58 protein-coding genes (1 of these 58 only partly in view) are annotated in these 55,806 nt (G+C 70.8%); 23 read left to right on the forward strand and 35 right to left on the reverse strand.

Annotated elements, in window-relative coordinates; translation table 11 throughout:
* From ABZX10_RS11135 to ABZX10_RS11155, 5 genes are all read right to left on the reverse strand, one after another.
* Positions 1–267, reverse strand: a 267-nt coding sequence (locus tag ABZX10_RS11135; RefSeq protein WP_355538807.1) for a hypothetical protein, incomplete at its 3' end; no start/stop codon positions are given.
* Positions 268–360: 93 nt separating this feature from the next.
* Positions 361–2,031 carry a protein kinase gene (locus tag ABZX10_RS11140; RefSeq protein ID WP_355538810.1) on the reverse strand — a complete coding sequence of 557 codons (1,671 nt, stop codon included), beginning with the start codon at positions 2,029–2,031 and terminating at the stop codon, positions 361–363.
* Positions 2,032–2,198: 167 nt separating this feature from the next.
* Positions 2,199–3,485, reverse strand: coding sequence for a hypothetical protein (locus ABZX10_RS11145; protein ID WP_355538813.1), 1,287 nt, complete (start codon positions 3,483–3,485; stop codon positions 2,199–2,201).
* Entirely contained in the window at positions 3,392–5,719 is a 2,328-nt protein-coding gene (locus ABZX10_RS11150) for a PQQ-binding-like beta-propeller repeat protein (protein ID WP_355538816.1), read from the reverse strand. The genes ABZX10_RS11145 and ABZX10_RS11150 overlap by 94 nt, the downstream gene beginning before the upstream one ends.
* 87 nt (positions 5,720–5,806) lie before the next feature.
* Positions 5,807–6,955: an acyl-CoA dehydrogenase family protein gene (locus ABZX10_RS11155; RefSeq protein ID WP_355538819.1), complete on the reverse strand. Its 1,149-nt coding sequence runs from the start codon at positions 6,953–6,955 to the stop codon at positions 5,807–5,809.
* Positions 6,956–7,116: 161 nt separating this feature from the next.
* Between ABZX10_RS11155 and ABZX10_RS11160 the strand changes: the two genes are divergently transcribed.
* From ABZX10_RS11160 to ABZX10_RS11180, 5 genes are all read left to right on the forward strand, one after another.
* Positions 7,117–7,875, forward strand: a complete 759-nt coding sequence (locus ABZX10_RS11160) for a hypothetical protein (protein WP_355538822.1) — start codon at positions 7,117–7,119, stop codon at positions 7,873–7,875.
* A gap of 95 nt (positions 7,876–7,970) precedes the next feature.
* Positions 7,971–8,315: a YbaB/EbfC family nucleoid-associated protein gene (locus ABZX10_RS11165; protein WP_355538825.1), complete on the forward strand. Its 345-nt coding sequence runs from the start codon at positions 7,971–7,973 to the stop codon at positions 8,313–8,315.
* The gene (locus ABZX10_RS11170; protein ID WP_355538828.1) at positions 8,297–8,590 is read left to right on the forward strand and encodes a hypothetical protein; all 294 of its coding nucleotides are present in this window, start codon (positions 8,297–8,299) and stop codon (positions 8,588–8,590) included. Before ABZX10_RS11165 ends, ABZX10_RS11170 begins: the two co-directional genes overlap by 19 nt.
* Positions 8,587–9,522, forward strand: coding sequence for a hypothetical protein (locus tag ABZX10_RS11175; RefSeq protein WP_355538831.1), 936 nt, complete (start codon positions 8,587–8,589; stop codon positions 9,520–9,522). The genes ABZX10_RS11170 and ABZX10_RS11175 overlap by 4 nt, the downstream gene beginning before the upstream one ends.
* A gap of 22 nt (positions 9,523–9,544) precedes the next feature.
* Positions 9,545–10,237, forward strand: coding sequence for a VOC family protein (locus ABZX10_RS11180; protein WP_355538834.1), 693 nt, complete (start codon positions 9,545–9,547; stop codon positions 10,235–10,237).
* Positions 10,238–10,249: 12 nt separating this feature from the next.
* On the opposite strand, the gene pgl is transcribed toward ABZX10_RS11180, so the two are convergent.
* From pgl to tkt, 5 genes are read right to left on the reverse strand one after another with little or no spacing between them, the layout of a single operon-like run.
* Positions 10,250–11,035, reverse strand: coding sequence for a 6-phosphogluconolactonase (gene pgl, locus ABZX10_RS11185; RefSeq protein WP_355538837.1), 786 nt, complete (start codon positions 11,033–11,035; stop codon positions 10,250–10,252).
* A complete protein-coding gene (locus tag ABZX10_RS11190; protein ID WP_355538840.1) occupies positions 11,032–11,949 on the reverse strand; it encodes a glucose-6-phosphate dehydrogenase assembly protein OpcA in 918 nt (305 codons plus the stop codon). Before ABZX10_RS11190 ends, pgl begins: the two co-directional genes overlap by 4 nt.
* Positions 11,946–13,466: a glucose-6-phosphate dehydrogenase gene (zwf, locus tag ABZX10_RS11195; protein ID WP_355538843.1), complete on the reverse strand. Its 1,521-nt coding sequence runs from the start codon at positions 13,464–13,466 to the stop codon at positions 11,946–11,948. The genes ABZX10_RS11190 and zwf overlap by 4 nt, the downstream gene beginning before the upstream one ends.
* 9 nt (positions 13,467–13,475) lie before the next feature.
* The gene (tal, locus tag ABZX10_RS11200) at positions 13,476–14,585 is read right to left on the reverse strand and encodes a transaldolase (protein WP_355538846.1); all 1,110 of its coding nucleotides are present in this window, start codon (positions 14,583–14,585) and stop codon (positions 13,476–13,478) included.
* Positions 14,586–14,592: 7 nt separating this feature from the next.
* Entirely contained in the window at positions 14,593–16,692 is a 2,100-nt protein-coding gene (tkt, locus tag ABZX10_RS11205; RefSeq protein WP_355538849.1) for a transketolase, read from the reverse strand.
* 294 nt (positions 16,693–16,986) lie between these two features.
* Between tkt and ABZX10_RS11210 the strand changes: the two genes are divergently transcribed.
* Positions 16,987–17,967 (forward strand): heme o synthase, encoded by a 981-nt coding sequence (locus ABZX10_RS11210; RefSeq protein WP_355538852.1) that lies wholly within the window; start codon positions 16,987–16,989, stop codon positions 17,965–17,967.
* A gap of 3 nt (positions 17,968–17,970) precedes the next feature.
* The gene (locus tag ABZX10_RS11215) at positions 17,971–18,603 is read left to right on the forward strand and encodes a maleylpyruvate isomerase family mycothiol-dependent enzyme (RefSeq protein WP_355538855.1); all 633 of its coding nucleotides are present in this window, start codon (positions 17,971–17,973) and stop codon (positions 18,601–18,603) included.
* Between the two features lie 6 nt (positions 18,604–18,609).
* On the opposite strand, the gene ABZX10_RS11220 is transcribed toward ABZX10_RS11215, so the two are convergent.
* Positions 18,610–19,176 carry a TetR/AcrR family transcriptional regulator gene (locus ABZX10_RS11220; protein ID WP_355538858.1) on the reverse strand — a complete coding sequence of 189 codons (567 nt, stop codon included), beginning with the start codon at positions 19,174–19,176 and terminating at the stop codon, positions 18,610–18,612.
* 106 nt (positions 19,177–19,282) lie between these two features.
* Here ABZX10_RS11220 and ABZX10_RS11225 point away from each other — a divergent pair, with 106 nt between their 5' ends.
* Positions 19,283–20,602, forward strand: coding sequence for an NADH:flavin oxidoreductase/NADH oxidase family protein (locus ABZX10_RS11225; RefSeq protein WP_355538861.1), 1,320 nt, complete (start codon positions 19,283–19,285; stop codon positions 20,600–20,602).
* Here the strand turns inward: ABZX10_RS11225 and ABZX10_RS11230 are convergent.
* The 8 genes from ABZX10_RS11230 to ABZX10_RS11265 form a co-directional block, all read right to left on the reverse strand.
* Positions 20,591–21,556 carry a quinone oxidoreductase gene (locus ABZX10_RS11230; RefSeq protein WP_355539307.1) on the reverse strand — a complete coding sequence of 322 codons (966 nt, stop codon included), beginning with the start codon at positions 21,554–21,556 and terminating at the stop codon, positions 20,591–20,593. The genes ABZX10_RS11225 and ABZX10_RS11230 overlap by 12 nt on opposite strands.
* 50 nt (positions 21,557–21,606) lie before the next feature.
* Positions 21,607–21,900, reverse strand: a complete 294-nt coding sequence (locus ABZX10_RS11235) for a hypothetical protein (protein ID WP_355538864.1) — start codon at positions 21,898–21,900, stop codon at positions 21,607–21,609.
* Positions 21,897–22,877 (reverse strand): COX15/CtaA family protein, encoded by a 981-nt coding sequence (locus ABZX10_RS11240; protein ID WP_355538867.1) that lies wholly within the window; start codon positions 22,875–22,877, stop codon positions 21,897–21,899. The genes ABZX10_RS11235 and ABZX10_RS11240 overlap by 4 nt, the downstream gene beginning before the upstream one ends.
* A 40-nt stretch (positions 22,878–22,917) precedes the next feature.
* A complete protein-coding gene (locus tag ABZX10_RS11245; protein WP_355538870.1) occupies positions 22,918–23,703 on the reverse strand; it encodes an ABC transporter permease in 786 nt (261 codons plus the stop codon).
* Position 23,704: 1 nt separating this feature from the next.
* A complete protein-coding gene (locus ABZX10_RS11250; protein ID WP_355538873.1) occupies positions 23,705–24,637 on the reverse strand; it encodes an ABC transporter ATP-binding protein in 933 nt (310 codons plus the stop codon).
* Between the two features lie 6 nt (positions 24,638–24,643).
* Positions 24,644–26,326: a polyprenol phosphomannose-dependent alpha 1,6 mannosyltransferase MptB gene (gene mptB, locus ABZX10_RS11255; RefSeq protein WP_355539310.1), complete on the reverse strand. Its 1,683-nt coding sequence runs from the start codon at positions 26,324–26,326 to the stop codon at positions 24,644–24,646.
* Positions 26,327–26,489: 163 nt separating this feature from the next.
* Positions 26,490–27,716, reverse strand: coding sequence for an amidohydrolase (locus tag ABZX10_RS11260; protein WP_355538876.1), 1,227 nt, complete (start codon positions 27,714–27,716; stop codon positions 26,490–26,492).
* A gap of 42 nt (positions 27,717–27,758) precedes the next feature.
* Positions 27,759–29,099, reverse strand: a complete 1,341-nt coding sequence (locus ABZX10_RS11265) for a DUF3100 domain-containing protein (RefSeq protein WP_355538879.1) — start codon at positions 29,097–29,099, stop codon at positions 27,759–27,761.
* Positions 29,100–29,197: 98 nt separating this feature from the next.
* On the opposite strand from ABZX10_RS11265, the gene ABZX10_RS11270 reads away from it, so the two are divergent.
* Genes ABZX10_RS11270 through ABZX10_RS11305 form a run of 8 tightly spaced genes read left to right on the forward strand, consistent with a single transcriptional unit; the run spans position 29,198 to position 36,513 of the window.
* Positions 29,198–30,250: an Lrp/AsnC family transcriptional regulator gene (locus ABZX10_RS11270; RefSeq protein WP_355538882.1), complete on the forward strand. Its 1,053-nt coding sequence runs from the start codon at positions 29,198–29,200 to the stop codon at positions 30,248–30,250.
* Between the two features lie 46 nt (positions 30,251–30,296).
* Complete coding sequence (locus ABZX10_RS11275) at positions 30,297–31,001, forward strand: metalloregulator ArsR/SmtB family transcription factor (protein WP_355538885.1); 705 nt, start codon at positions 30,297–30,299, stop codon at positions 30,999–31,001.
* Positions 30,998–32,428 carry a Fe-S cluster assembly protein SufB gene (gene sufB / locus ABZX10_RS11280; protein WP_355538888.1) on the forward strand — a complete coding sequence of 477 codons (1,431 nt, stop codon included), beginning with the start codon at positions 30,998–31,000 and terminating at the stop codon, positions 32,426–32,428. The genes ABZX10_RS11275 and sufB overlap by 4 nt, the downstream gene beginning before the upstream one ends.
* Positions 32,429–33,604, forward strand: coding sequence for a Fe-S cluster assembly protein SufD (sufD, locus tag ABZX10_RS11285; RefSeq protein WP_355538891.1), 1,176 nt, complete (start codon positions 32,429–32,431; stop codon positions 33,602–33,604).
* A 20-nt stretch (positions 33,605–33,624) separates the two neighbouring features.
* Positions 33,625–34,395: a Fe-S cluster assembly ATPase SufC gene (gene sufC / locus ABZX10_RS11290; protein ID WP_355538894.1), complete on the forward strand. Its 771-nt coding sequence runs from the start codon at positions 33,625–33,627 to the stop codon at positions 34,393–34,395.
* Positions 34,392–35,663: a cysteine desulfurase gene (locus tag ABZX10_RS11295; protein ID WP_355538897.1), complete on the forward strand. Its 1,272-nt coding sequence runs from the start codon at positions 34,392–34,394 to the stop codon at positions 35,661–35,663. The genes sufC and ABZX10_RS11295 overlap by 4 nt, the downstream gene beginning before the upstream one ends.
* Positions 35,663–36,121, forward strand: coding sequence for a Fe-S cluster assembly sulfur transfer protein SufU (sufU, locus tag ABZX10_RS11300; RefSeq protein ID WP_355538900.1), 459 nt, complete (start codon positions 35,663–35,665; stop codon positions 36,119–36,121). The genes ABZX10_RS11295 and sufU overlap by 1 nt, the downstream gene beginning before the upstream one ends.
* On the forward strand, positions 36,118–36,513 hold the full coding sequence (locus ABZX10_RS11305) for a metal-sulfur cluster assembly factor (RefSeq protein WP_355538903.1): 396 nt from the start codon (positions 36,118–36,120) through the stop codon (positions 36,511–36,513). Before sufU ends, ABZX10_RS11305 begins: the two co-directional genes overlap by 4 nt.
* Here the strand turns inward: ABZX10_RS11305 and ABZX10_RS11310 are convergent.
* Positions 36,503–37,531 carry an RNA ligase family protein gene (locus tag ABZX10_RS11310; protein WP_355538906.1) on the reverse strand — a complete coding sequence of 343 codons (1,029 nt, stop codon included), beginning with the start codon at positions 37,529–37,531 and terminating at the stop codon, positions 36,503–36,505. The two genes, ABZX10_RS11305 and ABZX10_RS11310, sit on opposite strands and share 11 nt — an antisense overlap.
* Positions 37,532–37,658: 127 nt before the next feature.
* Here ABZX10_RS11310 and ABZX10_RS11315 point away from each other — a divergent pair, with 127 nt between their 5' ends.
* Positions 37,659–38,156 (forward strand): DUF4262 domain-containing protein, encoded by a 498-nt coding sequence (locus ABZX10_RS11315; RefSeq protein ID WP_355538909.1) that lies wholly within the window; start codon positions 37,659–37,661, stop codon positions 38,154–38,156.
* 15 nt (positions 38,157–38,171) lie between these two features.
* On the opposite strand, the gene ABZX10_RS11320 is transcribed toward ABZX10_RS11315, so the two are convergent.
* From ABZX10_RS11320 to ABZX10_RS11350, 7 genes are all read right to left on the reverse strand, one after another.
* Positions 38,172–40,856 (reverse strand): fumarate reductase/succinate dehydrogenase flavoprotein subunit, encoded by a 2,685-nt coding sequence (locus ABZX10_RS11320; RefSeq protein ID WP_355538912.1) that lies wholly within the window; start codon positions 40,854–40,856, stop codon positions 38,172–38,174.
* Positions 40,857–40,874: 18 nt separating this feature from the next.
* Positions 40,875–41,621, reverse strand: coding sequence for an ABC transporter ATP-binding protein (locus tag ABZX10_RS11325; RefSeq protein ID WP_355538915.1), 747 nt, complete (start codon positions 41,619–41,621; stop codon positions 40,875–40,877).
* Positions 41,618–42,418, reverse strand: a complete 801-nt coding sequence (locus tag ABZX10_RS11330; RefSeq protein ID WP_355539313.1) for an ABC transporter permease — start codon at positions 42,416–42,418, stop codon at positions 41,618–41,620. The genes ABZX10_RS11325 and ABZX10_RS11330 overlap by 4 nt, the downstream gene beginning before the upstream one ends.
* A 50-nt stretch (positions 42,419–42,468) precedes the next feature.
* Positions 42,469–43,812: an ABC transporter substrate-binding protein gene (locus ABZX10_RS11335; protein ID WP_355538918.1), complete on the reverse strand. Its 1,344-nt coding sequence runs from the start codon at positions 43,810–43,812 to the stop codon at positions 42,469–42,471.
* Positions 43,813–43,831: 19 nt separating this feature from the next.
* Positions 43,832–44,059, reverse strand: a complete 228-nt coding sequence (locus tag ABZX10_RS11340; protein ID WP_068520690.1) for a ferredoxin family protein — start codon at positions 44,057–44,059, stop codon at positions 43,832–43,834.
* Between the two features lie 27 nt (positions 44,060–44,086).
* On the reverse strand, positions 44,087–44,812 hold the full coding sequence (locus ABZX10_RS11345; RefSeq protein ID WP_355538922.1) for a GntR family transcriptional regulator: 726 nt from the start codon (positions 44,810–44,812) through the stop codon (positions 44,087–44,089).
* Positions 44,813–44,902: 90 nt separating this feature from the next.
* The gene (locus ABZX10_RS11350) at positions 44,903–45,025 is read right to left on the reverse strand and encodes a hypothetical protein (protein WP_355538925.1); all 123 of its coding nucleotides are present in this window, start codon (positions 45,023–45,025) and stop codon (positions 44,903–44,905) included.
* 77 nt (positions 45,026–45,102) lie between these two features.
* Here ABZX10_RS11350 and ABZX10_RS11355 point away from each other — a divergent pair, with 77 nt between their 5' ends.
* Positions 45,103–45,390 (forward strand): type II toxin-antitoxin system Phd/YefM family antitoxin, encoded by a 288-nt coding sequence (locus ABZX10_RS11355; RefSeq protein ID WP_355538928.1) that lies wholly within the window; start codon positions 45,103–45,105, stop codon positions 45,388–45,390.
* A gap of 19 nt (positions 45,391–45,409) precedes the next feature.
* On the opposite strand, the gene ABZX10_RS11360 is transcribed toward ABZX10_RS11355, so the two are convergent.
* The 4 genes from ABZX10_RS11360 to ABZX10_RS11375 are packed head-to-tail and all read right to left on the reverse strand — an operon-like array spanning position 45,410 to position 47,668.
* Complete coding sequence (locus ABZX10_RS11360) at positions 45,410–46,294, reverse strand: bifunctional helix-turn-helix transcriptional regulator/GNAT family N-acetyltransferase (RefSeq protein WP_355538931.1); 885 nt, start codon at positions 46,292–46,294, stop codon at positions 45,410–45,412.
* Between the two features lie 41 nt (positions 46,295–46,335).
* Positions 46,336–47,169 (reverse strand): class I SAM-dependent methyltransferase, encoded by an 834-nt coding sequence (locus ABZX10_RS11365; protein WP_355538934.1) that lies wholly within the window; start codon positions 47,167–47,169, stop codon positions 46,336–46,338.
* Positions 47,166–47,489, reverse strand: coding sequence for a VOC family protein (locus ABZX10_RS11370; protein WP_355538937.1), 324 nt, complete (start codon positions 47,487–47,489; stop codon positions 47,166–47,168). Before ABZX10_RS11370 ends, ABZX10_RS11365 begins: the two co-directional genes overlap by 4 nt.
* A 2-nt stretch (positions 47,490–47,491) precedes the next feature.
* Positions 47,492–47,668: a CopG family transcriptional regulator gene (locus tag ABZX10_RS11375; RefSeq protein WP_355538940.1), complete on the reverse strand. Its 177-nt coding sequence runs from the start codon at positions 47,666–47,668 to the stop codon at positions 47,492–47,494.
* 93 nt (positions 47,669–47,761) lie between these two features.
* Here ABZX10_RS11375 and ABZX10_RS11380 point away from each other — a divergent pair, with 93 nt between their 5' ends.
* From ABZX10_RS11380 to ABZX10_RS11390, 3 genes are all read left to right on the forward strand, one after another.
* The gene (locus tag ABZX10_RS11380; RefSeq protein ID WP_355538943.1) at positions 47,762–49,291 is read left to right on the forward strand and encodes an AMP-binding protein; all 1,530 of its coding nucleotides are present in this window, start codon (positions 47,762–47,764) and stop codon (positions 49,289–49,291) included.
* A 58-nt stretch (positions 49,292–49,349) separates the two neighbouring features.
* A complete protein-coding gene (locus tag ABZX10_RS11385) occupies positions 49,350–49,793 on the forward strand; it encodes a cupin domain-containing protein (RefSeq protein ID WP_355538946.1) in 444 nt (147 codons plus the stop codon).
* Positions 49,794–49,891: 98 nt separating this feature from the next.
* The gene (locus ABZX10_RS11390) at positions 49,892–51,124 is read left to right on the forward strand and encodes an acyl-CoA dehydrogenase family protein (protein WP_355538949.1); all 1,233 of its coding nucleotides are present in this window, start codon (positions 49,892–49,894) and stop codon (positions 51,122–51,124) included.
* Positions 51,125–51,197: 73 nt separating this feature from the next.
* Here the strand turns inward: ABZX10_RS11390 and ABZX10_RS11395 are convergent, their stop codons facing one another.
* Positions 51,198–51,761 carry a LysM peptidoglycan-binding domain-containing protein gene (locus ABZX10_RS11395; RefSeq protein WP_355538952.1) on the reverse strand — a complete coding sequence of 188 codons (564 nt, stop codon included), beginning with the start codon at positions 51,759–51,761 and terminating at the stop codon, positions 51,198–51,200.
* A gap of 130 nt (positions 51,762–51,891) precedes the next feature.
* Here ABZX10_RS11395 and trxA point away from each other — a divergent pair, with 130 nt between their 5' ends.
* On the forward strand, positions 51,892–52,269 hold the full coding sequence (gene trxA / locus ABZX10_RS11400; protein ID WP_355539316.1) for a thioredoxin: 378 nt from the start codon (positions 51,892–51,894) through the stop codon (positions 52,267–52,269).
* Here the strand turns inward: trxA and ABZX10_RS11405 are convergent.
* Genes ABZX10_RS11405 through ABZX10_RS11415 form a run of 3 tightly spaced genes read right to left on the reverse strand, consistent with a single transcriptional unit; the run spans position 52,229 to position 55,043 of the window.
* Positions 52,229–53,308, reverse strand: coding sequence for a lycopene cyclase family protein (locus ABZX10_RS11405; RefSeq protein ID WP_355538955.1), 1,080 nt, complete (start codon positions 53,306–53,308; stop codon positions 52,229–52,231). The genes trxA and ABZX10_RS11405 overlap by 41 nt on opposite strands.
* On the reverse strand, positions 53,305–53,931 hold the full coding sequence (locus ABZX10_RS11410; protein ID WP_355538958.1) for a response regulator transcription factor: 627 nt from the start codon (positions 53,929–53,931) through the stop codon (positions 53,305–53,307). The genes ABZX10_RS11405 and ABZX10_RS11410 overlap by 4 nt, the downstream gene beginning before the upstream one ends.
* Positions 53,928–55,043: a hypothetical protein gene (locus ABZX10_RS11415; protein WP_355538961.1), complete on the reverse strand. Its 1,116-nt coding sequence runs from the start codon at positions 55,041–55,043 to the stop codon at positions 53,928–53,930. The genes ABZX10_RS11410 and ABZX10_RS11415 overlap by 4 nt, the downstream gene beginning before the upstream one ends.
* Before the next feature lie 108 nt (positions 55,044–55,151).
* Here ABZX10_RS11415 and ABZX10_RS11420 point away from each other — a divergent pair, with 108 nt between their 5' ends.
* A protein-coding gene (locus tag ABZX10_RS11420) for a glycosyltransferase family 39 protein (protein WP_355538964.1) crosses the window boundary here: on the forward strand, positions 55,152–55,806 show its beginning. It continues 866 nt past the right edge of the window; 655 of the gene's 1,521 nt are visible here — the first part of the coding sequence; the start codon lies at positions 55,152–55,154; the stop codon falls past the right edge of the window.

A 55,806-nucleotide genomic window follows, 5' to 3' on the forward strand; every position in this document is an offset into this window, starting at 1 on the left:
GGCGACCTCCGCCGCAGCCAACCGCTGCCGCGCCTGCACCGCCTCCCGGTAATTCGCCGGCTGCGCGAGGTACTGCGCCTCATCATCGGCGTACAGCGCGCGATGCAGCGCGTAGACGACGGTCATCGTGCGGCAGTACGCCACACACTCGACCCGCCGCTGTTCGAACAAGATCTCCGCGACGGCACGCTCCTCACCCCGCGCATCAGCGAGCCCCCGAGGAATCAAATCCTCAGGTAGATCACGTAATGCTTCCGGTAGTGCCATGCCTTCATCGTACGCCTATGTGTTCGAGAAAGCTACGATACTGAGCATGATTTTCGGGAGTTGAGTCGGCTCACCGCCGACGGGTTCGTGCAATCAGGGGTAGGCGGTCGTTCCGGCGGGACCCAGGGTGTCCGAAATCAACTTGGCTGCGCATCGGTTCCGGTCGAGGCCGTTCTGGCGGCACCAGGCCACTGCCGGGGCGGAGTCGGTGAAGGCGTACGCGGCGAGGATCGGTACCCACGAGGTCTTGCCGTCGAACACGGGCCACTCACCGCTGTAGAGCACCTTGACCGCGCCGTACTTGCTCTCGAAATAGCCGATCTCACCGAGGATGTCGGCTTCGAACCACTGCTTACCGTCGTCGGTGACGCCGGCGTACTTCGAGGCCAGCTGGATGACCCAGCGGTTGTTCATCGTCGCCATCACCGTGGGCTTGTCGGCTGCGGCCCGAGTCTGCAGCGCGACGAGCGGATTCGCGGGCGTGGTGGTCGTGGGTACCGTCGTGGTCGCCTGCGCGCCGGTCGGAACGTCCGACGGGGCGGTGGCTGTGGCGGTGACCCGCACGGTCGACGCGGCGGGTGCGGTCTTGCGGTCCGTCAGGGCGACGTAGCCCAGCACCGCGGTGGCGCCCACGAGGATCGCCGCGACCACGGCGAGGATCGGCACCATGCGGTTCCGCGCGGGCGGCTGCTGCTGATACGCGGGGGCGACCGGGTACGACGGTGCCTGTGGGTACGAGGCCTGCGGGTACGACGCCTGTGGATAGGACTCTGCCTGCGGGTACGAGAGCTGCGGCTGAGCCGGGGGATACGACGGCGCGATGGGATACGAGGGCGGCGGCACCGGCTGCGAGATCACCGTGGGATCCGACGCCGCCGGGACGGGGCGGATCAGCGTCCGGTCGTCATCCTGGCCGGGCACCGGTACATCGACGCTGCGGCCGGCGAGCGCCTGCCGCGCGGCTGCCGCGAGCTCGCCGCAGGTTGCGAAGCGCTCGGCCGGCTCCTTCGCCATGCCGAGCGCGACGACGGTGTCCATCGCGGCGGGTACCGGCACCTCGGTGCTGGGCCGGGGGATCGGCGAGGTGAGGTGCTGCTTGAGCATCGCGCCCAGCGATTCGCCACGGTACGGCGCGTGGCCGGTGAGGGCTTCGAACAGCACGCACGCGAGTGAGTACACGTCGCTCGCGACGGTGGCCGAGTCACCGTCGAACCGCTCCGGCGCCGCGTAGGCCTGCGATCCGACGAACAGCCCCGCCGACGTCATCCGGGACTGCGTATCCGCTACCGCGAGGCCGAAGTCAAGGAGGTACGGGAACCCGGAATCGGTGAGCTCGATGTTGGCGGGCTTCACATCCCGGTGCACGAGCCCCTTGGCGTGCGCGGCGTCCAGCGCGCCCGCCACCTGCTCGACGACGGTGACCGCGCGCTCGGGAGGCAGCGGACCGTCGCGCAGGACCTCCGCGAGATTGCGGCCCTCGACGAGCCGCATGTCGATGAACAGGACCCCGTCGATCTCGCCGAAGTCATGGATCGGGATGACGTGCGGGTCGGCGAGGCGAGCCACCGTCTGCGATTCGCGGGTGAACCGCTCCCGGAACTGCGGATCCTCCGCCGCGGAGGCGTGCAGGAGCTTGAGCGCCACCTCGCGATCGCGCCGCTCGTCGTGCGCGAGGTACACCTCACCCATGCCTCCGCGGCCCAGCAGCCTGCCGATCGCGTACGGGCCCAGCGTGGTGCCGGTCCGTGTTCCCTCGCCGCTCATGGTCCCCTCCGGTCGGTCGATCCGCTGATCGTAGCGGCAGGCACTGACAGGCAAACGGGCATGGACAGCAATCGTGCGACCGGCTCCGGCGCGATCGTCTGATCGGATGACACCGCGACGTCAGCGTAGGCACCTGGACGGCTGTTCGGTCGCGGGCGCGTACAGGCTCAGGTCGCCCAATCACTGTCGCCGGTCATGGTGAACTCGCCGAGAACTCTCGTCATCTCGGCGACATCGACAGCGAGGACCTGGGCCGTCGCGGCGTCACGCTCGAATTGGTCGGCGACCGTGCGATCGCCGATTCTCGAAGCGAGTGCGTTCATCTGCGGAAGATTCTGCAGCTGTTCGTTCGCCGCGTCGAGCGCTCTGAGCTTGTCGCTGAGAGCATGTATCTGCTCCGAGTAGGCCCACAGGTTCGCTACTCGGTGCCGGAGGGCATCGACCATGCGATCGAGCGCGATCTGTTCGGGCGTGCGATCGATCGGTGCCGAATCCTCGGTGACGCTCTCGATGGCCGCGTCAGCGTCCGGGTCCGGGTCGGCGCCGCCGGAGATGCGATCCCGGGCCCAGGACTTCGCACGACCGCGCCATGCGCGGCTCAGGTTTCGCGAGGAGTCCGCGTCCGACTCGGTCTCGGGTCCGTCAGGGAGTTCGTCAGCCAGCGCCTCGTCGATGGTGTCGCGGAACCAGCGCCGGGCACGCGCCGAGGCATCGCTGATTGCTTCTTGCCCACGCGCGACGACCGTCTGGCGCGGTGATGTGGGCAGCGGCGGTAGCTCGATCCCCACCCGACGGCGCCACACCGCGATTGCTGCGGCATGGCGTCCGATCCGAGAGGCCTCGGCCTCAGGCGCGACGGGTACCCGACTCCCGTGCGAGATCTCGTCGCGCCATGCGCGGGAGTCGATGATCCGCCCTGCGAGTGTGTGTGCGACCTCAGCCAGGTTCAGTTCGGGCGAGAGATCCGGCACCAACGTCGTTGCGGCGACGATCTCTTCGTCGTCGCGCCAATGCAGGCGCTCGTGCTCGGGGATCGATCGCCGTTGTAGCCACCCCGGACGCTCGGGCTCACGTCCACTCGGGAGGTCCCAGGTGATCGTCACAGTGCCGTACTGGTCGCGGATCGCGCCACGGGGAACTCGGCAGCCGGCGGCCGTGCGCCTGTCGAGCACGGCTACTGTCTCAGCACTGAGAGAGTCCTCGTCGAGGACCGGTACCAATTCTCGACGACCGGAGTTCCGATCCGCCGACATGTCGTTCAGGATGTCGTCCGCCATTGCCTGAACAGCTGCGAGCGCCGCACCTCGACGATCGTCGGCTGATGCCGGCGTCCCCTCTGTCATGCGATCAGGATACGGCCTCACCAGTACCGGGTTGATCCGTCCGGGCTCGCGGTGCTCGAGACCAGTTTCGCGAAGCAATGATCGCGGTCGAATCCGTTGCTGCGGCACCACTGGTTCGCCTCGTCTGGCCCGGGGAAGGTCGCGGCCGCGACGCTCACCCACCAGCCCTTGTAGCTGAAGACCGGCCACTCGTCGGAGTACAGCAGGCGTACGTCGGCGAAGCGCAGGCGCAGCGCCAGGAACTCGTCGAGGATGGCCTTCTCGTCCCAGGTACGCCCGTCGGCCACCAGCCCGACCCGCTTGCTCGAGAGCTGCGCGACCCAGCGGTTGTTGAGGCTCCCCAGGATGAAGGCCTTGTCGCTGTCGGCCTGGATGCGCAGTGCGCTCAGCCCCGACATCGGGTTCAGGCCCGTCTGCGGTCCGGGACCGGACGCCGCGATCGGGCCGTTCGACGGTGCCGGGACCTTCGCCTTGCCCGACCCCTCCGGCTGCACGCAGTCGACGAGGTAGCTGTGCCCGCCACCGCCGCTGGCCCCCGATCCGCCGCTCGACGGTGCGGGAAGCGTGTCCGGGGTGCGGAAGAACTGGCCCTGTTTGAACAGCAGGTCGACGGTGGTGCCGGACTTCTTCTCCTCGGAACCGCTGCCCGGTTTGGGGACCCCGACGGGACTGGTGGCGAAATCGAAGGTTCCGCTCGCGATGATGCCGGTGGAATCCGAGATCGTCACGGACGTGCCTGCGGAGGTCAGCGCGTCGCCGGCCGGGCACGTGGCGGTGATCTTCATGGTGACCACCAGGCCGCCCGATTCCGTGCGGAACTTCTGCGGCGTGAACACCGGCTTGCTGCCGCAGCGGGTGTAGTAGCTGTCGTCGCCGGAGGTCTTGCCGACGGTGCCGGTGTTGTGGCTGCCCGGTGCGCTCGCCGCGCCGCCGGTGGCGCCGAAGCCAACGATCCCGTCGTTCGACTCGAACACGAGTGTGCCACCCGCAGCTGCGAGCGTCCCGCTCTTCGTGTCCATCGGGACCTGCGCCCGCCATTGCTCACGGCCGGTGTGCAGGTCGACGGCGACGATCGAACCGTTGGCGACGTACATGACGTGCCGTCCGTCGGTCACGGGGCTGCGGAAGCCCCCCGAATCGGCGGACCACAGTTCCCGCCCCGATTCGGTGTCCATCCCGCGCAGTCGGCCGTCGTGGCTCACGACGGTGACGTCGTCGGCGACGATATGGACCTGGGGATAGTTGTCGAGTGCAGAGCTCCAGCGCGCCTGATCGCCGACGTACAGTTTGCCGTCGACAAGGAATGGCGCGGCGATGTCACGACCTACGACGTCAGGGACTGCGACGGTGTTCGCGGTGAACGTGCGCTGCGCGCCGGATGGCGCCGTGTGGACGACGTCACGCGACGTGATCGACGTCAGGTCCTTACCCGTCGATGTCGAGGTGACGAGCCCCCCGTCGGGGAGCGGTTCGCGCCCGTAGCCGGCTTTGGTGAGGAGCATCTCACCGGTGTCACCGCGAAAGTGGGTGATCGCGCCGCCGCTCTGCAGCGCGACGAGCGAATCGGTCGCCGTGAGTCCCCACGCATCGCCGCTGCCGAATCCCTCCGCGGGCTCGAACGCCTTCCGGAAAAGGACCTTTCCGGACGGGTCGTAGCGGATGAGAGCCCGATCATTTCCCGATCCGTCGCGCGACCCGACGAAGACGCCGAGTCGGCTAATGCCGATCATTTCGCTGGTGGAATCCAACGACGCGATCGTGCGGCGCTCGCCGGTGCGCGCGTCGACGATGACCAGTTCCGGACTCGTCTGCGACGCCGAGGTGCAGGCGATCATGTCTCCGACGATGCGCTCCGAACATGTTCCGAAGGTCCCCGGCGCGGTGCGCTTGTGCCCGGTCGCCGTATCGATCAGGACCAGCCGCGGCGCGTCTGAGTAGCTGCCGCTGCCGGCGAACACCGCCATGATCGAACCGTCCTCGTTCAGCGCACGATTCGCGACCGAATAGGTCTTGTCCTGCCCCGCGACACCGAAGATCCGCTGCGCGTCGAGCCCGGTCGCGCCGGTCGCTTGCGCGGTCAGCTTCCACGACACCGACGGGGCCGTCGGGAACTCCTTCGTGAGCTGTCCCGGGACCGGGCCGGAGTCACCGTCGGCCTTGTGGGAGGTGAACCACCAGATCCCGCCGGCCACGAGGACCAGCACGCACACGACCGACACCCCGGCCAGGACCCAGGCGAGGGCGGACCGTCGAGCGGGGGTGGGCGGGGGAGGCACCTGGCCGTACCCGTACTGCGGAGTCTGCTGCGGGCCGTACGGGAACTGTTGGCCTCCGGGCGAAGTCATATGTCCACCCGATCAAGAAAACGGCGCCCGGGCAATCATCCGATCGGATGACAGCCCGGGCGCCGCCCGGAGAGTTCGCGCCGCGGGTCAGAGGGTGCGGGCAATGATCTCCTTCATGATCTCGTTGGTACCGGCGTAGATCATTTGGACGCGGTTGTCGGCCCAGAATCGCGCGACCGGGTACTCGGCCATGTAGCCGTAGCCGCCGAACAGCTGCAGGCACTCCGAGGCGACGGTCTGCGCCCGGTCCGAGGTCCACCACTTCGCCATGGCGACGGTGGGGATGTCCAGCTCGCCCTTGACGTGCTTCTCGATGCAGTCGTCCACGAAGACGCGCGCGATGGTGGTCTCGGTGATCGCCTCGGCGAGCTTGAACTTGGTGTTCTGGAAGCCGAAGATGGGGCGGCCGAAGGCCTCGCGCTCCTTGGTGTAGCGCAGGGTCTCCTCGAAGATGACCTCCATGCCGGCGACACACGCCTGGCCGATGATGAGGCGCTCCTGCGGCAGCTGCTGCATGAGCTGGTAGAAGCCCTGGCCCTCCTGGGTGCCGAGGAGGTTCTCGACGGGCACGTGCACATCGTCGAAGAACAGCTCGGACGTGTCCTGGCCCTTCTGGCCGATCTTGTTGAGGATCTTGCCGCGGCGGAAGCCCTCGCGGTCCGCCTCGACGAGCACCAGCGAGATGCCGGACGCGCCCTGGTCGGGATCGGTCTTGCAGACGAGGACGATGACATCCGCCTGCTGGCCGTTGGTGATGAAGGTCTTGGAGCCGTTGATCACGTACTCGTCGCCGGTCTTGATGGCGCGGGTCTTGACGTTCTGCAGGTCCGAGCCGGTGCCGGGCTCGGTCATCGCGATGGCGCCGACGGCCTCACCGGAGGCCATCTTCGGCAGCCAGTGCTGCTTCTGCTCCTCGGTGCCGTACGCGAGGATGTAGTGCGCGACGATGCCGTTGTGCAGCGAGACGCCCCAGCTGGTGTCGAAGGCCTGCGCCTGCGCGGCGATCAGTACCGACTCGTGGCGGAAGTCGCCGCCACCGCCGCCGTACTCCTCGGGGATCGAGAGGCAGAGCAGACCGAGCTCGCCGGCCTTGTTCCACAGGTCGCGGTCGACGTGGTGCTGCTCGGCGAAGCGCTCGATGTTCGGCGTGAGTTCCTTGGCGAGGAACTTGTCCGCGAGGTCACGGAGGGCGTCGAGCTCGTCGTTCATCCAGCTCGGGCGACGGCGTGCGGCCATGTCGATGACCACCTTTCTGCAGGGGGTGAAGCGGGCTTGTTGAGCACCACTTAATCAGAATCGCATCGACGAAAACAAGCACGACTGAATGATTAGCGGTTAACGTGCTGGTCAGCGCGGGATACCGGCGTGGTGCCGTGCTGCGCTCCTAAGATCGACACGTGCAGACCGTCGCGCGTGCCGGTGGCACCCTGCGCCGGGTGTCGCGATGGGAGCTGCGGGCGCTGAGGCGCATCGCCGTGGGCCTGCTGGTCAATCTGGTGCTCGCCTTCGGGTGGCTGCTCGTCGACCCCCTCGACTACACCGCGCGGACGAAGGTCCCGGTCATCGTCGTGTACTTCGTCACTTTCGTGTTGGCGGACTCGGTGACCACCAACATGCTCGCCGACCAGGCCGCCGCGCGGTCGGGGAGGTCGACGGGGTTCGGCGCGAGCCTCGGGATCCTCGTGGCGCGGAACGTGACCCTTTTCCTGGCGCTCGGCGTGCCGCTCGTCGCGGCGACGGTGACCCTGGTCGCGCTGACGGGGCACGCCGGCGCCACGCCCGTCGCGGTCTCGTCCGTGCTCATGCAGGTGTTCGTGTGGCTGGGTATCTGCTCGATCGTGGCGGCGTTGTTCCCCGTGACCGCGGCGAGCCCGCTCGTCTGGTGGCGCGATCGCCGGAACCTGCCGGTGACGGCCTGGCGCGTCGTCGCCGCGCTCGTGCCCTATGCGCTGCTCTGGGTTCTCGTTCCGGCCGACGGGCGCCGGCGGCGGCTCCCCGGCATGGGCGCCGTGCACCGCAGGACGACCGGCGCGCAACCTCTGGATCACGTGCATCAGGCCATGACCGCGGTACTCGTGGGGCTGCTGATGTGGGGTGTGGGCATCGGGATCGGCGCCGTCATCGTGCGGATCCGGAACTGGCGGCCGCGGGCCTGAGTCGTCTACCTGCGGCGATACGAAATCGGAACCGATCGTCGAGTTGGTGCGTCTAATTGATGCGGAGGAAAAACCAACGAGATCGGGGGAACGAGTTGGACACGACACCGCAGGTCTGGTCGGACGCCGCACGGGCGGATGAGGCGTACGAGCAGGCACACGAGGTCCGTGAGCGATTGGCCCGAGTATCGGGCACCGGGACGGCCGCACGGGGGGATGTGCGGATCACCGTCGGAATGGGGGGACGGCTCACGGGGGTGGTGATCGCAGGACGCGCGATGGAGCTCTCGGGGGAGGCTCTGAGCGCGGAGATCATGACGGCGGCCTCCCTGGCCGAGCAGGCCGCGGCCAGGGAGGTCCACTCGATCACGACGCACTACTACCCGGATCACGAGCTCTGGAACCAGTACACGGGGGAATCATGGCCGACTTCGAGCTGACGGCGGAGACCGTCGACGCCCATGGTCGGGCGCTCGGCGAGATCCGTGCCACGGTCGACAAGGCCGGCGCCGCAGGCGCGCGGCGGGTGGGCACGATGGACTACGGCGCGATGTTCTTCCCGCTCGTCGGGCTGATGAACGTCGCGCTCGAGAAGGTCGGGCAGGCGGTCACGCGGCACAGCGGTGAGCTGAGCACGCATCGCGCCGACTTCCAGCGCACGGCCGCGGCGCTGGTCGACGCCGACGACTCCGGCGCAGAGGGGATTCCGCGATGAGGGACCTGGTGGCCGGCGTGCCGCTCGCCGAGGCGGTGCGGGACGCGGCGGAAGCGGTCGGCGATGACGGGTTCGCCAGTATTGGTAGCGGATTCGCCGCCTACGGCGTGGTGTCCGCGGTGAAGGATGTCGCGTCCGATCCACTCGGGTCGATCTTCGCCGCGGGCTTCGGCTGGGCGATCGAGCACAATCCGATCCTCCGGACGGCCTTGGACGCGGTCTCCGGCGATCCGGACGCGATCGGCTCCGTCACCGACGCGTGGAGGGACGAGGTCGCGACACCGCTCGCGTCGGTCGCGCAGTCCGTCGCGAACGCGGGGGAATCGACGTCGGCAGGCTGGTCGGGCGACGCCGGCGACGCCTACCGTGCCGCCACCACCGAGCTCGCCGGGCACACTGAGGCGCTGGGCACTGCGGCCCGCGCCGCGGCCACAGGGTTGTCGGCCGCTGGCACGCTCGTGGTCGAGGTGCGCAACTACATCCGCGACGAGCTCTCGACCTTCCTCGGCTGGCTGGCCGCGGGTGACGCGATCGCCGTAGCATCAGCCGCGCCGACCGGGGGCGGTTCGGTGGCGACGTTCATCAACACCGCGATCCTCCGCGGTGCCGCACTCGGCCAGAAGTTCGCGGCCGTGTTGCGCAGGCTCGCCGACAAGCTGGAGCGCTTCACCGACCGGCTCGGTGCCCTCGGCAAGGCAGCGGACGCACTGCGCAGGGCGGCGGTGAAGGTCGATGATTCGGCGGCGCGTGTCATCGGCCGGACCAGCCCCGAGGTCATCAGCGGGCGGATCTCCGGCGAACTCGTCTCGCGCTGGTCGAACGCGGCGCCGTCGCTCCCGACCGCCCGCGAGGTGGCGAAGGACGGCGGCACCATCGTCGCGAAGGCCATGGGCGACGCCTGGAAGACGTGGTCCGGCACCGCGCCCGCGTGAACCGATAGGGCAGGATGGCGGCGTGAGCACAGCACAATCGCGGGACCTGCTGATCCTCGACGTGCCGGAGGAGTCACGGGCCGCGCACGCCCGCCTCCTCGCCGCGGACGCGGCGGAGCGGTACACCGCGGGTGGTATCGACATCGCCGTCGGAACCCCCGCCTGGGCGGGCGGCGCCGGCCTTCTGGTCGCCACCGACGATCCGGCCGATCTGGCCCGGCTCGTCGATCGGCGCGGCCTCGCCGTCTCCGAGGTCGCCGGCGGATTCGCCGGTGCGGCCCACGGACTCGTCCTCGGCATCGCGGGCCCGACGGTGCCGTCCCCACTGCCCGGCGCGGACATCACGGGGGTCGATCACGTCGTGGTGACCTCGCCGAACCGCGACCGGATCATCGCGACGCTGTGCGGGCGGTTCGACTTCGACCTGCGCCTGGACCGGGTGCAGTCCTGGGGCGTGCACCAGTTGTTCCTGCGTCGCGGTGACCTTCTCGTCGAGGTGGTCCTGCACGAGGGTGACGACGTGGATCCCGCAGCGCCGGACGGACTCTGGGGCGTCGCGTGGCGCACCGTCGACGCCGACGCGACGCGCGCCCGCCTCACGGACCTGGGCATCGCCATGAGCGAGGTGCGGCGGGGCGCCAAGCCCGGCACCCGGGTGGCGACCGTGAAGGATCCCGCGCTGGGGATCCCGACGATCGTCCTCGAGCAGTCCTAGCCCTCGGGCCGATCAGCCGAGCCGGGAGGCGGCGGCACCGTCGACGTACCAGACCGTGTGCTCCGAGCCGTGCGCGCCCGCGCACGGCCAGTCCTCGGGCGAGGCGCCGCCGACACCCTCGGCGACGGCCTCCGCCTTGTCCGCGCCGGACACGAGGAACCACACGCGCCGGGCGGCGCCCACCGCGGGCAGCGTCAGGGTCAGGCGCCGCGGCGGTGGTTTGGGGGAGTCGCGCACGGACACCACGGTCGCGTCCTGCTCGCGAGCGGCGTCCGTGTGCGGGAACAGCGAGTTGATGTGCCCCTCGCCGCCCATGCCCAGCAGGTGCACGTCGAACCGGGGAACGAGCGCGCCGCCGGCCGAACCCACTGCGACGCCGTTGCCGCGCTCGGTGGCGTTGTCCGCCAATCGCTTCGCGTACACGCGCGCCGCCAGGTCGCCGTCGCCGCTGAACTCGTCGGCCGCGGGGAAGGTGTAGACGCGCTCGCTCGGCACGGGGACGTGGTCGAGCAGCGCGTTCTGGGCCTGCAGGGCGTTGCGGTCGGCGTCGTCGCCGGCGACGAACCGCTCGTCGCCGAAGAAGACGTCCACCCGGGACCAGTCGATGACCTTCTCGCGCAGCGCCGCCGACAGGGCATTGCCGTTCGTGCCGCCGGTCAGCACGATCGACGCGAAACCGCGCTCGGCCTGAGCCTGCTCGATCACCGCGACGAGGTCGTCCGCGGCCGCCGCGACGAGGGCGGCGGCGTCATCGAACTCCCGGACCTCGGGTCCGGGGCGGGCGGGCGAATCGTTCATGCGGGCATCTCCGATCGATCCACGTCGGACACGCCGCCCAACGCTGAGAAGTAGACCTCGTCGTCGTCGAGGCGACGCAGTTCCTCCGCCAGGCAGTCCGCGACGCCCCGTCGACGGATCGCGACGCGGCCGTCGGGCTGCCCCGGGCGCACCAGCACCGCGGTCGAGTTCTGGTCGAACTCCAGCGTCAACGCGCCGCTCGCGCGGTCGAGCTGGACCTCGAAGCTCCCGGCCCGGCGCACGACCGGGACGTCGAGCTCGGCGCGCAGCCACCCGGCGAGGAGGTCGACGCCCGCGCTGTCCTCGGGGCCGGTGACCACCGCGGAGGTGATCGCCTCGAACGGTGGCTGGTCCAGCGCGGACGCGAGCAGCGCCCGCCACGGGGTGATACGCGACCACGCCAGATCCGAGTCGCCGGGGGTGAACCCCGCGCGCCGTAGCGCGAGCGCCGCGACCGGATCGTGCGAGGCGATGGAGTCGGTGATCCGCCGCGTGGCGAGGCTCCCCACCTTGTCGGCCGACGGCACCGGGGGTGCGATACCGGGCCACCAGGCGACCACGGGCGTGTCCGGGAGTAGGAACGGAACCACCACGGACGCACCGTGATCGGCCAGTTCGCCGTAGAGCCGCAGCACCACGACCTCCGAGGCGCCGGCGTCGCCGCCCACGCGGATCTGGGCGTCGAGCCGCGTCGGCTCCGAGCGCGCGCCGCGGGCCAGCACGATGACGCGACACGGGTGCTCGCGCGAGGCGGCGTTCGTGGCCTCGATCGAGCTCTCGGTGGGCTCGCCCTCGTCCGCGGAGATGATGAGCGTCAGGACGCGACCCAGGGTGACCGCGCCGCCGGTCTCGCGAAGGCGGACCAGCTGCTTCGAGACCTCCTGCGTGGAGGTGTCCGGGAGATCGAGAATCATGGGCGGCGCCACGTCCTTCCGGTGCGAGCGAGCACGGCGTCGGCCGAGTCCGGGCCCCAGGTGCCGGACTCGTACTCCTCGGGCTTCCCGCCGGCCGCCCACATCCGCAGCACGGGGTCGAGGATCTTCCAGGACAACTCGACCTCGGCGTTCACGGGGAACAGCGAGGGCTCGCCGAGCAGGACGTCGAGGATCAGGCGCTCGTACGCCTCGGGCGAGCTGACCGTGAAGGCCTCGCCGTAGCTGAAGTCCATGTTGACGTCGCGGACCTCCATCGAGCTGCCCGGGACCTTCGACCCGAACCGGAGCGTGACACCCTCGTCGGGCTGCACGCGGATGACGAGTGCGTTCTGGCCCAGCTCCTCGGTCATCGTGTCGTCGAAGGGCAGGTGCGGCGCGCGCTTGAACATCAGCGCGATCTCCGTGACGCGGCGCCCCAGTCGCTTGCCGGTGCGCAGGTAGAAGGGGACCCCGGCCCACCGTCGGGACGCGATCTCGACGGTGATCGCGGCGTAGGTCTCCGTCGTGGAGGTGTGGCTGAAGCCCTCCTCCTGGAGCAGACCGACGACCTTCTCGCTGCCCTGCCACCCGGGCCCGTACTGGCCGCGCGCGGAGGTCTCGTCGAGCGGCTCGACGGGCGAGGCCGCGGAGAGCACCTTGATCTTCTCCGCCTGCAGCTCCGCCGGGTGGAAGCTGGTGGGCTCCTCCATGGCGATGAGGGCCATGAGCTGCAGCAGGTGATTCTGGATCACGTCGCGGGCGGCGCCGATGCCGTCGTAGTAGCCGGCGCGCCCGCCCAGCCCGATGTCCTCGGCCATCGTGATCTGGACGCTGTCCACGTAGTGGCTGTTCCACGTCGGCTCGAACAGCTGGTTGGCGAAGCGCAGCGCCAGGATGTTCTGGACCGTCTCCTTGCCCAGGTAGTGGTCGATGCGGAACACCGACTGCTCCGGGAACACGTCGTTGACCACGCCGTTGAGCTTCTTCGCCGACTCGAGGTCGTGCCCGAAGGGCTTCTCGATCACCACGCGCCGCCAGCCGTCCTGCTGATCCGCGAGGCCCGACCGCTTGAGCTGCTCGCACACCGTGGGGAAGGCGTCGGGCGGCACCGACAGGTAGAACGCCGTGTTGCCGCCCGTACCGCGGGTCTCGTCGAGCGAGACCAGCGCCTGCGACAGTCGGTCGAAGGCGTCGTGGTCGTGGAACTCGCCCTGGACGAACCGGATGCCCTCGGCCAGCCGGTCCCACACGTCGTCGCGGAACTCCGTGCGCGAGTGCTTCTTCGCGGCCTCCCGGAAGGTGGCCGCGAAGTCCTCGTCGGACCATGGGCGCCGCCCGAACCCCACGAGCGAGAAGCCCGGAGGCAGCAGGCCGCGGTTGGCCAGGTCGTACACCGCGGGCATGAGCTTGCGCCGCGATAGGTCGCCGGTGACGCCGAAGATCACCAGCGCGGAGGGCCCCGCGATCCTCGGCAACCGGAGGTCGCGCGGATCGCGAAGGGGATTCGTCCAGGTCACCGGCGCCTCCTAGGCGTTCGCCTTGAGGGACTCCGCGGTCGCGTCCAGCAGCTGCTGCCAGGCCTGCTCGAACTTCTCGACGCCCTCACGCTCGAGGAGGTCGAAGACGTCGGTGAGGTCCAGGCCCGCACCCTGCAGGTCGGCGAACACCTGCGCCGAGTCCTCAGCGCGGCCCAGGATGGTGCCGTCGACGACCTCGCCGTGATCGGCGAAGGCCCTCATCGTGGCACCGGGCATCGTGTTGACGGTGTTCGGGGCGATCAGCCCGGCCACGTACAGCGTGTCCGGGTAGGACGGGTTCTTGACGCCGGTGGACGCCCACAGCGGTCGCTGTACGTTCGCGCCCTCGATCGCGGCGAAGCGAGCGCCGCCGAAGACCTCCTCGTACGCGGCGTACGCGAGGCGCGCGTTCGCGAGGCCGGCCTTGCCGCGCAGCGCGAGCGCCGCGTCGGTGCCGATGGCCTCGAGCCGCTTGTCGATCTCGGTGTCGACGCGGGAGACGAAGAAGGACGCCACGGAGTAGATCGAGCCCACGTCCTTGCCGGCCTTCGCGGCGGCCTCAAGTCCGTCGAGGTACGCGTCCATGACCTGACGGTGCCGCTCCACCGAGAAGATCAGCGTCACGTTCACCGAGATCCCCTCGGCGATCACCCGGGCGATCGCGGGCAGGCCGGCGAGCGTCGCGGGGATCTTGATCAGCACGTTCGGCCGGTCGACGATGCGATGCAGCTCGATCGCCTGCGCGACGGTGCCGTCGGTGTCGTGCGCCAGGCGCGGGTCGACCTCGATCGACACGCGGCCGTCGACCCCGCCCGTCGTCTCGAAGACGGGGGCGAGCACATCGCACGCCGCGCGCACGTCGTCGGTGGTGACGGTGCGGATGGTCTCGTCGACATCGGCGTTGCGGGCCGCGAGCTCGGCGACCTGGGCCGCGTACTCGGCGCTGCCCTTCGACAGCGCGGCCTGGAAGATCGCCGGGTTCGTGGTGACACCGGTGACCGAGTCGGTCTCGGTGAGCGCCTTGAGGTCGCCGGACTGGATGAGGCTGCGCGAGAGGTCGTCGAGCCAGACGGAGACGCCCGCCTCGTACAGCGCGGCCAGGTTGGGGTTCTGAGCCATGGTGTGGTTATCCCTTCGTGTTGGCGATGGACTGCTCGGCCTTCTGGGCCACGGTCTCGCCGGTGAATCCGTACTTCGCGAACAGGACCTTGTCGGAGGCGGACTCGCCGAAGTGCTCGAGCGAGACGATCTCGCCGAAGCCGCCGACGATGGGCCACCACGGCATCGCGATGCCGGCCTCCACCGAGACGCGCGCCTTGACCGCGGGCGGCAGGACGCTGTCCTGGTACTCGCGGTCCTGGGCGTGGAACCACTCGATCGACGGCATCGACACCACGCGGGCGTTGATCCCCTTGGCCGCCAGCAGCGCGGCCGCCTCGACCGCCAGCTGCACCTCGGAGCCCGTGCCGATCAGGATGACGTCGGGGGAGGCACCGTCGGCCTCCTGCAGGACGTACCCGCCGCGCGCGACGCCCTCCGCGGAGGTGCCCGCCAGGATCGGCACGCCCTGCCGGGTGAGGATCAGGCCGGTGGGTCCGTCGCCGTTGCGCCGCTCCAGCGTGGCCTTCCACGCCGCGACGGTCTCGTTGGCGTCGGCCGGGCGGACCACGTTGACGCCCGGGATCGCGCGCAGCGCGGCCAGGTGCTCGACGGGCTGGTGCGTGGGGCCGTCCTCGCCGAGGCCGATCGAGTCGTGCGTCCACACGTAGATCGGATCGATGTCCATAAGCGCCGCGAGCCGGACCGCCGGGCGCATGTAGTCCGCGAACTGCAGGAAGGTGCCGCCGTAGGGGCGGGTCTTCCCGTGCAGCACGATGCCGTTGAGGATCGAGCCCATCGCGTGCTCGCGGATGCCGAAGTGCAGGGTGCGGCCGTAGGGCTGCGCGTTCCAGTCCTCGGTGGAGATCGAGCGGGGACCGAAGGAGTCGGCGCCCTTGATCGTGGTGTTGTTCGAGCCGGCCAGGTCGGCGGAGCCGCCCCACAGCTCCGGCAGGGTCTGCCCGGCTGCGGCGAGGAAAGCGCCGGACGCGGCGCGCGTCGCGATGCCCTTGTCCTCGACCGACCAGGTCGGCAGCTCGGCGTCCCAGCCCTCGGGCAGCGTGCCGGCCTCGAGCCGGTCGAGCAGTGCCTTGCGCTCGGGGTTGGCGGCGGCCCAGGCGTCGAAGCGCACGTTCCACGCCTCGTGCTCGGCCTGGCCCCGCTTGACGAGCTCGCGGGAGTGGGCGATGACCTCGGGGGCCACGTCGAAGCTCTTCGCCGGGTCGAAGCCGAGGATCTCCTTGACCGCGGCGACCTCGTCGGCGCCGAGCGCCGATCCGTGCACGCCGCCCGTGTTCATCTTGTTCGGGGCGGGGAAGCCGATGATCGTGCGCAGGATGATGATCGACGGCTTGTCGGTGACCGCCTTGGCGGCAGCGACGGCCTCCTCGATCGCGGTGACGTTCTCGCCGCCCTCGACGTACTGCACGTGCCAGCCGTAGGCCTCGTAGCGCTTGGCGACATCCTCGGACAGCGCGATGTCGGTGTTGTGCTCGATCGAGATCTTGTTGTCGTCGTAGAACAGGATCAGGTTGCCGAGCTGCTGCGTCCCGGCCAGCGACGAGGCCTCGGAGGTGACGCCCTCCTCGATGTCGCCGTCGGAGGCGATGACGTAGATGAAGTGGTCGAAGGGGCTCTCGCCCTGCGCGGCCTCGGGGTCGAACAGTCCGCGCTCGTAGCGCGAGGCCATCGCCATGCCCACGGCGGAGGCCAGGCCCTGGCCCAGGGGACCGGTGGTGATCTCGACGCCCTTGGTGTGTCGGTACTCGGGGTGGCCCGGGGTCAGCGAGCCCTCGGTGCGGAGCGCCTCGAGGTCGCCGAGCTCGAGCCCGAAACCGCCCAGGTACAGCTGCAGGTAGAGGGTCAGGCTGGAGTGGCCGCAGGACAGCACGAACCGGTCCCGGCCGATCCAGTGGGTGTCCGACGGGTCGTGGACCATGACCTTCTGGAACAGCGTGTAGGCGAGGGGAGCGAGGCTCATCGCGGTGCCGGGGTGGCCGTTGCCGACCTTCTGCACCGCGTCGGCCGCGAGCACCCGGGCGGTGTCCACCGCGCGCGTGTCCAGTTCGGTCCAGTCGGCGGGGTGATGCGGCGTGGTCAGTGCTTGGATCTCGGCGGTGCTGGTCACGGCGGAAGGACTCTCCTGGTCGTACGGGGATGCGGGCTCAAGTGTGAACCCTACTCGGCGCCGGTGCACGGTCTGCGGAAACTGCCGGGTAGTGGGCCGCGGAATCGGGGGCGGCGAACCCGATTCGGACCTGCGGGGGCGGAGGACTACCATGGCTCGTAGTAGATGGGGTCTGCGCCGGTCGCAGGCCCGCGGGGAGACGCATGTCTCCCGGCGCGCAGTCGGTCAGCCCCGAGTGCGGAATCGTCAGAGTCCGGCTCGGCCCGGACCCGTCGGAAGAGAGTGCGGCAGAAGATGGTTTTCAAGGGCGGGCACGGGACCAACACCCCCAGCGCTCGCTCGGCGGCCGCGCCGGCACCGTCGTCCTTCGCGGGCCGTGCGGGACAGACCGTGCTGGCCTACATCGCGCTGACGAAGCCCAAGGTCATCGAGCTGCTGCTGGTCGCGACCATCCCCGTCATGCTGTTGGCCGACCGCGGGCACGTGAACCTGCCGCTCATCCTGTCGACCCTGTTCGGCGGATGGCTGGGTGCGGCCTCGGCGAACACGCTGAACATGGTCGCGGACGCGGACATCGACCAGAAGATGAAGCGCACCGAGCGCCGTCCGCTCGCGCGGCACGCTGTGCCGGTCCGGCACGCGCTGATCTTCGGCCTGGTGCTGGCCGCGGCGTCGTTCGCCTGGCTGTCCCTGATGGCCAACGTGCTCTCGGCCGTGCTGGTGCTGGTCACGATCGCGTTCTACCTGTTCGTCTACACGATGCTGCTCAAGCGCCGGACCTCGCAGAACGTGGTGTGGGGCGGCGCCGCGGGCTGCATGCCGACGCTCGTGGGCTGGTCCGCGGCCACCGGCACCATCGCGTGGCCCGCGGTCGTGCTGTTCCTCGTGATCTTCTTCTGGACGCCGCCGCACACCTGGGCGCTGGCCATGCGCTACCGCGAGGACTACAAGGCCGCGGGCGTGCCCATGCTCCCCGTCGTGGCGCCGGAGACCGTCGTCGCGCGCCAGATGGTCTGGTACACGTGGGCCACCGTGATCACCACGCTCGTGCTGATCCCCGCGGCGGGCCTGGTGTACGCGATCGCGGCCGTCCTCTGCGGCGGCTGGTTCCTCTACGCGGTGCACAAGCTGTACGCGCAGACGAAGGCCGGCCAGGAGATCAAGCCGCTCAAGGTGTTCCTGCAGTCGAACAACTACCTGGCCGTGCTGTTCTGCGCGCTCTCGGTCGACTCGATCCTCAACTACAGCACTGTCTGGCACCTGCTCGGACTCTGACCCGTGGCCGCCGATCGCGATCTCTGGCAGCTGATCTTCGCCGAGCGCGCCGCGCTGGCAGAGGATCTGGGCGCGCTCACCGACGAACAGTGGGCGACGCCCTCGCTGTGCGCGGGGCTGTCCGTCCGGGAGGTCCTGGCCCACATGACTGCCGGCGCGTCCGACAACCCGGTCGTCTGGTTCGCGGGGGTGCTGCGGAACCGCTTCGACTTCGACGTCAACGTCGCGCAGCGGCTCGCCCAGCGACTGGGTACGGATCCGGCGGACACGCTGCGGCGGTTCCACGGCGTATGCACCAGCCGCACCAAGGCCCCGATCCCCGTGGTCGCGATGCTGGGGGAGGCCGTGGTCCACGGCGAGGACATCCGCCGGCCGCTGGGGTTGCGCCGGGAGTACCCGATGGAGGCGCTGGACCGGCTCGCGCACTTCTACGCCGGGTCGGACTTGATGGTGCCCTCGGCGGCCCGGGCGCGCGGCCTGCGGTTGCGGGCCGTCGACGGTGACGTCACGGTCGGTTCCGGGCCCGAGGTCGCGGGAACGACGCTCGCGCTGGTCATGGCCTTGACCGGGCGGGACGACTACCTCTCCGAGCTCGACGGTCCGGGGCTGGCGGAGTTCGCCGCTCGCCGGGGTTGAGCCTCGTCAGTTGATGTGCAGCGCGGCGTCGACCGTCGCGCGGACGCGCCGGTGCACCTCGTCCGGCGACGTCGCGTCGAATTTGCCGTCCAGGTGCAGGAACGCCAGGCCGTGGACGAGGGCCCAGACGGCGGTCGCGGTGTCCTCGCCGTCGGCGTCCGGCAGGGTCTTCCGGATCAGGCCGGTGAGGTAGGCCTTGATCATCTCGACGGCCTCGACCCGATCGGGGTCGGTGCCGCAGGGCTCGGCGAACATCGCGCGGAAGAGGCCGGTCCGGCCCAGCGCGAAGTCGACGTAGGCGATGGCGATGGCGGCCAAGTCCTCGGGGCCGGACGGTTCCGGGCACGCGGCGTGCAGCGCGGCCGCGAGCTCCCGGTAGCCGACCGCGGCGACGGCCGAGATCAGCGCGCCCCGGTCGGGGAAGTGGCGGTAGGGCGCGGCGGTCGACACGCCCGCGCGGCGGGCGACGGCGCGCAGCGACAGGTCATTGGCGCCGCCCTCCTCGTCGAGGATCTCGACGGCGGCGTTGACCAGGGTGCCGGGCAGGTCGCCGTGGTGATAGGTCGTGCTCATGAGTTCCACTCTACAACATCGTGTTGACACCGCTTACATATCCGTCTAACGTCGGCGTCGCCCGTTTCATGTGAGCACCGTTCACATACACCTCGGAAGGCCCGTCATGACCGACCTGTTCGCCCCACTCACCCTCCGCTCCGGCGCCGTCCTGCCCAATCGCATCGCCAAGGCCGCGATGGAGGAGGGCATCGCGGGGGCCGAACAGGCGCCCGACGGGCGCACCGTCGAGCTGTACCGGCGATGGGGCGCGGGCGGCGCCGGCCTGCTGCTCACCGGCAATGTCATGGTCCACGCCGAGGCGCTCACCGGACCCGGCGCGATCGTCCTCGACGCCGGCTCGCCGCTGCGCCCGTTCCGCGAGTGGGCGTCCGCGGCCAAGGAGAACGGCGCGAGCATCTGGATGCAGATCAGCCACCCCGGCCGTCAGATCCAGGTCGACATGCCCGGCGTCACCTGGGGCCCGTCGGAGAAGGCCGTCGACCTCGGCAGCGCGCTGTCCAAGCGGTTCGGCACGCCGACCGCCATGACCGACGGCCAGATCCTCGCGACGATCACGCGCTTCGCCACCACGGCGCGCCGAGCGGAGGAAGCAGGGTTCGACGGTGTCGAGGTGCACGCCGCGCACGGCTACCTGCTCTCGCAGTTCCTGTCGCCACTGGTCAACACCCGCACCGACGAGTGGGGCGGATCGCTCGAGAACCGCGCCCGGATGCTCGTCGAGACGGTCCGCGCGATCCGCGCCCAGGTGTCCTCGGTCTTCGCCGTCGCGGTGAAGCTCAACTCCGCGGACTTCCAGCGCGGCGGCTTCGAGGCCGACGACGCGCGGGCCGTGATCGCGATGCTCGCACCGCTCGGCGTCGACCTCGTGGAGGTCTCCGGCGGCAGCTACGAAAGCCCCGCGATGACGGGCCGGGCGGCCGGCGCACCGTCGGGCCTCCCCGCCGCGGACGGTCGACCCCGCGACGCCCGCACCGCCGCGCGCGAGGCCTACTTCCTGGAGCTCGCCGCGGACCTGGCCGCGACCAGCGCGATCCCGCTCATGGTGACCGGCGGGATCGCCCGCCGAGAGACCGCCGAGGCCGCGCTGGCCGAGCACGTTGCCGTCGTCGGGATCGGCACCGCGCTGTCCGTCACGCCGGACCTGCCCGCCCGCTGGCGGGTCGACCAGGGCGCCGTCGCGGCCCTGCGGCCCGTGACCTGGAAGAACAAGCCCCTCGCGTCCATGGCGTCGATGGCGCAGGTCCGCTACCAGTTGCGCCGGATGGCCGCCGGGAAGGACACGCGGCCCGACATCCGGCCCGCCGCGGCGCTCGTGCGCGACCTGCTCGTCGTGCGCGGGGCCCTGCGCCGCTACCGCCGGTGGCTCGCGGACCGTCCGTCCGACGGTGCCGCGCTCGCGCCCGCCGAGGCGTCAGGGAAGTAGCGCCACCGAGCCCGTGGTGCGGCGCTGCTGCAGGTCGATGTGGGCCCGCGCGGCGTCGGCCAGCGGGTAGGTCGCGCCGACGGTGAATCGCAGTGACCCGTAGCGCAGGCCATCCAGCGCCGCGCTGCTGCGCCGCGCGAAGTCCGCGGACGTTGCCACGTGGTGGGCCAGCGTGGGCCGCTGCACGAACAGCGAGCCGAGCGGGTTGAGCCGCTGCAGGTCGAACGGGGGGACCGGGCCGGACGCCGCGCCGAACAGCACGACGATGCCCTTGTGTCGCGTCGCCAGCAGGGAGGCCTCGAAGGTGTCCTTGCCGACCCCGTCGTAGACCGCGGCCACGCCCTCGCCGCCGGTGAGCTCGCGGACGCGGGCCGCGATGTCCTCGTCGTAGCGCAGCACCTGCCACGCGCCGGCCTGGCGCGACAGTTCTTCCTTCGCGTCGGTGGAGACGGTCGAGATCACCCGTGCGCCGAGCGCCGTCGCCATCTGGGTGACGAGCAGTCCCGTGCCGCCCGCGCCCGCGTGCACGAGCACGGTGTCGCCCGGCCGGACCGGGTGCGAGTCGTGCGTGAGGTAGTGCGCGGTCATGCCCTGCAGCAGGACGGACGCCGCGACTGCGGGCGGCACCCCGTCGGGCACTGCGACGGTGCGGTCGGCCGGGACGTTCACCAGCTCCGCGTACGAGCCCGGGCCGTCGCACCAGGCGACCACGTCGCCCACCGCTCGGTTCGTGACGCCCTCGCCCAGCGCGACGACGGTGCCGGAGCCCTCACTGCCCGGGATGTACGGCAGCGCGGTGGGATACATGCCCTCGCGGAAGTAGGTGTCGATGAAGTTCACGCCGATCGCGGAGGTCCGCACCAGGACCTGGCCGGGGCCGGGCACCGGATCGGGGGATTCGCCGTAGGTCAGGACATCCGGGCCGCCGTGTTCGGTCACAGTGATCGCGCGCATGACAGGTGCAACCGGCACGACAGCGGGCTATTCCCGCGCGGGCGCCGGGCCTAGCGGCTGTGCGCCCGGTATCCGGCCATCCGCTCGTGGTGGCCGGGTTCGGTGGTGGCCTTGCTCACCAGCGCGCGGTCCCACTCGGAGGTGTCGAGGCCGGCCTTCTCCGCCGCGTCCTTCGCCTGCGCCGGGTTCGCGACGATCTGGTCGCCCATGATCCCGTCTCCACCGACGAGGGTGATGCGCACGCCCTCCTCGCCCATGTTCTGCAGCACGGCGGTGGCACCGTCGTGCTGGGCGGCGAAGCCCTTCAGCCGGGAGACGACGTTGCCGGGTGCCTGGTCACTCATGCCGCCAGCTTATCCGGCGCGACGTCGGAGCCGCGCAGCACCCGCGCTGACATCAGCCGATAGAGGATCGCGGTCTCGGCGATCACCGACATCGCGCCGGCGACGTGCAGCACGACCAGCAGCGCGGGGACGCCCGTGAAGTACTGGACCACGCCGATCAGCGACTGCGCGGCGACCACGACGAACACGATCTTCACCCGGCGTCGCACGGCCTCGCTCGACGGTCCCCGGGCGATGAGCACCGCCGCCCCGATCAGAACGCCGACGTACAGCGCCACCAGCAGGCCGTGCGTGAGGGAGAGCAGCGGGATCGAGACGTCGAGGCGGTCGATGGCCTTCGGGTTGGTGCGGTCGCCGGCGTGCGGGCCCGCGGCGGTCACGATCATGCCGGCCGTGAGCACGAGCGCCATCACGACGGCGGAACCGGCGACGAGACGCCGGGCGCCGGCGGGCGCGGTCTCGATCTCGGCACCGTCGTCGGGTTCGGCGACCTTGGCGTACAGCGTGGCGGCGAGCCAGACCATCGCACAGGAGACGAGCATGTGGGCGCCGACCACCCACCAGCGCAGGCCGGTGAGCACGGTGATGCCGCCGAGGATGCCCTGCGCGAACGTGGACAGGGGCATGATCCACGCGTAGACCAGGATCTCGCGGCGGCGCCGGGCGCGGGTCACGGCGAGCACGATCGCGACCGACGTGGTCACCACGATCCACACCGCGATCTGCCGGTTCCCGAACTCGATCGCCTGATGCCACCACGGGACCTCGTCCTGCGGGATCGGCACGAGCGAGTCGTCGAAGCACTTGGGCCAGGTGGGGCAGCCCAGGCCCGAACCGGTCACGCGCACCACCGAGCCGGTGACGGCGATGAGCGCCTGGGAGAGCAGCGCGGCGAGCGCGAACCGCTGCTGTGCCCTCGTACTGGGCAGCGGCAGGCGATCGACGAGGCGCAGGAAGAGCTGGTACACGCCGATCATCGTACGTGGGCCGCCACGGGCTACTACGACCTGTAGTGGGCTAGCCGGTGAAGCGGAACAGGCGCACGGCCGCCGCGGAGCCCGCCACACCCCACACCAGGAGCACGGCCATCCCGAACCAGTCGACGGTGCCGGCGTCCGCGGCGCGGGTCAGGGCCTCGGTCAGCGCGCCCGACGGTGCCACCCTCGCGATCCACACGACCGCGTCGGGGACGTGCGCGTGCATCACGACGAGCGAGCCGATCGCGCCCAGCACGAACCACAGCAGGTTCGCGAGCGCGAGCACGAGCTCCGCCTTGAGCGTGCCGCCGAGCAGCAGACCGAGCGAGGCGAACGCGAACACGCCCACCGCGAGGATCGGTGCCCACAGCAGCAGGCCGAGGGGGTCCGGCCTCCAGCCGAGTGCCAGGCCGATCCCGCCGATGATCACCGCCTGCAGGATCACGACGAGCACCACCGCCAGGGTCTTCCCCGCGATGACGCCCCATCGGGGCAGCGGCGTCGCGCCGAGCCGTTTGAGCGCGCCGTACCGCCGGTCGAAGCCGACGGCGATCGCCTGCCCGGTGAACGCGGTCGACATCACCGCGACGGCCATGATCGCCGGGACCAGGGCGCCGATCCGGGTCGCCTCGTCGCCGATCGGCAGCACCGTGAAGCCGATGAGCAGTGCGATCGGGATGAACATGGTCAGCAGCAGCTGCTCGCCGTTGCGGAGCAGGAGTGTGAGCTCCATCCGGGTCTGCGCCGCGAGCATCGCCGCGGGCCGGGCCGCCTCGGGGTTGGGCAGGAAGGTGCCGCGGGCGAAGCGGGGCTCGGTTCGGGTCACGTCATCCCCTCAGATCGCGGCCGGTCAGGTCCAGGAACACGTCCTGCAGGGTCCGGGTCCCCACCCGCAGGTCGGTGATCAGCGCGCCCTGCGCGGCGAGGTACGCGGCGGCGTCCGCGACGACGGTCGGCGTCACCTCCGCGCCGCGCACCACGTAGGTCGAGCCGTGCGCGTCGGTCGAGTCCACCGTCGCCGTGAAGCCGGTCCCCAGCCGGGCGGCCAGGGCGGCGGTGTCCAGGCCCGACGGTGCGCTCACCCGCAGTTCGTGCTCCGCCCCGGCGCGCGTGAGTTCCTCCGGCGTACCGTCGGCCACCGCGCGGCCGCGGTCGATGATGACGACCCGGTCCGCGAGCGCCTCGGCCTCGTCGAGGAGGTGGGTGGTGAGCAGGACGGTGACCCCGTCGCGGCGCAGTGCGGCGATGAGGTCCCAGACGAGGAGGCGGGCCTGCGCGTCGAGACCGGCGGTCGGCTCGTCGAGGAAGACCAGTTCGGGGCGCCCGACGAGGGCGCAGGCCAGGGCGAGGCGCTGCTGCTGGCCGCCGGAGAGCCGGCGGTAGCTGACGTTCACCACGTCCTGCAGGCCCAGCGTCGTGAGCAGCCAGTCGGGGTCGTGGGGGTTCGCGGCGTACGCGGCCACAAGACGGAGCATCTCGCCGGTCTTCGCGCCCGGGTAGGCGCCGCCGCCCTGCAGCATGACGCCGATCCGGGGCTTGAGCCGGGCCGCGTCGGCGACCGGGTCGAGCCCGAGGACCTCGACGGTGCCGGAGTCGGGGGAGTCGAATCCCTCGCACAGTTCGACGGTGGTGGTCTTACCGGCGCCGTTGGGCCCGAGCAGGGCCAGGACGCTGCCGTGCTCCACGGTGAGGTCGAGTCCGTCGACGGCGACGACGTCGCCGAATCGTTTGGTGACGGAGGTCGCGGACAGTGCGGGCACGGGAGATCAGCGTACTCGGCCGAGCGCGAGCCGCCGCTCGCGCCTACGGGGCAGTTCGAAGGTCAGGTACACGGCCAGCGCCACGATGACGACGGTGCTCATCCCCGCCTTGGCGATGACATAGGGCTCGATCTCGCCGCCGTTGGGCATGAGCATCACCGACACCACGCTCGAGACGATGACCGCGGCCAGGCGGAAGCCGGGCGCGGTGGCCCACGCGGCCAGCGGGACGATGGCCCACAGCAGGTACCAGGGTTGGACCACGGGGAAGAGCAGCACGAGCGCGGCCATCGAGATGCCGAGGGCGCCGACCGCGTGGATCCGGCCGGACAGGGTCGCGAGGAGCATGCGGAGCACGATCACCGCGGCCAGCGCGGCGGCGATCGGACGCGTGATGGCGAGGATCGCGGTGGTGTGATCGCCGAGGCCCAGCAGCACGCCGATCAGCCCGGTCGCCATGCCGAGCACCGTCGGGATCGACATCCACGAGCGGACTCGATTGGCCCCGCCCAGGATCCCCGCGTCCAACCAGCCGTAACCCAGCCCGGTCACCTGGCAGACGACGACGACCACGATCACCAGCACGATCGCGAGGAAGCCGGCGGCCAGGGCGATGGCGATCAGCGTTCGGCCCAGATCCGGCCGGAACTCCCGGATCGCGGTGCGCCAGTCGCGCAACCGCCCGCCGATGTCCGGGAACGTGCCGCCCAGGCGCCGAGCGAGGGCCATGCCGATGAAGCCGAGCGCGAGCACGGAGGTGATCTTGATCAGGCTCGACGCGGCGATCATCGCGGCGCCGGCGGTGAGCAGCCACGCGGTCCGGGTGGGCATCGAGCCGTCCAGGAACCGCCGACCCGAGGAGATCGCCCGCAGCGACCACTCCATGCCTACGAGCATCATCCCGAGCATGAGGCTCTCGTTGTGGATGCCCGCGATGAGATGGAAGATGACCAGCGGATTCGCGGCGCCGAGCCACAGGGCGGCCACCTCGTTGACGCCGCAGCGCCGGGCGAGCCGGGGGAGCGCCCACACGATCATCGCGACGCCGGCGAGCGCCAGCAGTCGGTGCGCGATCACGCCGGCGACCACGTTCTCCCCGGTCAGGGCCGTGATACCGCGGCCGAGGTAGAGGAACAGCGGGCCGTACGGGGCCGGGGTGTCCCGCCAGATGTTGGGCACCGAGCGGGTGAACACGTGGTCGATCCCGAGTGCCTTGGCGGGACCGATGGCGTACGGGTCGAGGCCGCGCGCCGTGATCTCCGATTGCGCGAGGTAGGAGTAGACGTCCTTGCTGAACATCGGCGGAGCGAACAGGAACGGCAGGACCCACAGCGCGAGGATCCGGTCGAAGCCGCGCCGCGTGAGCCGGCGCGGCTGCGCGGGCACGGTGTGCGCGTTCGGGTTGAGGTAGCCGATCGTGTACCGGCGCAGCAGGACCCACGCGATCATCAGCATCGCCGTGCCGACCATCGTCACCGTCAGCGCTGTGGACTGCATTCGGAACATCAGACCGATGAGCCGGCGCCCCGCGATCGGGTTCTGCACCACGGGGAACGACCCCACCCCGAGCGCGCCGAACGCGATGAGCACCGCGCCGACCCCACCGAAGGTCGCGATCGTGCGGACCGTCCGCTTCTCCTCGGCGTTGAGGTCGGGGTACTGCCGCTCGTCGGTGTGCAGTCGGTTCACCGCGCCGCCCGCACCCTGCGGTCCCCGGTCCGACGGTGCCCCGTCGGGCTTGGTCAGCCCGAGGAAATCGGCGAACGTGCGCACGGGGGCGGGAAGGGTCGGGGTAGCGCGCACGTCCGCAAGAGTAGACGGTGGCTTCCCCGTCCCGGGGGCGTCCGTCCGCTCAGTCGACGTTCTGGTCGATCATCGTCGCGCCCTCGGGGCGCTCCGCCTGCCGGCGCAGCAGGACGGTGCGGGCCTCGGGATCGGTGGCGACGTCGATGATCGTGCGGGCCAGGATGGTGGCCCCGTCGAGCACCGTCGCGTCTGCCTGGGCGGTCCGCGCGGCGGCGGCGAACTCGATGGTGTGGGGCGGCCCGGCGGCCTCGGCGATGCTCAGCATCGGGTGGATGCTGGGAACCACACGGCTCACGTTGCCCATGTCGGTCGAGCCGCCCCCGCCGCCGGTGGGACCTGCGACGACGGTGCGCCCGCTCGCGGTCACGGCGGCGTTCCACGCCTCGGCGAGCCGGACCTCCGGCGTGATCGACAGGTAGCGTGGCTCGGCCCGGTGGTGCTCCCACTCGCAGCCGGTGGCGATCGCGGCGCCCTCGAAGCAGGCCAGGACACGGCGCTTGATGTCGAGCATCTGGTCGAGATCGGCCGAGCGGACCTCCGCCGACAGGCGCGCCTGCGCCGGGACGATGTTGGTGACCCGGCCCGCGGAGTTGGACACCACCGACAGGCGGACGCCGTCGGGCACGTGCTGGCGCAACAACCCGATGGCGGTCTGCGCCAGGACGGCGGCCGATTCGGCGTTGATGGCGTGGTCGGGGGCGGCCGCGGCGTGCGCGGACCGGCCCTGGAAGAGGACGTCGAAGCGATCGACGCACTGCATCGTCGCGTCGGCGGCCGCGACCTCGGTGACCCCGTCGCCGTTGATCGGGTGCACCATCGCGGACAGGGTCGCGGTCTCGAACGCCCCGGCGCGCAACAGCTCGACCTTGCCGCCGCCGTGCTCCTCGGCCGGCGTGCCCAGCACGGTGAGCGTGATGCCCAGTTCGTCGACCAGCGGCGCCAGGGCCAGTGCGGCGCCGGTGGTGATGCCGGCGATGACATTGTGTCCGCAGGCGTGGCCGAGGCCGGGGAGCGCGTCGTACTCGGCGCACAGGACGGCGTGCACCTCACCGGTGCCGAGGGTGGCGGTGAACGCGGTGCCCACCCCGTGGGCGCCGCGCTCGACCGCGAAGCCGCGCGCTTCGAACAGGTCCGCGAGCAGCCCGGCGGAGCGGACCTCCTCGAACGAGAGCTCGGGGTGATCGTGCAGGTCGTGGGAGAGGTCGAGCAGCGTCCGCGCCTCGGCGGCGACGGTGGCCGCGGCGGCGGCGGGCAGGTCGATGGTGAGGGTCATGGTCGGGTCCGTTCGATGTCGGGGGATGTCAGGACGTGCGGGTCAGTGCCACAGGCCGAGCGCGAACTCGGCGATCACGGTGGCGAGGAGGAACGAGGCGATGATGGCGACGATGCCGACGGGCACGATCCGCCAGCCGATGCGGCGCAGGGCCGGCAGATTCTGGGCCATAGCCAGGCCGCCGCACGTCAGCACCACGCAGCAGAGCGAGAGGAAGTTGATCGACGCGCCGGCCTTGACGATCGACGCCTGCACGGGGGACCACGGACTCGAGAGGGCGGTGCCGATGGCGCTGGCCCAGATGATCATCGGAATCCTGTCCCGCACGGCTCGGGCGAGGCCGATCGCCGCCAGCGTCACCACGGCTACCAGGGCGTAGCCGACGAGGATCTGCGGATCGAACCGCTTCGCGGCGATAGTGGCGGTGATGACGCCGAGCACCAGAACGATCGGCATCGCGACCTTGAGCGGGACGTTCACCGCGACGTCGGTGGATTCGGCCTGGATGGGGGCGCCGGCCTCGCGGGCCGCGGCCACCTCGGCGGTCACCTTCGCGGCGTGTTCGGGACGCTTGCGGGTCAGGAAGCGGTACACCTTGTCGGCGAGCGGCAGCGCGATCCAGACGCCGACGTAGGTGCCCAGGATCATGGTGATCATGTTCGACGTGGTGGCGAGCGCCTTGACCTGGTCGGCCAACTCCGGGTGCGCGGAGGTGATCGCGGCCAGACCCGCCGCCATCATCGAGGTGGAACCCACGCCGACGCCCATCGCGAGGGCCTGCGGGTCGAAGATGTTCAGCGAGGTCACGGTGGATGCCGCCAGCGCGACGACGATGGCGCCGAACATGGTGCCGAAGACGTACATCGACATCACGCCCCGGTACTCCTCGGAGTCGGTGCCGTACTTGCCGCCGACGATCGCGAAGCTGGCCTCGCGGTCGATGGCGAAGGTGGCGCCGACGGTCGCGCGGCCCATCCGCAGCAGCACGGCGATCGGCAGAGCGAGGGCGATGGTGCCGAAGAGGTGGCCGGCCTCCTGCAACAGCAGCGCCGGCCCGGCCTTGGTCAGCGTCGGCAGGTTCGGTCCGATGGTGAAGCCCAACAGGGCGACCAGCATGGCGACGGCGGTCGCCATGAGCCGGTCGGCCACCTTCCACATCCGCGGAGTGAAGGGGACGAGCCGCTGCGCGGAGACGATCGCGCCCGCGATCAGGCCCCACACCATCGGGTAGACGGTCATCTTCGCGAATCCGAGGCTGATGGTCCACGGTCCGATGAACTGGAAGACCGCCGTGATGACCAATGCCGCGAGGGCGGGGAGCCACAGGTCGCGCGGGGTGAATCGGGAGGCGACGGTGTCGGTCGCGGTGGTGCTGGGTGCCATGCGTCGGTCTTTTCGTCGGGCGAGCTGGATGCCAGACGATGTTCCGGGTTCCGGTTGATATCCGGTACCGATCGCAGGAAAACAGCGATGATTGGTCGATGAACGCAGGATCCGGATCGGTACGTCCGATTCCCGCCGACGAAGTGACGGGGGACACACCCGACGGTGCGGCGCTGAGCGCGGACGACCTGCGTCTGGTCCACGCGCTGCAGGTGGTGCCGCGGGCGCCGTGGTCGCGGATCGGTGCGGCACTGGGGTGCGACCCGGTGACCGCGGCCCGGCGCTGGGCGCGGCTGCGCGACGGCGGCTACGCGTGGGTCACGGCCTACAGGTTCGCACGGCGCACCGTCGTCGCCCTGGTCGAACTGTCCTGCGCGCCCGGACGCACGCTCGAGGTGGCGGCCGACCTCGCGCAGGACGTCGAGGCCATCACGATCGACGTGACGGCGGGCGGCCGGGACCTGGTGATCACGGTCGCTGTCGAGGGGGACGACCGGCTCGGTGAGTACCTCCTGGACCGGGTGGGGCGGGTCGCGGGCGTGGTCAGCTCGCGCACCCATGTGTTCACGACTATCGCGTCGGACGCCCGCACGTGGCGCCTGCGCATCCTCGGCCAGGACGAACTGGCCGCGCTCGAGGCGATCCCGCGGTCGGCGGGGCGGCAGCGCACCTCGCTCTCGGTACCGGAGTTCGACGGGGTGTTGGCCGAGTTGGCGGCGGACGGCCGGATCCGCGCCGCGGAGCTCGCGGAACGCCGCGACATCGGCGTCGACCGGGCGCGGGCGGCGCTGAACACGGTGCTCGCGACAGACGGCGTCGTGGTGCGTACCGAGGTGGCCCGCAGGTTCTCGGAACGACCGGTCTACGCCTGGTTCTTCCTGCGCGTACCGGCGCGGTCGACGGACCGGGTGCTGCGCAGACTGTCGACGCTGCGCGACGTGCGGCTGCTCGCGACCTCGATCGGCACGTGCAACATCGTGCTGGCGATGTGGCTCGCGGGGCTGGACGACGTGCAGCGCGTCGAGGCGGTCATCGAGCGGTCGGACGCGGAGGTGATGATCGTCGACAGATCGCTGGTCCTGCGCACCACGAAGCATCTCGGGCGGCAGTTGCGCATCGATGGTCGCTCGGTGCGCAGGGCCGAAGCTTAGCCTGACCTTGCTGGAAGTGCCGGGCGAATTAGGAAACAATCGTGTTGTGAAAAGCGAGCAGCACGAGGCTCATGCCTCGACGGCACAGCGTGACGGGGACACCCGCGACGCCGTGGTCGGGCTGCTCATGAACCGGGGCCAGGCCACTGCGGCCGATATCGGCGAGGCCCTGGGGATCACGACCACCGCCGTGCGCCGCCATCTCGACAATCTGCTCGAGGCGGGCGACGTGACGGTCGCGCCACCGTCGGGCCTGGGTGGCCGGGGGCGGGGACGTCCTGCGAAGGAGTTCCTGCTCACGCCCTCCGGGCGGCGGCGCCTGGGCCAGGGCTACGACGCCCTGGCGGTCGACGCGCTTCGCGCCCTGCGCGAGGTCGGCGGCGAGGAGGCGGTGCGCACCTTCGCGCGGCGCCGGGCCGAGCAGGCCGTGGGCACAGCCACCGTCGGCCCCGGGGCTTCTGACCCGGTGGACGGTGCCCGTAGGATCGCGGCGTCGCTCTCGGACGCCGGATTCTCCGCCGATGCCCGAGAAGTGGGCAACGGCGTCCAGATCTGCCAACACCACTGCCCGGTGTCGGAGGTCGCAGCCGAGTTCCCCGAACTGTGCGAGGCCGAAATTTCGGCGATCGAACAGGCGTTGGGAACTCATGTACAGCGTCTGGCCACCATCGCCAACGGTGACCGCGCATGCACCACCCACGTGCCCCTCGAGCGCGTGGTCCGCGAGCAACCCGCTAAGGAGCTTCGATGACAACGGTCGAGAACGGCCCGCTGTCCCAGGAGGAGACGATCGCGTCCCTGGGCACCTACGGCTACGGGTGGCACGATTCCGACGCCGCCGGCGCCTCGGCGCAGCGCGGCCTCTCCGAGGCCGTCGTCGCCGACATCTCCGCGAAGAAGAACGAGTCCGAGTGGATGCTGAACCAGCGCCTCAAGGCGCTGAGCATCTTCGAGAAGAAGCCGATGCCCTCCTGGGGCAGCGACCTCGACGGCATCGACTTCGACAACATCAAGTACTTCGTGCGCTCCTCGGAGAAGCAGGCGGAGTCCTGGGAGGACCTGCCCGAGGACATCAAGAACACGTACGACAAGCTCGGCATCCCGGAGGCGGAGAAGCAGCGCCTCGTCGCCGGCGTCGCCGCCCAGTACGAGTCCGAGGTCGTCTACCACTCGATCCGCGAGGACCTCGAGGAGAAGGGCGTCATCTTCCTGGACACCGACACCGGGCTACGTGAGCACCCGGAGCTCTTCGAGGAGTACTTCGGCTCGGTGATCCCCGCGGGCGACAACAAGTTCTCCGCGCTGAACACCGCCGTGTGGTCGGGCGGCTCGTTCATCTACGTGCCCAAGGGCGTCCACGTGGACATCCCGCTGCAGGCCTACTTCCGGATCAACACCGAGAACATGGGCCAGTTCGAGCGCACGCTGATCATCGTCGACGAGGACGCCTACGTGCACTACGTCGAGGGCTGCACCGCGCCGATCTACAAGTCGGACTCGCTGCACTCCGCGGTGGTCGAGATCGTCGTGAAGAAGGGCGGTCGCTGCCGCTACACGACCATCCAGAACTGGTCGAACAACGTCTACAACCTGGTCACCAAGCGGGCCAAGGCCGAGGCCGGCGCCACCATGGAGTGGATCGACGGCAACATCGGCTCCAAGGTCACCATGAAGTACCCGGCGGTGTGGATGATGGGCGAGCACGCCAAGGGCGAGGTGCTCTCGGTGGCCTTCGCCGGCGAGGGCCAGCACCAGGACACGGGCTCGAAGATGGTGCACTTCGCGCCGAACACCTCGAGCAACATCGTCAGCAAGTCGGTCGCCCGCGGCGGCGGCCGGGCGAGCTACCGCGGCCTGATCCAGATCAACAAGGGCGCGCACGGCAGCAAGTCCACCGTGAAGTGCGACGCGCTGCTGGTCGACACGATCTCCCGGTCCGACACGTACCCGTACGTCGACATCCGCGAGGACGACGTGACGATGGGCCACGAGGCCACCGTCTCGAAGGTCTCCGACGACCAGCTCTTCTACCTGATGAGCCGCGGCCTCACCGAGGACGAGGCCATGGCCATGGTGGTGCGCGGCTTCGTCGAGCCCATCGCCAAGGAGCTGCCGATGGAGTACGCGCTCGAGCTGAACCGCCTGATCGAGCTGCAGATGGAAGGGTCCGTGGGCTAAGTGAGCAACACTCTCAACGAGGCCGTCGAGGCCCACCCCGTCGCCAACAAGGGCGAGCTGTTCACGTCCTTCGACGCGGCCGCCTTCGAGGTCCCCAGCCGCCGCGACGAGGCGTGGCGGTTCACGCCGCTGCGCCGCCTCCGGGGCCTGCACGACGGGTCCGCGCAGGCCGACGGTGCCGTGACCGCCACCGTCGACGCGACGCCCGACGGCGTGCGCTTCGAGACCGTCGCCAAGGGCGACGAGCGGCTCGGCGAGGGCGGCACGCCCTTCGACCGCGTCGCGGCGCAGGCCTTCACGTCCATGACCGAGGCCTTCGTGCTCACCGTCGCCAAGGAGGCGGAGGTCGCGGAGCCGGTCTTCGTCCGCATCGCCGGCCCCGGCGAGGGGAAGACGGCGTTCACGCACATCCAGGTGCGCCTGGAGCGGCACGCCCGCGCCGTGGTCGTGCTCGACCACACCGGGTCTGGCACGGTCGCCGAGAACGTCGAGGTCATCCTGGGCGACGGTGCCTCGCTGCAGATCATCGACGCGCAGGACTTCGCCGACGACGCCGTGTGGGTCACCCAGCACCACGTGCGCGTGGGTCGCGATGCCCATGTCCGGCATTTCGCGGTGCAGCTGGGCGGCGAGCTGGTCCGCATGACCCCGCGCGTGCAGTTCGACGCCCCCGGTGGCAACGCCGAGCTGTTCGGTCTGTACTTCGCCGACGACGGCCAGCACCTCGAGCAGCGCCTGCTGGTCGATCACGCGGTGCCGCACTGCAAGTCGAACGTGATCTACAAGGGCGCGCTGCAGGGCGATCCGTCCTCGAAGCTGCCCGATGCGCACACCGTCTGGGTGGGTGACGTGCTGATTCGCGCCGAGGCCGAGGGCACTGACACCTTCGAGCTCAACCGCAACCTGGTCCTCACCGACGGTGCCCGCGCGGATTCGGTGCCGAACCTGGAGATCGAGACCGGCGAGATCGAGGGCGCCGGCCACGCCAGCGCCACCGGCCGGTTCGACGACGAGCAGCTGTTCTACCTGCGCTCGCGGGGCATCCCCGAGGACGAGGCCCGCCGCCTGGTCGTGCGCGGCTTCTTCCAGGAGCTGATCGACCGGATCTCCGTCCCCGAGCTGCGCGAGCGGCTCGCCGCGGCCATCGAACACGAACTCGCCACCGCCGGCGTCTGATACTCGAAGAAGGAAACACGTTGTCTACTCTGGAAATCCGTGATCTGCACGTCAACGTCGTGCAGGCGGACGAGAACGCCGAGCCGATCCAGATCCTCAAGGGCGTCGACCTGACGATCAAGTCCGGCGAGACCCACGCGATCATGGGCCCCAACGGTTCCGGCAAGTCCACGCTGAGCTATGCCATCGCCGGTCACCCGAAGTACGAGGTGACCCAGGGCTCCATCACCCTCGACGGCGAGGACGTCCTGTCCATGACTGTCGACGAGCGCGCCCGCGCCGGCCTGTTCCTGGCGATGCAGTACCCCGTCGAGGTCCCCGGCGTCTCCATGTCGAACTTCCTGCGCTCGGCCGCGACCGCGGTGCGCGGCGAGGCCCCCAAGCTGCGGCACTGGGTCAAGGAGGTCAAGGAGGCGATGGGCGAGCTGTCCATCGACCCGCAGTTCGGCGAGCGCTCGGTCAACGAGGGCTTCTCCGGCGGAGAGAAGAAGCGCCACGAGATCCTGCAGCTGGGTCTGCTCAAGCCGAAGTTCGCCATCCTCGACGAGACCGATTCCGGCCTCGACGTCGACGCCCTGCGCGTCGTCTCCGAGGGCGTGAACCGCTACGCCGAGCGCGAGCACGGCGGCGTCCTGCTCATCACGCACTACACCCGCATCCTGCGGTACATCCACCCCGAGTTCGTGCACGTCTTCGTGAACGGCCGGATCGTGGAGTCGGGCGGCTCCGAGCTGGCCGACGAGCTGGAGGAGAACGGCTACGTGAAGTTCACCGAGGCCGTCGGAGCATGACCGCCTCGGTGAAGTCCGCCCTGGACATCGACGCGATCCGCGCCGACTTCCCGATCCTGTCCCGCACGGTCCGCGACGAGAAGCCACTCGTCTACCTGGATTCGGGCGCAACCTCGCAGCGTCCGCGCCCGGTACTCGACGCGGAGTGGGAGTTCCTCACCACGCACAACGCCGCCGTGCACCGCGGCGCGCACCAGCTGGCCGAGGAGGCCACCGACGCCTACGAGGACGCGCGCGCCGCGATCGCGGAGTTCGTGCGGGTCTCGCCGGATGAGCTGGTGTTCACCAAGAACGCGACCGAGTCGCTGAACTTGGTGGCGTACACCCTCGGCGACGACCGCTCGGCGGCCGTGCTGGGCGGGCATCGCCTGCGCGAGGGCGACACCGTCGTCATCACCGAGCTGGAACACCACGCGAACCTCGTGCCCTGGCAGGAGCTGTGCCGCCGCACCGGTGCCACGCTCAAGTGGTACGGCGTCACCGATTCCGGCCGCATCGACCTCGACTCGCTGGAGCTCGACGACTCGGTGAAGATCGTCGCGTTCACGCATGCCTCCAACGTGACCGGCGCGATCGCGCCGGTGCCGGAGCTGGTGGCGCGGGCCCGCGCCGTCGGCGCCCTCGTGGTGCTCGACGCGTGCCAGTCGGTGCCGCACAGCCCCGTCGACTTCGCGGACCTCGACGTGGACTTCGCGGCCTTCTCGGGCCACAAGATGTACGGCCCGTCCGGCGTCGGCGTGCTCTACGGCAAGCGTGAGCTCCTGGCGCAGCTGCCGCCGTTCATCACCGGCGGCTCGATGATCGAGACCGTCACGATGGAGGGCTCGACGTACGCCGCGCCGCCGCAGCGGTTCGAGGCGGGCGTCCCGATGACCTCGCAGGTCGTGGGTCTCGGCGCCGCGGTGAAGTACCTGACCGCGCTGGGCATGGACGCGGTCGCCGCGCATGAGCACGCGCTGGTGAGCGCCGCGCTCGACCGGCTCGGCGCCATCGAGGGGCTCCGGATCATCGGGCCCACCGAGAACCGGGACCGCGGCAGCGCGGTCTCGTTCGTGGTCGACGGGATCCACGCCCACGACCTCGGGCAGGTGCTCGACGACGAGGGCGTCGCCATCCGCGTCGGCCACCACTGCGCGTGGCCACTGCACCGCCGGTTCGGCGTGGCCGCGACGGCGCGCGCGTCCTTCGGCGTCTACAACACCGCCGCCGAGGTGGACGTGCTGGGCGACGCGATCGTCAAGGCGCAGAAGTTCTTCGGGGTGATCTGATGCGCATGGAGCAGATGTACCAGGACGTGATCCTGGACCACTACAAGCACCCGCACGGCCGCGGGCTGCGCGCGCCCTTCGAGGCCGAGGTCCACCACGTCAACCCCACCTGCGGCGACGAGGTGACCCTGCGGGTGCACCTGTCCGACGATCACGAGACCGTGCTCGACGTCTCGTACGACGGGCAGGGCTGCTCCATCTCGCAGGCGTCCACCTCGGTCCTCACCGACCAGGTGATCGGCGCCCCCGTCGGCGAGGCGCTGAAGATGCTGCAGTCGTACACCGAGATGCTGCAGTCCCGCGGTCAGCTCGAGGGCGACGAGGACCTCATCGGCGACGGCATCGCCTTCGTCGGCGTCTCGAAGTACCCGGCGCGCGTGAAGTGCGCGCTGCTCGGCTGGATGGCGTTCAAGGACGCCCTGTCCCAGATCATCGACTCGGAGGAGAAGACGGCATGAGCGACAATGCTGCCGAGGCCACTGCGGCTGAGGCCACCGCGGCCGACCCGGCGCAGGCCGGCGACAATCCGCTGAACCTGCCCACCCTGTTCGACGTCGAGGAGGCCATGCGCGACGTGGTCGACCCCGAGCTGGGGATCAACGTCGTCGACCTGGGCCTCGTGTACGACCTCAAGGTCGACGACGATGCCGCGGTCCTCATCGACATGACCCTCACCTCGGCGGCGTGCCCGCTGCAGGACGTCATCGAGGACCAGACCCGCGCGGCGCTCGTCACCTCCGGGCTCGCCACCGATGCGAAGATCAACTGGGTCTGGCTCCCGCCGTGGGGCCCGGACAAGATCACCGACGACGGACGCGAGCAGCTGCGCGCCCTGGGCTTCACCGTCTAGGACGCCGTCGACGCCCCGACGCCTGCCGGAGCAACCACCGGTTCGAGATCACTTTGAAGCACGGCCGCCCGTCCAGCTCCGGCATCGGCCGCGCGTCGGTCCGGTGCCAGACGATGCCCTCCGCCCGGCGCCCGGGAGCGACGAGCGATTCGACCTCGTCGGCCTGAGCGATCGCCTCGTTCACGGAGTCCGGCAGGCATAGGCCTTCATAGACCGGTGCGGCGCGGTCGATGGCCCACCGCGGCCATTCCGAGCGCGGGAGCTGTGCGCCCTCGCGCCACACCGCGAACGCCACGAACCCCACCGCGTCAAGGTCGAGCGGATTCGCCTGTATGGCGGGACCGTACAGTTCGCCCTGCACGACGAGGCCGGGCGGCACCGCTTCCGTGAGCCCCTGTGCCGCTGCGTATCGCATCGACACGAGCTCCGGTGACGGCACCCATTCGTAGTTCCGGCCGCATACCCGTAGTCCGCTCGGGGTGGTGATGAACGTGGTCGACGTGCCGTCGACCTTCTCGGTCGCGTACCAGTCGTCCGGATCGAGGGCCGGGTACACGGCGGCCAGGTTCTGCACCCGCTCAGCATCGGTCTTGCGGGCGAGCACGGACGGGTACGGGCCGACCGCGGTACCACTGAGCTCCGCCGGAAGTGGCGCTTCGTATTTCACCACGCCCAGCGTCGCGGCGAGGTCGGCGGCACCGTCGGCCTCCGGGAATTCGGCAAGGGGAAGGACCAGGCCCTGCGAGATCACGCCCCGGAGCTTCATCGTCCGCAGGACGTGGAACCGCGCGCCGCCGATCGTGCGGCTGCCCCGTGGCTCGAGGAATCCGAAGCGCGCGTCGTCCAGCGGGAGCGCAGCGTCGACCTCGACGTAGACGGCGCGGTCGCCGGGCCGGTACTGGCCCTTGCGCACCACGGACCTCCACCCGCCGAAGACGGCGACCTCGATGGCGTCAGCGCCGGCGATCTCCTCGATCGCGTCGACGGCCCGCACAGTGACCAGTTTCCTCGTACTCATGGAGCCGTTGTACCCTTCCGCAACCCGCTTGTGCGAAGCAATTTTCGGGTGCTACGGATGCGACCGCGAACCCTTGTCAGGTGGCTGTTCCAGCGTGAGCTCATTCACTCGGGGGAGAGAAGGAATCATGGCTCATGACGATCTGACACCACAGCAATTGGCGCAATGGCGCGCCGACGAGATCCGACGCATACGCGAGATCATCGACGAGTACGGCGTGATGATCCAGTACGTCTTCGGTGACGAGCAGGCGCGCTCCGCCCCGTTCGCGTACACGATCGGGCTCCATCAGCTCAGCCACCCGGAACTGGTGATCTTCGGGGCCTCGCAGTCGACCGCAGCGGGTGTGCTCAACGAGGTCGCATCGCGGGTCCGCACCAGTCCGGCGTTGATGACGGGGGAGCTGATCGCGTTCGAGCGCTGGTACCACCGTGTGACCGTGGAAACTCTGCCCAACCCGGAGCACGTCGTGTTGTCCGCGAATCAGTACTACCGGGTCCTGCCGGGCGAATCGGTGCAGGCCTACCAATTGACCTACGACGACATGGTGGGCCGATTCCCCTGGGAGCAGGGGTACGAAACGCCGGGTTGGATCCAGCCTCGGCCCGGCGAGTTCCACGCCTGAGCCCAGCCGCGTACGTCACCCCGCGGCGAGCGCCAGCCGCGCGTGGGCGCGGACGTCGGCGTCGGTGTCGTCCAGCGCTGCGGTGAGCGCGACGGCGACGGATGGCACCGTCGGCCAGGTCCGGAGCGTCACGACGGCCGCCTTGCGCACGTCGAGATGTGGTTCGGCGAGGGCGGTTTCGAGTGCGGCGACGGCACCGTCGGGCCCGAGGGCGACGGCGCCCCGCGCGGCCCCTTGCCGCACCTGCCACGCGCGGTCCTTCAGGCCGGCGGCGAGCAGGTCGAGGTCAGTGGCATCGCCGAGCACGCCCAGGGCCTCGAAGGCCGCGGCCCGGACGAGCGGGTCGTGGTCGGTGGCCACCGCGCGCACGGCGTCGACGCCTCCCCGCCCGACGGTGGCCAGCCCGGCCGCGGCGGCGATCCGGACCTCCCGGTTGCCGTCGGTGGTCGCGGAAACGAGCGCGGCCCAATCGTCATGGGAGACCAGCCCGCTCACGCCCACGACCCGCACCCGGTGATCGGGGTCGGTACTCAGCGCGGCGAACTGCTCCGGCGTCCCGGCCTTGAGCGAACGCAGCAGGTTCCCGACGGCGGCGCGCACCACGGCGTCGTCCGAGGCGAGGTAGCCGGCCAGTCCGTCCGCCGACGGTAGCACCTCCACCAGCTCGATCAGCCCCGCGGCGGCCGTACGCCGGACCGCGGCGTCCCCGTCGCCGAGCGCGCCGACGAGGGGAGCGAGGAAGCCCTCGGGCGCGCCCTCGACGAGGAAGGTCACGGCGCTGCGCCGCACCGTCGTGTCCGGATCGGACAGGAACGGAGAGAGTTCCGCCACGGAGGCGCCGTCCAGCACGAGCAGCTCGCGCAGCCGCGGCGAGACCGCGGGCGCGGCAGCGGCACGCGAGGCCGCAGCGGGGATCGCGCCGATCGGTGCCACCGCCAGCGGCCCCAGCACCTCGACCGAATCCGACGATCCCGGAATGTGGTCGAACTCGTCGACCGCCACCAGGTACGGCGACACCGGCCGGGTGAGGAACTCCATCTCGCCGTTGGTGCCCAGCCGCAGGTTCAGGTGCCGGCCCCACCGCTCGTCGTCGCGGTCCGGCAGGTCGGGGCGGTCGTGGTAGAGCCCCCAGCGGGATTCGGTGCGCGCCAGCGACGCCTTCGCCGCCATCTCCGCGCAGTCGCGGATGAACGAGACCTCCACGCAGCGCATCAGCTCGTGCGGCGTCCGCGCGCCCAATCCGCCGACCTCGCCGCGCATCCGCTCGAAGGTCTCGATCGCGATGGTCAGCTTCGGCGCCGTCTTGGGCGGCGCGATGTAGTCGTTCACGAAACGCCGCAGCTTGTACTCGACCTGGGGCTGCGGCGGACCGTCGGGCCTGCGCGCGGGGCCGTAGATCAGCTCGTGCGCCGCGGCGACCTGCTCGTCCAGCCCGTCCGCGGCCGCCGGCGACAGCGCCCGCGCGTGCCGCACCGCATCCGCCCCGGCCAGCTCGCCGAACACGAACGCGCCGATCATGTAGTTGTGCGGTACGCACGCCAGATCGCCCGCGGCGTACAGCCCGGGAACGGATGTGCGGGCGTTCTCGTCGACCCACACCCCGGACGCGGAATGCCCGCCGCACAAACCGATCTCGGAAACGTGCATCTCGATGTCGTGCGTGCGGTAGTCGTGCCCGCGGTTCGCGTGGAAGGTGCCGCGCGTGGGTCGCTCCGTGGTGTGCAGGATCGACTCCAGCTCGCCCAGCGTCTCGTCCGGCAGGTGCGAGACCTTGAGGTAGATGGGCCCGCGGGCCGAGTCGATCTCGGAGCGCACCTCGGCGATCATCTGCCCCGACCAGTAGTCCGAGTCCACGAACCGCTCGCCGAGCGCGTTCACCTGGTAGCCGCCGAACGGGTTCGCCACGTACGCGCACGCGGGCCCGTTGTAGTCCTTGATGAGCGGGTTGATCTGGAAGCACTCGATGCCGCTGAGTTCGGCGCCCGCGTGGTAGGCCATCGCGTAGCCGTCACCGGCGTTCGCCGGGTTCTCGTAGGTGCCGTAGAGGTACCCGGACGCGGGCAGCCCGAGCCGGCCGCACGGTCCCGTCGCCAGGACGACGGCGCCGGCCGAGATCTCCACGAATTCGCCTGTCCGGGTGTTGAACGCGACCGCGCCCACGGCCCGACGGTCCTCCCCGGACCCGGCGGTCAGCACCCGCACCGGCATCACGCGGTTCTCGATCCGGATGCGCTCGCGCATCTTCTTCTGCCGCAGCACCCGGTACAGCGCCTTCTTCACGTCCTTGCCCTCGGGCATCGGCAGCACGTACGAACCGGAGCGGTGCACGCGGCGCACGGCGTACTCGCCGTACTCGTCCTTCTCGAACTTCACGCCGTACCGCTCGAGGCGCTGAATCATCGCGAAGCCGCGGGTCGCCGTCTGGTAGACGGTCCGCTGGTTCACGATGCCGTCGTTGGCCCGCGTGATCTCGGCGACGTAGTCCTCGGGCTCGGCCTTGCCGGGGATGACGGCGTTGTTCACGCCGTCCATGCCCATCGCCAGCGCACCCGAGTGGCGCACGTGCGACTTGTCGAGCAGCAGCACGTCGGCGCCGGCTTCGGCGGCCGTGAGCGCGGCCATCGTTCCGGCGGTCCCGCCGCCGATCACGAGCACGTCGCAGTCGAGGCGGGTGCGGTCGTCGATCTCGGGGATGAACATGAATACTCCTGATGCTGTTCAGCGTTCGGTGAGGGCGTCGACGACGCCCGCGCGCAGGGCGGAGGCCGACGGTGCGCGGCGCACGTCGAAGGCCGCGCGGACGGGCTCGCCCCGGCGGCCCATGACGACGATCCGGTCGCCGAGCAGGATCGCCTCGTCCACGTCGTGGGTCACGAAGACGACGGTCGCCGGATGCGCGTCGAGGGTGCGGAGCAACAGTTGCTGCATGTCGCCGCGCGTCTGTGCGTCGAGGGCGCCGAAGGGTTCGTCCATGAGCACGGCGCGGGGCGCGCCGGCGAGGCCGCGGGCGAGCTGGACCCGCTGCCGCATGCCGCCGGACAGTTCGCGGGGCAGGTGTCGGGCGTAGTCGGACAGGCCCACCTCGGCGAGCCACCGCTGCGCGTCCTCGGCCCGACGGTGCCGGGGCACGCCCCGCAGCGTCAGCGCGAGCCGGACGTTCCTCTCGACGGTGCGCCAGGGCAGGAGGGCGTCCTCCTGGAAGACCATGGCGCGGTCGCGATCCGGGCCGGTGACGGGCGCACCGTCGGCCTGCACGGCGCCGGCGTCGACGCGAAGCAGGCCCGCGAGCGCGCGCAGCACGGTGGACTTGCCGCAGCCGGACGGCCCCGTCAGGACGAGGCGCTCGCCGGGCTCGACGCTGAGGTCCAGGCCCGCGACGGCGGGCGTTCCGCGGTAGGCGATGTCGACCCCGCGCAGGCGCAGGCGCAGACCCGTGCGCGTCGCGGGCGCCACCACGGCGCTCATCGCTCGCCCCGGGGGAGCCAGCGGGTCACGCGCCGCCCGGCGAGCTCGACGATCGCGGAGGTGAGGAAGCCCAACACCCCGATGGTGAGCATCCCGACGAAGACCGCGGGGTAGTCGACCAGGGTGTACGCCTGCCACGTGCGGTAGCCCACGCCCAGTCGCCCGGAGATCATCTCGGCGGAGACGAGGCAGATCCACGCGACGCCCACCCCCACGGACAGCCCGGAGAAGACGCCGGGCAGCGACCCGGGAAGCACGACCCGCCACAGCACGGCGAGGTCGCCGCCGCCCTGCGTGCGTACCGATTCCTCCCAGACCACGGGCAGGGCGCGGACGGCGTGCCGCACACTCACCGCGATCGGGAAGAAGGCCGCGGTCGCGGTGATCGCCACCATGCCCGCCTCGGATGACGGGAGAAGCAGGATCATCACCGGGACCAGCGCGATCGCGGGGATCGGTCGGACGAGCTCGATCAGCGTGCCGAAGGTCAGCTCGGCGGCGCGGGATCGGCCGAGCGCGACGCCCGCCGCGATGCCGAGGACAGCGGCGACGGCGAAGCCGGTGCCGATCCTGACCAGCGACTGGGCGAGGTCCAGCCAGTAGTCGCCGGTACGGATCGACTGCGCGAACCGCTCGGCGACGGCGCTCGCCGAGGGGAGCGTGTCGAACCGGATCCAGCTGAGCGCAACACGGTTCGTGGTCAGCAGCTGCCAGACGCCGATCGCGGCGGCGACGACAGCGATCCGGATCGGCCACGCGGGGAGCGTGACCCGCCGGCCCCGGGCGCCGGGAGCCACGGCCCGCGGGAGCGACGAGGTGGATGTCGAGGGGAGCGAGTCGAGGGCGGTCACCGTCGGGCCTCCTCGAGGAGGGTGCGGTAGTCGACGGGGATCGCGCCGGGGTGCTCCACACGGTAGCGGTCGCGGGCGTCGGGGCCTGCGAAGGGCACCAGCGTCGCGCCGTCGCGCAACCACAGCGATCGGTCCGCGTACCAGCGGGTGCCGGTGAGCACGTCGGAGACGTAGGCGGCCTTGACCTTCCGGCCCGTGCCGGCGAGTGTGCGGATCAGCGCCGTGGCGTCGGGGAAGGTCTCGGTGGTAGTGGCACCGTCGAACCAGATCTCGGAGGTCGGCGACGGTGGCGGGGTGTTCGCGTCGTAGTGGAACCCGCCATGCGCGGCCTGCGCGTCGGCCAGCGGCTTCGGGTCGACGAACCGGTCGATGTCGAGGGTCGCGCCGAACTGCCCGATGGATCGCAGGTAGGGGACATCGCTCTTGAGTGCGCCGATCAACGGGGCGGTGAGCGACGGGTTCGGGTCGGTGCCACCCGGGCCGTTGTACTGGTACACGACCTCCGCGGGCAGCCCGCTGGCCTTCGCGACCTCCTGCGCCGCGTCGAGTGGGTGCTCGCGCTGGAAGTCCGTCGCGTCCAGCTGCGCCTCGAGGAAGGCGCGGATGACGGCTGGGTTCGAGGCCGCGTACTTCGTGTTCGCGACGACGCCGTGCAGGGTCGGCGTCCCGAGTTCTCCGCCGTCGTAGAGCAGCCGTGCCTTTCCCTGCTGAACGAGCAGGCCGGGCCAGGCCACGAACTGCGCCAGCGCGTCGATCTGACCCGACTCCAGGGCACTCGCGCCCACCTGGGGCTGCTGGTTGATCACGGTGTAGTCGTGCCCCGCGACGCCCGCGCGGCTGAGCGCGGTCACCACCGTGCCGTGGCCGGCGGACCCGACCGAGGCTGAGATCCGCTTTCCGCGCAGGTCGGTCAGGTGCTGCAACGGCGACCCCGGCGCGACGACCACCGAATTGAGCGAGCCGCGGGCGCTCGACCCGGTGACGGACAGCATCGATGTCTCGGTGTCGGGGTTCGCCTGCGCGCGGGAGCCGTTGATCAGCAACGGGTAGTCGCCCATCGAGCCGATCTGGATCTTGCCCGCGAGCATCCCACTCGTGATCGGGGCGCCGGTGTCGAAGTCCTGCCAGTCGACGTGGAACTTCCCGACGGCGGCGAGGCGCTTCTCGAGGAAGCCCTTGGCGCGCAGCAGGGTTCCGGCGGTCACGGTGTTGATCGTCTTGGACTGGTAGCCGACCACGAGGGTCTGAGTGGAATCGTCGGCGGCGGGGGCGAGGGAGCACGCGCTCGCGGTGAGCACGGCGACGACGCCGACGAGGGCGGGGAGGGCTGATCTGGTCATGGCTGAGGTCTTTCTCCGGCTAGCGCAGCAGGTAGGGCATGTTGACGGTGACGGCGCCGGTGGGGCAGCGGGCGGCGCAGGGGCCGCAGTACCAGCACTCGTCGACGTACATGTGGGCGCGATTGGTGCTCGGATCGAGGGCGAGCGAGTCGAGGGGGCAGGCCTCGATGCAGATGTTGCAGCCCTCGATGCAGAGGGAGGCGTCGATGGTGACGGGGACGTCGACGCGCTGTTCGACCTGAGCCATGGGGTGCCTTCTTCCGTGTCGGGAGGGTCAGTCGCGGCGGAGGGTGCCGCGCAGGGTGATCCGGTCGGATCGCATGCGGATGTATTCGAGATCCACGGGGCGTCCGGTATCGAGCCCCGTGAGACGCTCGTACAGCAGGAGCGGGGAGCCGGTCGCGATCTCCAGGTTCGCGGCGGTGTGCGGGTCGGCTGCCGCGGCGCTGAGGCTGAAGTCGCTGGTGCCCAACCGGTGCCCGGATACGGCCTCGATGAGGGGGAAGACGTCCTCGTTCTCCAGGTCCTGTTCCAGCAGCAGGTCGCCGATGTCCGAGACCAGGTAGGTGAGATCCAGGCTCACCGGCTCGTCGTTGAGGTAGCGCAGCCGCTCGAGGTAGACGGCCTCCTCGCCGGCGGGGAGGCCCAGCTTCTCGGCGACGATCGGCGGCGGTACCAGCCGGGTGGCCGTACGGACCCGGTTGCGGACCTCACCGTGGAGCGCGAGGGTCTCGCGGAGGCCGCGCAGGCTGTCGAGCCCGTGGTCGACGGTGCGGGCGATCACCTCGGTGCCGACCCGTGGACCCCGCCGGATCCAGCCCTCGGCTCGGAGCACGGACAGTGCCTCGCGGACGGTGCCCCGGGAGACGGAGAACTGCTCGCCGAGGTCGTCCTCGCCGGGCAGCGTCCCGCGGTAGGTGCCGTCGTGGATCGCCTGGCGCAGGACGTCGGCGACGATGCGCGCGTAGTCGGCGCGGATCGGGCGGTCGGTGGCTGGCATGCGGCAACGATAGGAACCGTCGGGGCCGTGTCCGGTGCGCCGTGGACCGGGTGCCCGGGACGATCACCGGAGACGCGGCGATTGCGCCGGTCAGTGCGCGGTTGCGAGGCCTCCGACCTTGGGTTTCTCCGCCACCGCGCGGTATTGCGCCACCCGCGGGTCCGCGTCGCGGATTTGAATCTCGCTGATCGACTCGTTCTCGGCGGTCCCCACGGCCACGAGACTATCGAGCTTTTGGTACATAACGGTAGGTATGGCCAAACCGCACCAATTGAACCTAGAATGAGTTCATGACCACGACTGCCGATCATCCGGAGGTTCCCATCGCCGAGTTGCGTTCCTCGCTCGGTGACACGGTGGCGCGAACGGCATACACGAACGAGCGGGTGATCATCACGCGACACGGCAAGCCGGCCGCAGCGCTGATCAGTGCGGACGATCTCGCGTACTTCGAGCGTTTGGAGGATGCGGCGGACGCGGCGCTGCTTCGCGAGGCGATTCGGGCCGACGACGGCTATCGCATCAGCGGCGACACGCTCCTGGCCGCCCTCGATGCTGAGGACGCGGAATCGGAGTGAGCGGCACCGCCGGGGTCGTTCAGAGATCCTTCGCGAACCAGTGCTGCGCATACGGATTCTCGTTGTACCGCTCCACCTCCCGGTAGCCCAGCGCCCGGTACAGGGCGATCGCTTCGGTGAGCTCACCGTTCGTGTCCAGCCGCAGAGTCCGCACGTCGGCGGCCGTCGCGCGGCCCTCCAGCTCGGCCATGATCCGCCGCCCCAGCCCGAGCCCGCGAGCCGTCGGCGCCACCCATACTCGCTTGACCTCAGCGAACCCGCCGCCGGAGAACGTGAGTGCGCCGCAGCCCACCGTCTCCTCGCGCAGGCGCGCCACCAGCAGCAGACCCGCAGGTGGGGTGATCGACGGGTCGGCGACGGCGCCGCCGATGTCCGGGTCGAACCCGTCGGGAAAACGCTCTCCGAGTTCGGCGTAGTACTCCCGCGCCGCGAACACCGCCGCGGGGGTGTCGGGCCGGGCCTCGTCGACCCGCACGAGGGAGGCGAGAAGTAGCCGTTCCACCTGCGCCATCGCCGCGACGAGCCGCTCGCGTTGCCCGTCGGAGAGCGGATCCAGCAGCGCCTGCGCGGCGTCCTCGGACCGGGCCTCCAGCTCGTCGTACTCGGCCGCGCCTGCGTCAGTGACCCGCGCGGTCCGGAGGCGACCGTCACCGTCGGCGGTCCCGACGGTGACCAGACCGTCCGACTCGAGCGCGCGCAGGAGGCGGCTGAGGTAGCCCGAGTCGAGATCGAGGCGCGAACGCAGGTCCCGGACGTCGACGCCGTCGGGGGAGCGCCCGATCTCCCACAGCAGTCGTGCTTGCCCGAGGGGCCGGTCCCGCGCGAGGTACCGATCCTGCAGGACCCCGAGCCGCTGTGTGACCGCCCGATTGAACCGCCGGACCGCGCCCACCTGCTCGCTCATATCTCTGACCTTAGTCAGATAATGTCGCCCGCTGCAACGTGTCAGACGGTGGCGACCAACATCTCCTCGCCGTGTGCGGGCGCGAGCCCGTCGTCGCGGCCGGCGAAGTAGCGGGCGGTCGCGTCGTCCGTCGAGATGACGCGGACCTGTGCGAACCCGGCCTCCCGGGCGAGGCGGGCGGCGTCGTCGGCGGTGTAGAAGGAGATGAAGGGCGTGCCGTTGCGAGCTGCGCCGGCCATGCTGATCTCCCGCGCTCGTCGGTCCGCGCCGGACAACTGCTCGGTCGGAGGTTGGTAGGTCATGGCGAGGACGGTGCCGGGCGCGAGCCCCGCGACCGTCGCCAGCGTGGCAGCCGTGGCCTCGCGCGTGAGGTACATCGACACCCCGAGCGAGGAGACCACGGCCTGGCGGGCGGTATCGAACCCGAGGTCGCGCAGGCGCGCCGGCCAATCGCCGTCCGACTCGAAATCGACGGGGACGAACCGCTGCCGGTCCGTGTGCAGCCCGAGCTCGGCGAGCCGCTCCCGCTTCCACTGCTGCGGCCCCGGTTCGTCGACCTCGAACACCGTGACAGCGGCGTCCGGGTGGCGTTGGGCGAAGCTGTCGAGACCGGAGCCGAGCAGGACGTACTGCCCGATCCCGCTGTCCCGCACCAGGTCCTCGACGATCCGCGAACGGGTCGCGACCCAGGCTCGCATACCGTGGGTGAACGCCGGGTCCATGTCGCCGCGGTCGCGCCAGTCCGCCGAGGGGGCGAGCAGGTCCAGACCGATGGTGTCCTCGAGCACGGGGCTCGGGTCCAGTTCGGTGTGCAGGGCGCGCCACAGCGCGGTGCGTGCGGCGGTGTCCTCGGGGGCGACGGTGTTCGCATTCACGGTGCGCTCGGTGCCTGCAGGACCCAGGTGCGGCCGTCGGGGTCGCAGAGGGTGGCCTCGCGGGCGCCGTAGTGGGTGTCGGTGAAGTCCGCGGGGAACGCGGCCTCGTCGTGGACGCGGACGACGGGGCTGATGGCCGTCGGTTCCGACGCCGGGACCTCCGCCACGAAGATCGACGGCCCCGACGGCGCCGTGAGCTGCCCGGAGTTGTGGTCGGTCTCGAAGTCGACGGTGAATCCCAGGTCGATCAGGAACTTCGCCGTGGCGCCCCAGTTGTGGGTGGTGATGTAGAAGGCGTCGACGCCCTGCGTGGTGGACATGCTCACTCCTCGGTGACGGGACCGGTTGCCGGATCGGGGGCATGGGCAGCGAGGTACTCCGACAGTGCGACCGCAGCGAGCGCCGACAGCGACTGCTCGGTCTCCAACGCGTGCAACTTGATCCGCTTGATCAGCGCGGCCGGCAGGTACACGTTGAACTGCTTCACCTCGTCACCCATGGCTAGCATGCTAGCAAGCTAGCCGGTTGTTCGCCAGCCTCGGATTCCGTCGACTCGCCGCGGGACGTGTGCGACGGCAATAGCCTTGGCCGCATGTTCGTGAACCTGGGTGTCCGTGACTTTCTGGACCGCGCCGAGATCGTCTATCCCGATCGCATCGGCATGGTCGACGAGCCGGACCAGCCGGCACCGTCGTGGGGGGCGACGACCTACGCCGAGATGGCGGCGTTGGCCCGCGGCCAGGCCGCACGGCTCGATGAGCTGGGCGTGCCCGTCGGCGGGCGCGTCGCGATCGTCTCGCAGAACGCTGCGCGCCTGCTGACCTCGTTCTTCGGCGTCTCCGGCTGGGGCCGGATCCTGGTGCCGGTGAACTTCCGGCTCGCGTCGGCGGAGGTGGAGTACATCGTCGAGGATTCGGGTGCCGAGGTGCTGATCCTCGACCCCGAGGTCGAGCACCTCGCCGAGACCGTGACCGCGAAGCACGTCTTCGTGCTCGGCCGCGACGACGAGAAGATCTTCGGGGCGGCGGGCGCACCGTCGGACCCGCGGCCGTGGGACGGCGACGAGACCGCGACCGCCACCATCAACTACACCTCCGGCACCACGGCCCGGCCCAAGGGCGTGCAGCTCACCCACCGCAACCTGTGGCTCAACGCCACCGTCTTCGGGCTGCACGTCGCCCTCACCGACAACGACGTCCTGCTGCACACGCTGCCGATGTTCCACGCCAACGGCTGGGGAATGCCCTTCGCCGCCACGGGGATCGGGATCAAGCACGTGGTCCTCCGCAAGGTCGACGGTGCCGAGATCCTCCGCCGCGTCCGTGACCACGGGGTCACGATCATGTGTGCCGCGCCGGCCGTGGTCACCGCGGCACTCGACGCCGCCGCCGAGTGGGACGGCCCGATCCCGGGCAGCGGCACCGTCCGCGTCATCTGCGCCGGCGCGCCGCCGCCCACGCGCGTCATCCACCGCGTGCGGTTCGAGCTGGGCTGGGAGTTCATCCAGATCTACGGCCTCACCGAGACCTCGCCGCTGTTGACGGTGAACCGCGAGCGCGCGGAATGGGCCGCCGACGATCCGATGGAGGTGGCTCGCAAACTCGGCCGTGCGGGGACCCCGGCGCTCGGCGTGCACCTGGAGATCGACGAGGACGGCGAGATCCTCGCCCGCACCAACCACGCACTCACGGCGTACTGGAACAAGCCCGTCGAGACCGCGGCGGCGCTCGAGGGCGACTGGTTCCACACCGGCGACCGGGGGACCTTCGAGGGCGGCTACCTGACGATCGCCGACCGGAAGAAGGACGTGATCATCTCCGGCGGCGAGAACGTCACATCGATCGAGGTCGAGGACGCGCTGGCCCTGCACCCGGCGGTCCGCGAGGTGGCTGTGATCGGCATCCCCGACGAGAAGTGGGGCGAGCTGGTGACCGCGATCGTCGTGGCGGACGGGGTCACCGCGGAGGAGCTGATCGCCCACACCCGCGAGCACCTCGCCGGCTACAAGTGCCCCAAGCGGATCGACTTCGTCGACGCGCTGCCCCGCACCGCGACCGGGAAGATCCAGAAGTTCGTGCTGCGCGCGCCGTTCTGGGAAGGACGCGGGCGCGGAGTGAACTAGGGCCACCGGAACCGCGAGATATATGATGTGTGATCCAGGTCTCGTGGAAGGAGTGGCAATGGAGTTCATGCCCGACAACACCGTGGTCCAGCGAGGGAGCACTGAGCATTCGACCGGCGACATCGAGGTGACGATGATCGATGTGGATCCCGACACCGCCCGGCCCGTGGTGGGAGCGGTCCGGTTCGCCCCGCGGGCCCGCACGGCCTGGCACCGGCACGTCGCCGGCGGTCAGACCCTCTACTGCACCGACGGCGAGGCCCTCGTGGGCACGCGCGGGGCGGCCGCGCTTCTGCGTCCCGGCGACGTGGTGCACGCCCCGGCCGGCGAGTGGCATTGGCATGGTGCGGGCGCCGCGAGCCGCGGCTGTTTCGTCACCCTCACCGAGCGGGAGGTCGATCCTGAAGCGCCGTACGTCATCTGGGGCGACCCCGTCACGGATGACGAGTACGACGAGGCTCTGCGTGTGGCGAGGCCTGCGCCCGTCGCACCGGCCCGCTGACCGCCGGCAGGAGTGATTTAGGGGGGTTACGACACCGTCGGGCGCGCGGGGTGCGACGATGGCTCCAAATGTAGAACGCGTTCTATAGGAGGATGCCCGTGTTCGAGTGGTCCGAGGAAGACCTGATGGTGCGCGACGCGCTGCGTGCGTTCATCGACAAGGAGGTCCGCCCGCACGTCGACGAGTTGGAGACGGGCGCCCTGCCGCCCTACGACATCACCCGGAAGATGCTGCAGAGCTTCGGTATCGACCAGGTGAACCGGGAGAACCTCGAGGCGGAACTCGCCGCCGAGGAGGCGGGGGAGAAGCCCAAGGCCGGTGGGGGCGGAGGCTCCAGCACCTTGTCTTCGTCGATGTTCCTCATCCTCAACGTCGAGATGGCGGGCGTCAGCCTCGGCCTCATCGGCTCGATGGGTGTGTCGATGGGCCTGACGGTGTCCACCATCAAGTCCCGCGGCACCCTCGCGCAGAAGAAGCGCTGGCTGCCCGAGCTGGTCACGATGGAGAAGGTCGGAGCGTGGGCGATCACCGAGCCCGACAGCGGCTCGGACGCCCTCGGCGGCATGAAGACGACGGTGCGCCGCGACGGCTCCGGCGGCTACATCCTCAAGGGGCAGAAGACCTTCATCACCAACGGCCCGCACGCCGACACGATCGTGGTCTTCGCCAAGCTCGACGAGGGCGACGGTACGCCGATCCGCGACCGCAAGGTGCTCACGTTCGTGCTGGACACGGGCATGGAGGGGCTGACGCAGGGCAAGGCGTTCAAGAAGATGGGCATGATGAGCTCGCCCACCGGCGAGCTGTTCTTCGACGACGTCCACCTCAGTGCGGATCGCCTGCTGGGCGAGACGGAGGAGACGCCCGGCGGCGGTGGCGCCTCGGCGAAGGCCGGCTTCACCGCCGAGCGCATCGGCATCGCCGCGCTCGCGCTCGGCATCATCAACGAGGCGCAGCGCCTGTCGATCGACTACGCGCGCTCGCGCACCCTGTGGGGCCAGGAGATCGGGAAGTTCCAGCTCATCCAGCTCAAGCTCGCCGAGATGGAGGTGGCCCGGATCAACGTCCAGAACATGCTGTTCACCGCGATCGAGGCCTCGCGGGCCGGCAAGCCGCCGACGCTGGCCCAGGCCTCGGCGATGAAGCTGTACAGCTCGCGCGCCGCGACCGAGGTCGCGATGGAGGCGGTGCAGCTCTTCGGCGGCAACGGCTACATGGCCGAGTACCGGGTGGAGCAGCTCGCGCGCGACGCAAAGTCGCTCATGATCTACGCGGGCAGCAACGAGATCCAGGTGACGCACGTGGCGAAGGGGCTGCTGCGCGGGGAGTAGTCCCCCCAATGACGCCGCCGGCCGGCCCTCGCGAGGAGGGCCGGCCGGCGGTGTGATGCCCGTCGGAGGCAGATCAGGGGATGGTGATGACCTGGCCGACGTTGATGAGATCGGGGTTCTCGATGTTGTTGAGCTGAGCGATCTCGGTGTAGCGGTTGCCGTCGCCCAGGTACTGCTCGGCGATGGCCCACAGGGTGTCGCCCGAGGCGACGGTGTGGGTGCGCGGCGCGGGAGCGGCCGGCGCCTCGGCGGCGACGGGCTCGGGCTCCGGAGCGGCCTGACGGGCCGGCGCAGGCTGGTCCGTGGTGGTGTTGGAGGCCCACTTGTGGTCCTCGCCCGCGTACACGACCAGGTTGCGGTCGTCCTGCAGGACGATGCGGTCGGCGCCGGTGCCCTCGGTCTGGGTGGACCAGACACCCTCGCCCGCACCGTTGTAGAGCACGAAGTTGCCGTCGGTCTGGAAGTTGGCGCGCTCGACGCCCTTGCCGTCGGTGCCGCTGGCCCACACCACGGTGCCGGTGCCCTCGGTCAGCACGAGGTTGCCATCGCCCTGCAGGGTCAGCGTGTAGCCGCCGTTGGCGGAGTCCAGGGTCTCCCCGAGGCCGAGCTGGTTACCTGCGCGAAGCACGTCGGTCATGTGTATCCCCTTCAAGCTGTACTGGTGTGTACATGCGGCGCGCGGGTGCGCGCCCGACTAGAGGATAGCGAGCCCATCCGACATTTCGGCGATTGGGAATCATGGAGTCGGAAAATTCGTTGTGCTGAGCATGGCGACCATTGAATTGACCTCGGACAAGTTCGATCAGACCGTGACCGGCAACGATATCGTGCTGGTCGACTTCTGGGCATCCTGGTGCGGTCCGTGCCGCGCCTTCGCCCCCACCTTTGAGAAGGCATCGGAAGCCCATGCCGATGTGGTTTTCGCGAAGGTCGACACCGAGGCCGAGCAGGGCCTCGCCGCCGCCGCGAACATCCGCTCCATCCCCACCCTGATGGTGTTCAAGAAGGGCAACCTGGTCTACAACGAGGCCGGCGCGCTGCCGCCCGCCGCCCTCGAGGACCTGATCTCGCAGGCCCGCGCCCTCGACATCGAGCAGGCGGACTTCACCGGCGCCGGCGAGACGGCTGAGAAGCCGGCGGAGTAACCGCCCGGGCCAGGCGCCGGCGCAGCCCCCACGGCGCCGCCACGAACGCCGCAGCCATCGCTGCGGCGTTCGTCGTCGCCGGGGTGCGGGCAGACAGGAACGCCCGCACGTGCCGGTCCGGGAGGCTGAAGAACACGTCGAAGAAGTCCCGCTGCTCGTCCGGCGACATCCCGAGCAGCGCCCGTAGCGCAGCGGCCCGCATCCGGTGCGCGAGCACAGCGTCGGTGCTCACCGGATTGCGTCCCGCGCGCACCGCGGCCACCGCATCGTCGGCGAAGGCCAGCGACGACGCCACCGAGTAGCCCGTCGCCGGGTGCAGGGTCGTGCCTCGCACGCCGACCCCGCACCACCCGGCGCCCCGCCGGGGACCGGACGAGAGCAGCGGGAAGTCCACGCGCTCGTGCAGCTCACCCGCCGCGACGCCGCGCGCCGCCAGCCGGGCTCGCAGCCGCGCCTCGAGCGCGTCGACGGTGAGCGCCGGTGCCCCCGCGAGGCAGGTCTCCTCCAGCAGGAGGGCGTCCTCGGACACACGCACGGCGTACAGGAACGAGGCCGGCGCACCGTCGGGTACGCCGGGCGCGACCCGCCAGTCCATCCAGAGTTCCTCCTGCGCCCCGAGGGGGACCAGCACCCCGGCGGCGGTCTGTCGGGGAACGTTCGGGGATCCCGACGGTGCCGGCCCCCGCGCGTCGATCACGAACGCCGCGCCGTGGCCGTCGCGAGTCGTGCGCTCGGCGCGCACGTCCACCCCGTCGAGCGGCAGCGCGTCCTGCAGACGGTCGACGTCGAGGACGGCGTACTCGCGCCGCAGGTCGAACCGACCCCGGGCGATGACCTGCGGAGACGACCGCGCCGCGACGACGGAACCGGGCAACCAGCCGGGCAGCTCGTCCGCCCACAGCCCGAAGGTGCGCCGCCACCGCGCGTCCGGCGCGGGGTCGAAGGCGCGCACCGTCAGGCCCGCTGCCGCAGCCCGGTGCGCGACGGCCCGCCCGGCCGGACCGAGGCCCAGCACCACGAGATCAGGGGCGGCGCTCACAGGCCCGCCCCGATGAGGGCGAGCTGGGTCCGATTGGCGCAGTCCAGGCGCGTCATCAGGGCGGAGACGTAGCCCTTCACCGTCGACTCCGCCAGGAACAACCGCGCCGCGATCTCCGCGTTCGAGGCGCCCGTCGCGAGCTCGCGCAGCACGTCGCGGTCCCGCGCGCCCAGCGCGTCGATGCGCGGATCACGGCGCGGCCGGTCGCCGGCGAGGCACACGAGACGGGCCAAGGCGTCGGGGGAGAGCAGCGAGCCGCCCGCCGCCGCGGTGCGGACGGCCGACGCCAGCAGCGCCGGCTCGGCGGTCTTCACGACGAAGCCGGCGGCACCCGCGGCCAGCCCGTCGACCAGCACCGCGTCGGTGTCGAGCGTGGTGATGAGCACGACGGCGACCGGCGGGTCGAGGTCCCGGAGCGCGCGGGTCGTGACGATGCCGTCGACGCCGGGCATCCGGACGTCGAGGAGCGCGACCTGCGGCGCGTGCGTGATCCCCGCCTCGACCGCCGCGGCGCCGTCGGCCGCCGTCGCGACCACGTCGAGGTCCGGTTCCGCGGACAGCACCGACCGCAGGTACTCCCGGACGATCGGGTCGTCGTCGGCCACCAGCACGCGCACCGTCATCGGGCGGCCGCCGGGAACTCGGTGGTCGCGGGGAACTCGGCGTGCAGGGTCCAGCCGCCGTCGGGTGAGCGGCCGTGCCGGAGCGTGCCCCCGACCAGCGCGGCGCGGGCGTCGAGTCCGCGCAGGCCCGTGCCGCTGCCGGTCGCGGCGAGCGCGGGATCGGCCGCCGACGAGGGGGTGTGCATCCGGAGGCCGTGCGCGGTGACCTCCACGTCGACCGGCGCTCCGGCGGCGTGCTTGCGGGCGTTCGCCAGCCCTTCCTCGAGCACCCGGGTCAGGCAGTCGGCGGCGGCGCGGGGGAGCGGCGCCCCGAGTGAGCCGGTCAGGTCGACGTGCTGGCCCGCGCTCCGGGCTCGGTGCACGGCGTCGGCGACCGCACCGTCGATGTCGGCGGCCGCGACGAGCCCGCCCGTGGCGAGCGGCGCCGGTGGCGCGTCGTCGGTCCGCAACCCGATCACCACGCGCCGCAGGTCGGCGAGCGCGGCCTGCGCATCGGCCTCGATGCCGGGCTGTCCCGCGGACCGGGCCGCGAGCACGATCCGGGTCAGGCGCGCGGTGGCGAGGTCGTGCAGCTGCGCGGCGAGCGCGAGGCGTTCGTCGGCCCGGGCCTGCCGATCCGCGAGCGCCCGGCGCTCCCGTGCCGCGGTCCGCAGCCGGATCCCGAGGCCCACCGTCGAGCCGCCGAGCACCGGCGCGAGCGAGCCCAGCGCGCCCCACACCGACTGCGAGGACGCGGCGACGGCCACCGCGAACACGGCGAACGGGGCGAACGCGAGCACCGCGTCGCGCCGGTCCCGGGCGGTCTGCGCGGCCGCGGAGGAGACGAGCGAGGCGGCCACCGCGATCCACACCGCCGCGCCCGACTCCGCCGCCTCGGCCCACGGTCCCAGCACCAGGAAGCACCCGGCCGCCGCGACGACCGGCGTCGCGAGGACGGGACGCACCAGTGCCACCGCGATGGTCGCCACGAGCATCGCCAGGGCGCCCGACGCCAGGTCCGCGCCCCGCATCCCGGGGAACAGGACCGCCACGAACGCGACCGTGCCGGCCGCCGACACCGCGAGCAACGCCGCCTGGACGGCGCGCACGCGGCGGGCGGGTACGAAGGTCATGCAGCCATCGTAGGGAGCGGCCCGACGGTGCCAACACCTCCTTTCGTCGGTCGACGGGCCGCCGAACGGCGCTACCGGCGACGCCGCGCGCCCGGCACCGTCGAGGGCATGACATCCCAGGTCGCCGCACTCGCCACCGGCCCGCGCGCCGAGGCGGGGCGCGCACTCCCACCCCTCGCGCGGCTTCCGCTCGCCGCCGTCGGCGCCGCCGTGCTAACGGTCATGCTGCTCGGCAGCCGGAACTACGGGTACTTCTTCGACGAGGCCTACTTCGTGGTCGCCGGGCGCGACCACCCGGCCGCCGGCTACTTCGACCAGCCGCCGCTGGTGCCGCTCCTGGCCGCCGGACTCGACCGCCTCGCGCACGGGAGCCTCGTCGTGCTGCGCCTCCCGGCGACCCTCGCGGTCGTCGGGATCACGCTGCTCGCGGGACTGATCGCCCGGGAACTCGGCGGCCGTCGGTGGGCGCAGGTCCTCGCCGCGGCGGCCGTGGCGATGTCGCTGGTCAGCTCCGTGGGGCACTGGCTCGCGACCTACTCGATCGACCCGCTGTGGTGGACGGCCATCGTCTACCTGCTGGTCCGCTGGGTGCGCACCCGCGACGACCGGCTGTTGCTCGCAGCGGGCGCCGTCACCGCACTGGCGCTGCTCACCAAGTTCCTGGTCCCGGCGCTGTGGGTCGCGGTCGCGGTCGGCGCGCTCGCCTGCGGGCCCCGGCGGATGCTCACCGGACCCGCGCTGTGGCGCGGGGCCGCCCTGGCCG

Origin of the sequence: Tsukamurella sp. NPDC003166 (genome assembly GCF_040611135.1) — a bacterium.
Taxonomy (GTDB): domain Bacteria; phylum Actinomycetota; class Actinomycetes; order Mycobacteriales; family Mycobacteriaceae; genus Tsukamurella.

Coding starts and splice junctions, on each gene's coding strand:
- ABZX10_RS11175 (WP_355538831.1), top strand. CDS start 8,587: ATGAGGGACCTGGTGGCCGGCGTGCCGCTCGCCGAGGCGGTGCGGGAC.
- tal (WP_355538846.1), bottom strand. CDS start 14,585: ATGGCTCAGAACCCCAACCTGGCCGCGCTGTACGAGGCGGGCGTCTCC.
- ABZX10_RS11295 (WP_355538897.1), top strand. CDS start 34,392: ATGACCGCCTCGGTGAAGTCCGCCCTGGACATCGACGCGATCCGCGCC.
- ABZX10_RS11360 (WP_355538931.1), bottom strand. CDS start 46,294: ATGAGCGAGCAGGTGGGCGCGGTCCGGCGGTTCAATCGGGCGGTCACA.
- ABZX10_RS11315 (WP_355538909.1), top strand. CDS start 37,659: ATGGCTCATGACGATCTGACACCACAGCAATTGGCGCAATGGCGCGCC.
- ABZX10_RS11265 (WP_355538879.1), bottom strand. CDS start 29,099: ATGGCACCCAGCACCACCGCGACCGACACCGTCGCCTCCCGATTCACC.
- ABZX10_RS11140 (WP_355538810.1), bottom strand. CDS start 2,031: ATGAGCGGCGAGGGAACACGGACCGGCACCACGCTGGGCCCGTACGCG.
- ABZX10_RS11220 (WP_355538858.1), bottom strand. CDS start 19,176: ATGAGCACGACCTATCACCACGGCGACCTGCCCGGCACCCTGGTCAAC.
- trxA (WP_355539316.1), top strand. CDS start 51,892: ATGGCGACCATTGAATTGACCTCGGACAAGTTCGATCAGACCGTGACC.
- ABZX10_RS11155 (WP_355538819.1), bottom strand. CDS start 6,955: ATGGCCGCACGCCGTCGCCCGAGCTGGATGAACGACGAGCTCGACGCC.
- ABZX10_RS11240 (WP_355538867.1), bottom strand. CDS start 22,877: ATGATCGGCGTGTACCAGCTCTTCCTGCGCCTCGTCGATCGCCTGCCG.
- ABZX10_RS11395 (WP_355538952.1), bottom strand. CDS start 51,761: ATGACCGACGTGCTTCGCGCAGGTAACCAGCTCGGCCTCGGGGAGACC.
- ABZX10_RS11335 (WP_355538918.1), bottom strand. CDS start 43,812: ATGACCAGATCAGCCCTCCCCGCCCTCGTCGGCGTCGTCGCCGTGCTC.
- ABZX10_RS11225 (WP_355538861.1), top strand. CDS start 19,283: ATGACCGACCTGTTCGCCCCACTCACCCTCCGCTCCGGCGCCGTCCTG.
- ABZX10_RS11320 (WP_355538912.1), bottom strand. CDS start 40,856: ATGTTCATCCCCGAGATCGACGACCGCACCCGCCTCGACTGCGACGTG.
- ABZX10_RS11210 (WP_355538852.1), top strand. CDS start 16,987: ATGGTTTTCAAGGGCGGGCACGGGACCAACACCCCCAGCGCTCGCTCG.
- ABZX10_RS11260 (WP_355538876.1), bottom strand. CDS start 27,716: ATGACCCTCACCATCGACCTGCCCGCCGCCGCCGCGGCCACCGTCGCC.
- ABZX10_RS11170 (WP_355538828.1), top strand. CDS start 8,297: ATGGCCGACTTCGAGCTGACGGCGGAGACCGTCGACGCCCATGGTCGG.
- ABZX10_RS11305 (WP_355538903.1), top strand. CDS start 36,118: ATGAGCGACAATGCTGCCGAGGCCACTGCGGCTGAGGCCACCGCGGCC.
- ABZX10_RS11380 (WP_355538943.1), top strand. CDS start 47,762: ATGTTCGTGAACCTGGGTGTCCGTGACTTTCTGGACCGCGCCGAGATC.
- ABZX10_RS11415 (WP_355538961.1), bottom strand. CDS start 55,043: ATGACCTTCGTACCCGCCCGCCGCGTGCGCGCCGTCCAGGCGGCGTTG.
- ABZX10_RS11235 (WP_355538864.1), bottom strand. CDS start 21,900: ATGAGTGACCAGGCACCCGGCAACGTCGTCTCCCGGCTGAAGGGCTTC.
- ABZX10_RS11310 (WP_355538906.1), bottom strand. CDS start 37,531: ATGAGTACGAGGAAACTGGTCACTGTGCGGGCCGTCGACGCGATCGAG.
- ABZX10_RS11410 (WP_355538958.1), bottom strand. CDS start 53,931: ATGACGGTGCGCGTGCTGGTGGCCGACGACGACCCGATCGTCCGGGAG.
- ABZX10_RS11190 (WP_355538840.1), bottom strand. CDS start 11,949: ATGATTCTCGATCTCCCGGACACCTCCACGCAGGAGGTCTCGAAGCAG.
- sufU (WP_355538900.1), top strand. CDS start 35,663: ATGCGCATGGAGCAGATGTACCAGGACGTGATCCTGGACCACTACAAG.
- ABZX10_RS11150 (WP_355538816.1), bottom strand. CDS start 5,719: ATGACTTCGCCCGGAGGCCAACAGTTCCCGTACGGCCCGCAGCAGACT.
- ABZX10_RS11385 (WP_355538946.1), top strand. CDS start 49,350: ATGGAGTTCATGCCCGACAACACCGTGGTCCAGCGAGGGAGCACTGAG.
- ABZX10_RS11375 (WP_355538940.1), bottom strand. CDS start 47,668: ATGGGTGACGAGGTGAAGCAGTTCAACGTGTACCTGCCGGCCGCGCTG.
- ABZX10_RS11355 (WP_355538928.1), top strand. CDS start 45,103: ATGACCACGACTGCCGATCATCCGGAGGTTCCCATCGCCGAGTTGCGT.
- ABZX10_RS11230 (WP_355539307.1), bottom strand. CDS start 21,556: ATGCGCGCGATCACTGTGACCGAACACGGCGGCCCGGATGTCCTGACC.
- ABZX10_RS11270 (WP_355538882.1), top strand. CDS start 29,198: ATGAACGCAGGATCCGGATCGGTACGTCCGATTCCCGCCGACGAAGTG.
- ABZX10_RS11325 (WP_355538915.1), bottom strand. CDS start 41,621: ATGAGCGCCGTGGTGGCGCCCGCGACGCGCACGGGTCTGCGCCTGCGC.
- sufB (WP_355538888.1), top strand. CDS start 30,998: ATGACAACGGTCGAGAACGGCCCGCTGTCCCAGGAGGAGACGATCGCG.
- ABZX10_RS11370 (WP_355538937.1), bottom strand. CDS start 47,489: ATGTCCACCACGCAGGGCGTCGACGCCTTCTACATCACCACCCACAAC.
- ABZX10_RS11345 (WP_355538922.1), bottom strand. CDS start 44,812: ATGCCAGCCACCGACCGCCCGATCCGCGCCGACTACGCGCGCATCGTC.
- ABZX10_RS11340 (WP_068520690.1), bottom strand. CDS start 44,059: ATGGCTCAGGTCGAACAGCGCGTCGACGTCCCCGTCACCATCGACGCC.
- pgl (WP_355538837.1), bottom strand. CDS start 11,035: ATGAACGATTCGCCCGCCCGCCCCGGACCCGAGGTCCGGGAGTTCGAT.